General features: G+C 68.4%; 46 protein-coding genes (2 of these 46 running past the window's edge). 11 read left to right on the top strand and 35 right to left on the bottom strand.

Annotated elements, in window-relative coordinates:
* The 18 genes from BLP83_RS07680 to ndk all read right to left on the bottom strand — a co-directional run.
* A protein-coding gene (locus tag BLP83_RS07680; RefSeq protein ID WP_091240844.1) for an amidohydrolase crosses the window boundary here: on the bottom strand, nucleotides 1-355 show its 5' end (the start). 956 nt of this gene lie to the left of the window's left edge; 355 of the gene's 1,311 nt are visible here — the first part of the coding sequence; its start codon is at nucleotides 353-355; the stop codon falls past the left edge of the window.
* 58 nt (nucleotides 356-413) lie between these two features.
* Complete coding sequence (locus tag BLP83_RS07675) at nucleotides 414-956, bottom strand: hypothetical protein (protein ID WP_143006597.1); 543 nt, start codon at nucleotides 954-956, stop codon at nucleotides 414-416.
* A gap of 59 nt (nucleotides 957-1,015) precedes the next feature.
* The gene (guaA, locus tag BLP83_RS07670) at nucleotides 1,016-2,602 is read right to left on the bottom strand and encodes a glutamine-hydrolyzing GMP synthase (RefSeq protein ID WP_091240838.1); all 1,587 of its coding nucleotides are present in this window, start codon (nucleotides 2,600-2,602) and stop codon (nucleotides 1,016-1,018) included.
* Nucleotides 2,603-2,788: 186 nt separating this feature from the next.
* Complete coding sequence (gene guaB / locus BLP83_RS07665) at nucleotides 2,789-4,243, bottom strand: IMP dehydrogenase (RefSeq protein ID WP_091240837.1); 1,455 nt, start codon at nucleotides 4,241-4,243, stop codon at nucleotides 2,789-2,791.
* A 155-nt stretch (nucleotides 4,244-4,398) separates the two neighbouring features.
* Nucleotides 4,399-5,673 (bottom strand): TRAP transporter large permease, encoded by a 1,275-nt coding sequence (locus BLP83_RS07660; protein WP_091240834.1) that lies wholly within the window; start codon nucleotides 5,671-5,673, stop codon nucleotides 4,399-4,401.
* On the bottom strand, nucleotides 5,670-6,164 hold the full coding sequence (locus tag BLP83_RS07655) for a TRAP transporter small permease (protein WP_176764062.1): 495 nt from the start codon (nucleotides 6,162-6,164) through the stop codon (nucleotides 5,670-5,672). Before BLP83_RS07655 ends, BLP83_RS07660 begins: the two co-directional genes overlap by 4 nt.
* Before the next feature lie 10 nt (nucleotides 6,165-6,174).
* Nucleotides 6,175-7,155 carry a TRAP transporter substrate-binding protein gene (locus tag BLP83_RS07650; RefSeq protein WP_176764061.1) on the bottom strand — a complete coding sequence of 327 codons (981 nt, stop codon included), beginning with the start codon at nucleotides 7,153-7,155 and terminating at the stop codon, nucleotides 6,175-6,177.
* Between the two features lie 13 nt (nucleotides 7,156-7,168).
* On the bottom strand, nucleotides 7,169-8,041 hold the full coding sequence (locus tag BLP83_RS07645) for a TRAP transporter TatT component family protein (RefSeq protein WP_245679975.1): 873 nt from the start codon (nucleotides 8,039-8,041) through the stop codon (nucleotides 7,169-7,171).
* A 69-nt stretch (nucleotides 8,042-8,110) separates the two neighbouring features.
* Nucleotides 8,111-8,980, bottom strand: a complete 870-nt coding sequence (gene folD / locus BLP83_RS07640) for a bifunctional methylenetetrahydrofolate dehydrogenase/methenyltetrahydrofolate cyclohydrolase FolD (RefSeq protein WP_091240824.1) — start codon at nucleotides 8,978-8,980, stop codon at nucleotides 8,111-8,113.
* A 158-nt stretch (nucleotides 8,981-9,138) separates the two neighbouring features.
* Complete coding sequence (gene moeB / locus BLP83_RS07635; protein WP_091240821.1) at nucleotides 9,139-10,257, bottom strand: molybdopterin-synthase adenylyltransferase MoeB; 1,119 nt, start codon at nucleotides 10,255-10,257, stop codon at nucleotides 9,139-9,141.
* On the bottom strand, nucleotides 10,254-10,880 hold the full coding sequence (locus BLP83_RS07630; RefSeq protein WP_091240818.1) for a MoeA family protein: 627 nt from the start codon (nucleotides 10,878-10,880) through the stop codon (nucleotides 10,254-10,256). The genes moeB and BLP83_RS07630 overlap by 4 nt, the downstream gene beginning before the upstream one ends.
* Before the next feature lie 13 nt (nucleotides 10,881-10,893).
* Complete coding sequence (gene der, locus BLP83_RS07625) at nucleotides 10,894-12,303, bottom strand: ribosome biogenesis GTPase Der (protein WP_091240816.1); 1,410 nt, start codon at nucleotides 12,301-12,303, stop codon at nucleotides 10,894-10,896.
* 135 nt (nucleotides 12,304-12,438) lie between these two features.
* Nucleotides 12,439-13,599 (bottom strand): outer membrane protein assembly factor BamB, encoded by a 1,161-nt coding sequence (gene bamB, locus BLP83_RS07620; protein WP_091240814.1) that lies wholly within the window; start codon nucleotides 13,597-13,599, stop codon nucleotides 12,439-12,441.
* Between the two features lie 2 nt (nucleotides 13,600-13,601).
* Complete coding sequence (locus BLP83_RS07615) at nucleotides 13,602-14,249, bottom strand: YfgM family protein (protein WP_091240811.1); 648 nt, start codon at nucleotides 14,247-14,249, stop codon at nucleotides 13,602-13,604.
* A 57-nt stretch (nucleotides 14,250-14,306) separates the two neighbouring features.
* Nucleotides 14,307-15,236: a RodZ domain-containing protein gene (locus tag BLP83_RS07610; RefSeq protein WP_091240809.1), complete on the bottom strand. Its 930-nt coding sequence runs from the start codon at nucleotides 15,234-15,236 to the stop codon at nucleotides 14,307-14,309.
* Entirely contained in the window at nucleotides 15,233-15,976 is a 744-nt protein-coding gene (gene pilW / locus BLP83_RS07605) for a type IV pilus biogenesis/stability protein PilW (protein WP_218121215.1), read from the bottom strand. Before pilW ends, BLP83_RS07610 begins: the two co-directional genes overlap by 4 nt.
* 13 nt (nucleotides 15,977-15,989) lie before the next feature.
* Complete coding sequence (gene rlmN / locus BLP83_RS07600) at nucleotides 15,990-17,192, bottom strand: dual-specificity RNA methyltransferase RlmN (RefSeq protein ID WP_091240803.1); 1,203 nt, start codon at nucleotides 17,190-17,192, stop codon at nucleotides 15,990-15,992.
* A 28-nt stretch (nucleotides 17,193-17,220) separates the two neighbouring features.
* Nucleotides 17,221-17,646, bottom strand: a complete 426-nt coding sequence (ndk, locus tag BLP83_RS07595) for a nucleoside-diphosphate kinase (RefSeq protein ID WP_091240800.1) — start codon at nucleotides 17,644-17,646, stop codon at nucleotides 17,221-17,223.
* Nucleotides 17,647-17,940: 294 nt separating this feature from the next.
* Between ndk and BLP83_RS07590 the strand changes: the two genes are divergently transcribed.
* The 3 genes from BLP83_RS07590 to BLP83_RS07580 all read left to right on the top strand — a co-directional run bounded on the left by BLP83_RS07590 (nucleotide 17,941) and on the right by BLP83_RS07580 (nucleotide 22,458).
* On the top strand, nucleotides 17,941-18,570 hold the full coding sequence (locus tag BLP83_RS07590; protein WP_281187113.1) for a TetR/AcrR family transcriptional regulator: 630 nt from the start codon (nucleotides 17,941-17,943) through the stop codon (nucleotides 18,568-18,570).
* Nucleotides 18,571-18,604: 34 nt separating this feature from the next.
* Complete coding sequence (locus tag BLP83_RS07585; RefSeq protein ID WP_091240796.1) at nucleotides 18,605-20,965, top strand: 3-hydroxyacyl-CoA dehydrogenase/enoyl-CoA hydratase family protein; 2,361 nt, start codon at nucleotides 18,605-18,607, stop codon at nucleotides 20,963-20,965.
* 293 nt (nucleotides 20,966-21,258) lie between these two features.
* A complete protein-coding gene (locus BLP83_RS07580; RefSeq protein WP_091240794.1) occupies nucleotides 21,259-22,458 on the top strand; it encodes an acetyl-CoA C-acyltransferase in 1,200 nt (399 codons plus the stop codon).
* Nucleotides 22,459-22,589: 131 nt separating this feature from the next.
* Here the strand turns inward: BLP83_RS07580 and BLP83_RS07575 are convergent, their stop codons facing one another.
* Together BLP83_RS07575 and BLP83_RS18615 are read right to left on the bottom strand one after the other, a co-directional pair.
* The gene (locus BLP83_RS07575) at nucleotides 22,590-25,466 is read right to left on the bottom strand and encodes a penicillin acylase family protein (protein WP_091240792.1); all 2,877 of its coding nucleotides are present in this window, start codon (nucleotides 25,464-25,466) and stop codon (nucleotides 22,590-22,592) included.
* Nucleotides 25,467-25,664: 198 nt separating this feature from the next.
* Complete coding sequence (locus tag BLP83_RS18615; RefSeq protein WP_176764059.1) at nucleotides 25,665-26,231, bottom strand: c-type cytochrome; 567 nt, start codon at nucleotides 26,229-26,231, stop codon at nucleotides 25,665-25,667.
* A 207-nt stretch (nucleotides 26,232-26,438) separates the two neighbouring features.
* Here BLP83_RS18615 and BLP83_RS07570 point away from each other — a divergent pair, with 207 nt between their 5' ends.
* The 5 genes from BLP83_RS07570 to BLP83_RS07550 all read left to right on the top strand — a co-directional run bounded on the left by BLP83_RS07570 (nucleotide 26,439) and on the right by BLP83_RS07550 (nucleotide 36,119).
* Complete coding sequence (locus tag BLP83_RS07570) at nucleotides 26,439-29,552, top strand: ligand-binding sensor domain-containing diguanylate cyclase (protein WP_176764058.1); 3,114 nt, start codon at nucleotides 26,439-26,441, stop codon at nucleotides 29,550-29,552.
* 77 nt (nucleotides 29,553-29,629) lie between these two features.
* Nucleotides 29,630-31,999 carry a penicillin-binding protein 1C gene (pbpC, locus tag BLP83_RS07565; RefSeq protein WP_091240788.1) on the top strand — a complete coding sequence of 790 codons (2,370 nt, stop codon included), beginning with the start codon at nucleotides 29,630-29,632 and terminating at the stop codon, nucleotides 31,997-31,999.
* A gap of 96 nt (nucleotides 32,000-32,095) precedes the next feature.
* A complete protein-coding gene (locus BLP83_RS07560; RefSeq protein WP_091240786.1) occupies nucleotides 32,096-33,394 on the top strand; it encodes a BtaA family protein in 1,299 nt (432 codons plus the stop codon).
* Nucleotides 33,381-34,115 (top strand): class I SAM-dependent methyltransferase, encoded by a 735-nt coding sequence (locus BLP83_RS07555; RefSeq protein ID WP_091240784.1) that lies wholly within the window; start codon nucleotides 33,381-33,383, stop codon nucleotides 34,113-34,115. The genes BLP83_RS07560 and BLP83_RS07555 overlap by 14 nt, the downstream gene beginning before the upstream one ends.
* A 150-nt stretch (nucleotides 34,116-34,265) precedes the next feature.
* Nucleotides 34,266-36,119 carry a 5'-nucleotidase C-terminal domain-containing protein gene (locus BLP83_RS07550; RefSeq protein ID WP_091240781.1) on the top strand — a complete coding sequence of 618 codons (1,854 nt, stop codon included), beginning with the start codon at nucleotides 34,266-34,268 and terminating at the stop codon, nucleotides 36,117-36,119.
* A gap of 63 nt (nucleotides 36,120-36,182) precedes the next feature.
* Here BLP83_RS07550 and BLP83_RS07545 read toward each other — a convergent pair whose 3' ends face one another.
* The 3 genes from BLP83_RS07545 to BLP83_RS07535 form a co-directional block, all read right to left on the bottom strand.
* Complete coding sequence (locus BLP83_RS07545) at nucleotides 36,183-38,906, bottom strand: bifunctional acetate--CoA ligase family protein/GNAT family N-acetyltransferase (RefSeq protein ID WP_091240778.1); 2,724 nt, start codon at nucleotides 38,904-38,906, stop codon at nucleotides 36,183-36,185.
* A gap of 255 nt (nucleotides 38,907-39,161) precedes the next feature.
* Nucleotides 39,162-39,578, bottom strand: a complete 417-nt coding sequence (locus BLP83_RS07540; RefSeq protein ID WP_091240941.1) for a YbaN family protein — start codon at nucleotides 39,576-39,578, stop codon at nucleotides 39,162-39,164.
* Between the two features lie 60 nt (nucleotides 39,579-39,638).
* Nucleotides 39,639-40,814 (bottom strand): cation diffusion facilitator family transporter, encoded by a 1,176-nt coding sequence (locus BLP83_RS07535; RefSeq protein ID WP_091240776.1) that lies wholly within the window; start codon nucleotides 40,812-40,814, stop codon nucleotides 39,639-39,641.
* Nucleotides 40,815-40,940: 126 nt separating this feature from the next.
* Here BLP83_RS07535 and BLP83_RS07530 point away from each other — a divergent pair, with 126 nt between their 5' ends.
* Nucleotides 40,941-42,440 carry a CYTH and CHAD domain-containing protein gene (locus BLP83_RS07530; protein WP_091240774.1) on the top strand — a complete coding sequence of 500 codons (1,500 nt, stop codon included), beginning with the start codon at nucleotides 40,941-40,943 and terminating at the stop codon, nucleotides 42,438-42,440.
* Between the two features lie 234 nt (nucleotides 42,441-42,674).
* Here the strand turns inward: BLP83_RS07530 and BLP83_RS07525 are convergent, their stop codons facing one another.
* From BLP83_RS07525 to prmC, 10 genes are all read right to left on the bottom strand, one after another.
* Complete coding sequence (locus BLP83_RS07525) at nucleotides 42,675-43,061, bottom strand: hypothetical protein (RefSeq protein WP_091240771.1); 387 nt, start codon at nucleotides 43,059-43,061, stop codon at nucleotides 42,675-42,677.
* Nucleotides 43,058-46,399, bottom strand: a complete 3,342-nt coding sequence (locus tag BLP83_RS07520) for a winged helix-turn-helix domain-containing protein (protein WP_091240769.1) — start codon at nucleotides 46,397-46,399, stop codon at nucleotides 43,058-43,060. Before BLP83_RS07520 ends, BLP83_RS07525 begins: the two co-directional genes overlap by 4 nt.
* A 405-nt stretch (nucleotides 46,400-46,804) precedes the next feature.
* On the bottom strand, nucleotides 46,805-47,227 hold the full coding sequence (locus BLP83_RS07515) for a universal stress protein (RefSeq protein WP_091240766.1): 423 nt from the start codon (nucleotides 47,225-47,227) through the stop codon (nucleotides 46,805-46,807).
* Nucleotides 47,228-47,306: 79 nt separating this feature from the next.
* Nucleotides 47,307-48,347: a TerC family protein gene (locus BLP83_RS07510; RefSeq protein WP_091240764.1), complete on the bottom strand. Its 1,041-nt coding sequence runs from the start codon at nucleotides 48,345-48,347 to the stop codon at nucleotides 47,307-47,309.
* 258 nt (nucleotides 48,348-48,605) lie between these two features.
* On the bottom strand, nucleotides 48,606-49,406 hold the full coding sequence (locus BLP83_RS07505) for a hypothetical protein (protein WP_143006596.1): 801 nt from the start codon (nucleotides 49,404-49,406) through the stop codon (nucleotides 48,606-48,608).
* 92 nt (nucleotides 49,407-49,498) lie between these two features.
* Entirely contained in the window at nucleotides 49,499-50,632 is a 1,134-nt protein-coding gene (locus BLP83_RS07500) for an O-antigen ligase family protein (RefSeq protein ID WP_091240760.1), read from the bottom strand.
* Between the two features lie 106 nt (nucleotides 50,633-50,738).
* Nucleotides 50,739-51,218, bottom strand: coding sequence for a MarR family winged helix-turn-helix transcriptional regulator (locus BLP83_RS07495; RefSeq protein ID WP_091240758.1), 480 nt, complete (start codon nucleotides 51,216-51,218; stop codon nucleotides 50,739-50,741).
* Nucleotides 51,219-51,228: 10 nt separating this feature from the next.
* Nucleotides 51,229-52,320 carry an alkene reductase gene (locus BLP83_RS07490; RefSeq protein ID WP_091240755.1) on the bottom strand — a complete coding sequence of 364 codons (1,092 nt, stop codon included), beginning with the start codon at nucleotides 52,318-52,320 and terminating at the stop codon, nucleotides 51,229-51,231.
* 176 nt (nucleotides 52,321-52,496) lie between these two features.
* The gene (locus BLP83_RS07485) at nucleotides 52,497-52,913 is read right to left on the bottom strand and encodes an organic hydroperoxide resistance protein (protein WP_091240752.1); all 417 of its coding nucleotides are present in this window, start codon (nucleotides 52,911-52,913) and stop codon (nucleotides 52,497-52,499) included.
* A gap of 95 nt (nucleotides 52,914-53,008) precedes the next feature.
* Nucleotides 53,009-53,881 carry a peptide chain release factor N(5)-glutamine methyltransferase gene (prmC, locus tag BLP83_RS07480; protein ID WP_091240750.1) on the bottom strand — a complete coding sequence of 291 codons (873 nt, stop codon included), beginning with the start codon at nucleotides 53,879-53,881 and terminating at the stop codon, nucleotides 53,009-53,011.
* 36 nt (nucleotides 53,882-53,917) lie between these two features.
* Here prmC and BLP83_RS07475 point away from each other — a divergent pair, with 36 nt between their 5' ends.
* Nucleotides 53,918-54,751: a DUF7847 domain-containing protein gene (locus BLP83_RS07475; RefSeq protein ID WP_091240747.1), complete on the top strand. Its 834-nt coding sequence runs from the start codon at nucleotides 53,918-53,920 to the stop codon at nucleotides 54,749-54,751.
* 9 nt (nucleotides 54,752-54,760) lie between these two features.
* Here the strand turns inward: BLP83_RS07475 and BLP83_RS07470 are convergent, their stop codons facing one another.
* Both BLP83_RS07470 and tldD read right to left on the bottom strand, forming a co-directional pair.
* Nucleotides 54,761-55,351 carry a Pycsar system effector family protein gene (locus BLP83_RS07470; protein WP_091240745.1) on the bottom strand — a complete coding sequence of 197 codons (591 nt, stop codon included), beginning with the start codon at nucleotides 55,349-55,351 and terminating at the stop codon, nucleotides 54,761-54,763.
* An 80-nt stretch (nucleotides 55,352-55,431) separates the two neighbouring features.
* The gene (gene tldD, locus BLP83_RS07465; protein WP_091240743.1) at nucleotides 55,432-56,880 is read right to left on the bottom strand and encodes a metalloprotease TldD; all 1,449 of its coding nucleotides are present in this window, start codon (nucleotides 56,878-56,880) and stop codon (nucleotides 55,432-55,434) included.
* Between the two features lie 425 nt (nucleotides 56,881-57,305).
* Between tldD and BLP83_RS07460 the strand changes: the two genes are divergently transcribed.
* On the top strand, nucleotides 57,306-57,671 hold the 5' portion of the coding sequence (locus BLP83_RS07460; protein WP_091240742.1) for a glycosyltransferase family 4 protein. 651 nt of this gene lie beyond the right edge of the window; only the first 366 of its 1,017 coding nucleotides appear in the window; the start codon lies at nucleotides 57,306-57,308; its stop codon lies off the right edge, out of view.

Below are 57,671 nucleotides of genomic sequence, written 5' to 3'. Positions count from 1 at the left end.
TGACCTTGGAGGCGAAAGGCAGACCGCTGCGCTCGGTGACCGGCAGCGCGTCCATGTCCGCCCGCAGCGCGATCCGTGGCCCGGGCTTGCCGCCCTTCAGCAGACCGACCACGCCGGTGTGGGCGATGCCGGTGCGCGTCTCGATGCCGAGGCTGCGCAAGTGCTCCGCCACCTTGCGCGAAGTCTCGAACTCGCGGTTGCCGAGCTCGGGGAACTGATGGATATCGCGGCGCCAGGTCAGCACCTCATCGGCGACGTCATCGGCCAGCGGCTCGATGGCGGGGGCCTGTGCGAGCGCAGTCGCGCCTGTCATCAAAGCCAGCAAGGAGAAACCACAGCACGCACGCTTGAACATCACCGCCCCCGGTTGATCTTTCGGTGGACGGAGACTAGCAGCCTGCCTGCACATCGGTTCACTCTGGCCTACGATCGGTCGTCTCGGCAGTGACGGTGTTCGCGTCATCGGCAGCCGCCTTGGAAACCCTGCGTAGGGCTCCCACCAGGCTGGGCCCGCGCAGCAGCAGGATCGCGCCTGCTGCCGAAGCGACCAAAGCTGAAAGAAGGTCGGCAATCAGGGGAGCGCGGATCTCGACGGTCAGGTCCAGCAGCATCAGGCTGAACACATGGACCGTATCCACCAGGCCGCTGAGCAGCCACCAAAGACCGAGCAGGATCAAGCCCGTGTCCCGTAGAGCTTCGCGACCACCTTGAACCGGAACGTGCGAATCACTCGAGCGCGGCAGAAGGCGGGATACCACGGCGAGAGGAAAGACCCAAAGGGCCAGAGCCACCAGACCCGGCAGCAGTGCGATTCCCACCATCCACACCCGATCTTCCGCCCAATCGCTGCCTGGCCCCGCCCAACCGTAGGCGCCCAACGCACTCTGCAGCGAGGCAAGGCCAAGCCAGATTGCGAACAGGCGAAGGCCGACGGTCAGCAGATCCTCTCGACTCATTCCGGACTCCATGACCAAGCGCTCCTCAGCGGAGTGTCACGAGCGTCTTGCGCCCAACCTCACTCCCACTCAATCGTCGCCGGCGGCTTGCCGCTGATGTCGTAGACCACGCGGCTGACGCCGCGCAGCTCGTTGACGATGCGCCTCGCGACGCGGTCGAGGAAGTCGTAGGGCAGATGCGCCCAGTGGGCGGTCATGAAGTCGATGGTCTCGACCGCACGCAGCGCGATCACCCACTCATAGGCGCGGGCGTCGCCGACCACGCCGACCGACTTGACCGGCAGGAACACGGCGAAGGCCTGGCTGACGCGGTCGTAGAGGTCGGCGCGGCGCAGCTCTTCGATGAAGATGTGGTCGGCCTTGGCCAGCAGCTCGGCGTATTCCGCCTTGACCTCGCCGAGGATGCGCACGCCCAGGCCCGGTCCCGGGAAAGGGTGGCGGTAGACCATGTGGCGCGGCAGGCCAAGTGCCACGCCGAGACGACGCACTTCGTCCTTGAACAGCTCGCGCAGCGGCTCGACCAGGCCGAGCTTCATCTTCTCGGGCAGGCCGCCGACGTTGTGGTGGCTCTTGATGACGTGCGCCTTGCCGGTCTTGCTGCCGGCCGACTCGATCACGTCAGGATAGATCGTGCCCTGCGCCAGCCACTGGATGTTGCTGAGCTTGGCGGCTTCCTCATCGAAGATCTCGACGAACAGGCGGCCGATGATCTTGCGCTTGGCTTCCGGGTCTTCGACGCCAGCCAGTGCGGCGTAGTAGCGCTCAGCGGCATTGACGCGGATCACCTTGACGCCCATGCCGCCGGCCTCGGCGTTGGCGGCGAACATCTGCATGACCTGATCGCCTTCCTGCCAGCGCAGCAGGCCGGTGTCGACGAACACACAGGTCAGACGATCGCCCAGGGCACGGTGCAGCAGGGCCGCCACCACGCTGGAATCGACGCCGCCCGACAGGCCCAGCAGCACGTCGCCCTCGCCCACCTGGGCGCGCACGCGCTCGATCTGGTCCTCGATGATGTTGGCGGCCGTCCACAGGGTCTGGCAGCCACAGAGGTCGACCACGAAGCGCCGCAGCATGTCGGTGCCGGACTTGGTGTGGGTCACCTCCGGGTGGAACTGCACGCCGTACCAGCGGCGCTGCTCGTCGGCCATGGCGACGATGGCGACGCTCTCGGTGCGCGCGGTGATGCGGAACTGCGGCGGCACTGCGGTGACGCGGTCACCGTGGCTCATCCACACGTCCAGCCGTGGCGGCGAGCCGGCGTGGTCCTTCAGGCCATCCAGCAGGCCACAGGGCGCGCTGACCTCGACTTCGGCATAGCCGAACTCGCGCTCGTGCCCGGCCTCGACCTTGCCGCCCAGCTGCATGGCCATGGTCTGCATGCCGTAGCAGATGCCGAGGATCGGCACGCCGGCGGCGAACACTTCCTGCGGCGCGCGCGGCGAGCCCGCTTCAACCGTGGACTCCGGCCCGCCCGAGAGGATGATGCCCTTGGCACCCCAGGCAGCAATCTCGGCGGGATCGTGATCCCAGGCCCAGATCTCGCAGTACACCCCGATCTCGCGGATGCGACGGGCGATCAGCTGCGTGTACTGCGCGCCGAAGTCGAGGATCAGGATCTTGTCGCTGTGGATGTCTGGGAGCATGGGATTCGCGATTCGGGATTGGGGATTCGTAACAGCCAAGAGCATCGTGAGCGTTGAGCTCTCCGGTAGCGCATGGCCCATGGCGGACGATCAGTACGAAGCGGTGACGCAGCGGATGCAGCTCAGAGCGGGAGGGTTGTCGTAGCGAATCCCGAATCCCAACTCCCGAATCCCGCCGCGCGGGCCTCAGCCCGCGCGGTAGTTCGGCGGCTCCTTGGTGATCTGCACGTCATGCACGTGGCTTTCGCGCACGCCGGCGTTGGTGACGCGCACGAAGCTCGGCTTGGTGCGCATGTCTTCAACGCTGGCGCAGCCCACATAACCCATCGAGGCGCGCAGGCCGCCGGCCAGCTGGTGGACGATATTGCGCACCGAGCCGCGATAGGGCACGCGCCCCTCGATGCCCTCGGGCACCAGCTTGTCGGCGTCGGACGCGTCCTGGAAGTAGCGGTCCTTGCTGCCCTGCTCCATCGCACCCAGGCTGCCCATGCCGCGGTAGCTCTTGTAGCTGCGGCCCTGGAACAGCTCGGTCTCGCCGGGGCTCTCTTCAGTACCGGCGAACAGGCCGCCGATCATCACGGTGGAGGCACCGGCGGCGATGGCCTTGGCGATGTCGCCGGAGTAACGGATGCCGCCGTCGGCGATCAGCGGGATCTGGTCCTTGAGCGCGGTGGCGACGAGATCGATTGCGGTGATCTGCGGCACGCCGACACCGGCCACGATGCGGGTGGTGCAGATCGAACCCGGGCCCACGCCGACTTTCACCGCATCGGCGCCGTGATCGAGCAGGGCCAGCGCGGCATCACCGGTGACGATGTTGCCGCCGATGACCTGCACGTTCGGGAAGGTCTTCTTGACCCAGCGCACGCGATCGAGCACGCCCTGCGAGTGGCCGTGCGCGGTGTCGACCACGATCACGTCGACCCCGGCCTGCACCAGCGCATTGACCCGCGCCTCGGTGTCGCCGCCGACGCCGACCGCCGCACCGACCAGCAGCTGCTCGTCGCTGTCCTTGGCGGCATTGGGGTTGTCGCGGGCCTTCTGGATGTCCTTGACGGTGATCAGTCCGCGCAGGGCGAACTGGTCGTCGACCACCAGCACCTTCTCGATGCGGTGCTTGTGCATCAGGTCGAGCACTTCGTCATCCGACGCGCCCTCGCCCACCGTCACCAGACGGTCCTTCTTGGTCATGATGTGGCTGACCGGGTCGTCCAGCCGCTTCTCGAAGCGCATGTCGCGGCTGGTGACGATGCCGACCAGCTGGTTGCCGTCGACGACCGGCACGCCCGAGATGTTGCGCTTGCGGGTCAGCTTGATGACTTCGCCAATCGTGGTGTTGGGGCCCACGGTGAAGGGCTCGCGGATCACGCCGGCTTCGAAGTTCTTGACCTGCTGCACGTGCGCGACCTGCTCGGCGACGCTCATGTTCTTGTGCAGGATGCCGATGCCGCCGAGCTGGGCCATGGCGATGGCCAGGCGCGCTTCGGTGACGGTGTCCATGGCGGCGGACACGATCGGCAGGTTGAGTTTGAGTCCGCGCGTGAGCCGCGTGGCCAGGCTGACGTCCTTGGGCAGCACCACCGAGTGGGCGGGAATCAGCGAGACGTCGTCGAAGGTCAGTGCTTCAACCTGGATGCGCATGCGGCGGGCTCCGGAGGGAAGAAGCGCGACATTATAGGCCGGGGTGCCGGGCCGGCGTTAGCACAGATTTGCGTGCTCGTGGTTCGACCGAGCCTGGGCTCCCCCCTCAATCTTGACTCCGCCAGCTGCGAATCCCAAATCCCGAATCCCGGCCCTCAAAGCAGAGCCAGCGACAGCCACGGCACATAGGTGATCAGCCCCAGCGCCAGCAGCAGGATCAGGAAGAAGGGGATGCACGCACGGACCAGCTGCCCGATCGGCACCTTGAACCGATAGCTCGCGATGAACAGGTTCATCCCCACCGGCGGGGTGAAATAGCCGAGCTGCAGGTTGGCCAGCATCAGCACGCCGAGGTGCACCGGATGGATGCCGTAGCCGATCGCGATCGGCACCAGCAGGGGCACCAGGATGACGATGGCGGCGAACACATCCAGCAGCATGCCCACCGCCAGCAGGAACAGGTTGAGCGCCAGCAGGAACGTGATCGGGCTGTTGATCGCCCCCTGGATCCATTCGAACAGCCGCGTTGGCACCTCGGCGTCGACCAGCCAGTTGGACAGCGCCAGCGCCGCACCCAGGATGATCAGGATGGCGCCGACCATGCGCATCGACTCGGCCAGAAGCCCGGGCAGGCGTTTGAATGCGATCTCGCGCCGCACCAGCACGGTCACCACCAGCACGTAGAGCGCAGTGATCGCTGCGGCTTCCGAGGCCGCCAGCGCACCGGAATAGATTGCGCCCAGCACGAGGATCGGCAGTGGGATCTCCCATACGGCCTCGCGCGCGGCCTCACGCAGGCGCGGCCAGGTGAAGGGCTGTGAGCGCGCGTGCAGGGCGCGACCGTGCCAGCCGGCGTAGGCGCCAAGCAGGACGATCATCAGCAGCCCGGGCAAGATGCCCGCGAGGAACAGGTCCTCGATCGTCAACGCGGGCGTGGTGCCCAGCTGGCCGGCGACGAAGCCGTAGAGGATCAGCGGCAGCGAGGGTGCGAACAGCAGGCCCAAGCTGCCGGCGCTGGTGACCAGACCGAGATTGAAACGCTCATCGAACCCGGCCGCCTTGAGCGCGGGATACAGCAGAGCGCCCATGGCCACGATGGTCACGCCCGAGGCACCGGTGAATGCGGTGAACAGCGCACAGGCCACCAGCCCCACGATGGCGATGCCGCCCGGCAGCCAGCCCAGCAGCGCGTCGGACAGCTTGAGCAGGCGCTGCGGTGCGCGGCTTTCGGCCAGCAGGTAACCGGCCACGGTAAAGAGCGGGATCGCGGTGAGGCCGGGCATGCCGGCCAGGCGATGGAACTCGACCGCGACCACGGTGAGGTCGTAGCCGGCCTGATGGAAGCCGATGAAGGCCGCGCCGAGGATCAGCACGAACAGCGGTGCGCCCAGCAGGGCGGCGACGAGCAGTAGCAGCCAGAGCCCGCTCACGGCGAACCGCCCTCGCCCACCGGCGGATCAAGCGGCGGCCCCAGAGCGCTGGAGATGGCAAAGCGCAGCGCGAGGACCGCGAAACCGAAGGGGATGATCAGCATGCCCGCCCAGCTCGGCAGGCCGGCGAACAGCAGCGTCGGCGCTTCGCGCTCAAGCTCGACCAGGCTCCAGCCGTACCAGGCCATCAGCGCACACAGCGCCGCTGCCACCAGTTGCGCCAGCGACCACAGCACTCTCTGCCCAAGCGGCGGCAGCAGGCGCGGCAGCAGGTCGAGCGCAAGATGCCGTCGCTCGCGTGCGGCACCCAAGGCACCCAGCAGGGCGATCCAGAGCACCAGGGTGCGCTGGGCTGCCTCGCCCGAGCTCCAGCCGGTATCCGCGATCCAGCGCAGGCCGATCTGCGCCACGGCGAGCCCCAGCAGAAGCAGGAGGAGGCCCGCGAGCAGGCCATCTTCCAGACGGTGCAGGCCGCGCAGCAGTCGGCTCACGCGCCGCGCCTCACGGGGTGGCGGCGCCGACGCGGCTGACCACCGCATCGACCATGCTGGCGCTCAGTTCGCCGCGCTCGACCATGCCGGTGCGCACCGACAGGCCCACCTCGCGCCAGCGCGCCAATTCGGTGCTGTCGGGCGTGAAGAACTCGATGCCTTCGCCACGCAGGGCTGCCATGGCGCTTTCATCCGCGCGCTGGTTCTCGGCGTCGATGCGGTCCGATGCCGTGCCGAAGGCCTCAAGCACGATCGCCTGATCGGCCGTGCTGAGCCGGCCGAATGCGCGCTTGTCGAGCACCACGAAGCCCACCACGTAGGCCAGCGGCGCGTCGAACAGATGCTTGATCCGGGTATGCCACTGCAGGGCGATCGCGCCCGCCGGGGTGTTGCCAACGATGTCGATCATCCCCGTCTGCAGGCTGGTGAACACATCCGAAAGCGGCAGCGGGATCGGGCTGACACCGCCAGAGCTGAAGGTACGCTCCGAGATGCGGTCGTTGCTCGGTATCCAGACCTTTCCCGCGCGCAGGTGCTCGATGCTCTGCAGCGGCTTGCTGCTCATCATGTAGGCGAAGCCGACGCCCGAGATGCTGAGCACCTCGAAGCCCTTGTCGCGGATGCCCGCCTTCAGCAGCGGATCGACCTCACGACGCACGGCCGAGACCTGCGTGTGGTTCTCGAACAGGAAGGGCAGGCCGTAGACCACCGCATCCGGATAGACGAGGGACAACTCGCTGCCGGTCAGGGCGCCGCCCTGCAGCTGGCCCAGCCGGATCTTGCGCATCACCGTGGCGTCATCGCCCATCACGCCTCCGGGGTAGTAGCGGAACTCCACCCGGCCCTCGGTACGCTGCTTGACCTCGTCGGCCGCAGCGCGCATTTCGCGCAGCCAGGTCGATCCCTCGGGGGCAAGAGTGGCGATCTTGAAGCTCTGGGCCTCGGCCAGCGGCGCGCAGAGGGCGAACAGGACAATCCAAAGAAGGCGCATCAAGGGCTCCAGCTCAGAAGTAGTTTTTCGAGTCATCCAGAAGGATGCGTGCTTGCGCCTGCGCCAGGGTGTTCATCAGGGTCAGGCCCGGCGCCTTGGGGTCGGCTTCCAGCACCTGCTTGAGCTGCCCATCGTGCAGTTCCTGGTCGAATACCAGCCGCGCGTAGTGCCGCGCCAGCAGGGTGCGCGCCATCAGGTTGCGCCCCTGCGAAAGTTCGATGGCGCGCTCGAAGGCCGCCCTGCCCTGCTCCGGCTGGCCACCGACCGCGGCCGGGCGCAGCGAGTTCAACACGCCCAGATAGACATGGGGCATGCCCTGGTCGAGGCCAGGCTCGAGCGCCACGGCACGTTCCAGCAGCAGGCTGACGCGCGGGATCGCGGCGATGGCCGCGTAGTCATCGCTATGGGTCTGGATGTAGCCAGCCCAGGCGCTGCCCAAGGCATACAGGCGCCCGGCGTGTTCAACGGATTGCGCCGCCACTGCGGCTTCCCAGGCATCGTAGGGCGCCTTGAGCGCGCCACAGATCTCATCCTGATCGATGCAGGCGGCCCGCTGGGCGTAGTCGAAGGCACGCTTCGACAGCCGCGCCGCGCGCTCAGGTTCAGCGACGAAGTTGCCGGCATAGGCGCCATACAGTCGCGCGGCCGCGCGCAGCGTGCCGGCGTTGTCCGGATCGCCCTCAAGCAGGCCATCCAGCAGCAACAGATACGCCGGCAGGCCCTCGGCGACGGTGGCGGGGTCATCCTGGTTGAGGATGCCGCGGCCCAGGTTGTCAGCAAAGCGCTCGCTGGCGCGGTTGACGATCGAGGCGCAGCCTGTCAGCGCGAAAAGGCCGGCGCCCAATGCGGCGATACGGACCACGGGTTTCAACGGAAATCGATTCACGGCGAGGCTCCCTGCCAACGGCCAGTGTCTACGGCGCAGGCGACGCCGAGGTGACACGCCCACCCTGTCTCAGGCGCGGCCAAGTTCGCGCAAAAGACTGGCTTCCCAGGTGTTCTGCATCAGCGTGGCGACGGTCATCGGCCCGACGCCACCCGGCACCGGCGTGATCCAGCTGGCGCGCTCGACGGCCGCGTCAAAGCCGACATCACCCGTCAGCGAGCCATCCGGCAGACGGTTGATGCCGACATCGATCACCACCGCGCCCGGCTTGATCCACTCGCCTGGCACCAGGCCCGGTTTGCCCACCGCGACCACGACGAGATCTGCCGCCTCCACGTGCTGGCGCAGGGTGTCGCGCGGGGTGAAGCGGTGGCAGCAGACCGTCGTGCAGCCGGCGATCAGCAGCTCCAGCGCCATCGGCCGACCCACGTGGTTGGACACACCGACGATGACCGCCTGCTGCCCGCGCACCGGCCGATCGGTATGGCTGAGCAGATGCACGATGCCCTTCGGCGTGCACGGCCGCAGCCCAAGCTGACGCAGGGCCAGGCGGCCGACGTTCTCGGGATGGAAGCCGTCCACGTCCTTGCGCGGATCAACGCGGTTCAGCACCGCCTGCGCGTCGATGTGCGCCGGCAGCGGCAGCTGCACCAGGATGCCGTCGACCTCGGGGTCCGCATTCAGGCGATCGATCAGGGCGGCGAGATCGGCCTGCGGCGTGTCGGCGGGCAGGTCAAAAGCGAAGCTCGCATAGCCCACGCGCTCGCAGGCACGGCGCTTGTTGCGCACGTAGACGGCGGAGGCGGGATCAGCGCCGACCAGCACCACGGCCAGCCCAGGCGGCTTGCGTCCGCTGGCGACGCGGTCGCTGACTCGGCGGGCAAGATCGGCAAGCAGCTCATCGGCAATACGCTTGCCATCCAGCAGGCGTGCGGTCATGGCGTGGACCCGGCGTTAAAGCCGCGAATTATTGCATACGGCGTGAGCCGCGCCCGCTCGGCTCAATGCTCGGCCGAGAGCGCTGGCTCATCGCAAAGCCCTCCCTGGGGTAGGCCCAGGCTCAGCCTGGCCTGAACGCCGGTAGCGAATCTGACTCCCTACCCGCCGACGCTGCAAAACCGCCCGTAGTCCGCATAGCCCGGAAATGCACGCCCCGGCGCGCAGACCGCGCACTGTGGATCGGTCGGCACGCCGATCTCGCGAAAACCCATCTGCAGCGCGTCCACGCTGAGCACGCGGCCGTCCAGCACGCGGCCGATGCCGAGCAGGTACTTCAGCGCCTCATTCGCCTGCAGCAGCCCGATCAAGCCCGGCAGCACGCCAAGCACGCCGGCTTCCGCGCAATTCGGCGCTTCCAGGGGAGGCTCGGGAAAAAGGCAGCGGTAGCAGGGCGACCGCCCGCGCCGCACGCCTGCGGCAAACACGCCCACCTGCCCGGTGAAACGCTCCACCGCGCCATAGACCATGGGCAGGCCGAGCTTCACGCAGGCATCGGACACCAGGTAGCGGGTGGGGAAGTTGTCGCTGCCGTCGATCACCAGTTCGACCCCGGCGAACAGGCGCTCGATGTTTTCGGCACCGAGGCGCTGGGCGCGGGTGTCGAGGTCGAGGTGCGGGTTCAGCGCCAGCAGGCGCTCACGCGCGGAATCGACCTTGTACTCGCCGACCGCGGCGTCGGTGTGCAGCACTTGGCGCTGCAGGTTGCTGCGGTCGACGCGGTCATCGTCGATCAGGCGGATGTGGCCCACGCCCGCCGCCGCCAGGTACAGGGCCACCGGCGAACCCAAGCCGCCGGCGCCGACGATAGCCACACGCGCGCGCTGCAGCCGCCGCTGTCCATCCAGGCCGACCTGCGGCAGGCGCAGGTGGCGATCGAAGCGCTCCAGGAAGTCCGGTGACTCCTGCGCGCCGGCCCAGGGCAGACCCTGTGCACGCCAGGCGCCACAGCCGCCGCGCACCGAAGCGAGATTCGTATAGCCCAGCGCGCGCAGCTGCGAAGCCGCGCGCAGCGAGCGCATGCCGGCGGCGCAGATCAGCAGCAGCTCACTTTCGGCCGCGGCGTAGCCGGCGATGTCGGTGGCAACCCGCGCCAGCGGCAGCGCCACCGCCCCGGCGGGGAGTCCGGCGGCGCGCTCGCTGTCCTCACGAACATCGATAAGCAGTGCGCCGGCCTGCTGGCGAGCGAACGCCTCGGCCGGGTCCAGCTCGCGGATCACGCCTGACTCCGGTACTGCAGGGCAGCGATGGTCGGCGCGACCCAGCCTGAGAACTGTCGCAGCAGGGCTTCAGGCTCGGAGTCGACCCACAGCAGGCGCGCACGCGAACTGCGCCAGGCGCGCGGTGCGCCGGCCACGGCGGGCATCGGCACGCCGAGCCGCGGCAGGCGCTCGCGCAGCACCGGGGCGGCGCCCTCGGTGGCGCTGAGCAGGACAAGATCGAAGCTGTCCAGTGCATCGCCCAAGGCGGCATCGATGCGATCGGCATGCTGGGGCAGCGCCGGCCAGGCCAGCGATTCGATGCGCTGCTCGGCCAGCAGGGCCTGCAGCATCGGGCTGGCGGCATCGTGCAGGCGGCCCTCGGCCCGCGGCTCACCCGCCTGCAGCAGGGCGTCACCGAAGCTGAAGACCGCAACCGTAGGCCGCGGATAGACCTCGACCCGAGCCTCACCGCTCGCGGCGAGCAGACCGATCTGGCGCGGCGTCAGCGCATCGCCGGCGCGCAGGCCTTGGCCTGTCATGCCGGCGTAAACACGTCCCAAGGCGCGCGGCACCGGCACCGCTTCAGTGCGTAGCGCCGGCTGCGGGACGGACTCGGTCAGGGCCTGCAGCAGTGGATCCATGGGACGGCCCCGCTCAGGACTTGCGCTTGACGAACTGCATCAGGCGCTTGCGCTTGGCTTTCTGGCGGTCGCTCAGTTCCGGCTTGGGCTTGTCCTTGTACGGGTTCTCGCCTTCGCGGAACAGCAGGGCGATCGGCGTGCCGACCAGTTTGAAGCGCTTGCGGAAGAAGTTCTCCAGATAGCGCTTGTAGCTGTCCGGCAGGGTCTTGAGACGGGTGCCGTGGACGACGATCGTCGGCGGGTTGTGTCCGGCCATGTGCGCATAGCGCAGCTTGGCGACATGACCGCGCACCATCGGCGGCTGGAAGGCCTCGAAAGCGGCTTCAAGGGCACGGTTGATCTCGGAGGTGCCGATCGTGCGGGTGGCTGACTCGTTGGCGCGGTGCACCGCGCGGAACAGTTCGCGCAGGCCGGTGCCGTGCTTGGCCGAAATCGTCACGATCTGGGCGTAGTTGACGAAGGCGAGCCGGCGCTCGAGGTCGGCCTTGCACTGGTCCTTCTGGTACTGGGTCAATCCATCCCACTTGTTGACCGCGATCACCAGCGCGCGCTGGGCCTGCAGCACATGGCCCAGCACGGTGGCGTCCTGCTCGGTCACGCCTTCACTGGCGTCGAGCATGAACACCACCACCTCGCTTTGCTCGATGGCTTGCAGCGCCTTCAGCACGCTGAACTTCTCGATGGCTTCGTCGACGCGGGCCTTGCGGCGGATGCCGGCGGTGTCGATCAGACGGTACTTGCGACCCTCGCGTTCGAGATCGACCGCGATCGAGTCACGCGTGGTGCCCGCCACCTCGGAGGCCAGCACCCGCTCCTCGCCACAGATGCGATTGACCAGGGTCGACTTGCCGACGTTGGGGCGACCGACGATCGCCAGCTTCAGGCGCTGTGTGGGGTCTTCCAGCGCGGGATCGAATTCGCCTTCCGCCAGCGCCGGCAGGCGCGCGAACAGGGTCTCGATCAGCGTCAGCACTCCGCGCCCGTGGGAAGCCGCCAAGGGCAGGACCGTATCGATGCCCAGCCGGGAGAACTCGGCCATCGCGGTGTTCTCGTCGAGGCCGTCGGTCTTGTTGACGGCCAGGATCACGGGCTTCGACTGCCGGCGCAGGCGACGCAGGATCTCGCTGTCATCCGGCGTGATGCCCGCTCGCGCATCCACAATGAACAGCAGCACGTCGGCCTCGTCGACGGCCGCCCAGCTCTGCACTTCGGCGCGCTCGCCCAAGCTGCCTTCTTCAGAACCGATGCCGCCAGTGTCGACCACCATGAAGGGGCGTTCGCCCAGGCGACAAACGCCGTACTGGCGATCACGGGTCAGGCCCGGCTGGTCGGCCACCAGGGCATCACGCGAGCGGGTGAGGACGTTGAAGAGTGTCGACTTGCCCACGTTGGGGCGACCGACCAGGGCGACGAGAGGCAGCACGGGTGAATCCTTTGATGACGGTCGCGGATAAGGCATCCGCGCTTTGGAGTGCGGCCGACAGTCTGCCGCAACTCCGGAAAACGCAGAACGCGCCGTGTCGCCACGGCGCGTTCCGCTGCGACCTGGAGCCGATGATCAGCGAACGCGGAATGCCGCGATTTCGCCATCCGTGCTGGTCACGATCAGCAAGTCATCGACCACGATGGGGCTGCCGCGCAGCGGCTTCTTGCCGTGCCGAGCGCGGCCGAGGAAGCGCCCATCCTCCATGCTCATCCAGTGCACGTAGCCCTCGATGTCGCCGGCTGCGGCGTAGCCGGCATGGTAAGCGGGCGTGGTCAGCCAGCGGTGGGCCAGCGCATCCTGCTTCCAGATCGCCGAGCCGGTACGCTGATCAAGCGACCACAGGTTGCCGCGGTCGTCCGCCACCAGCACGGCTTCGCCGGCCAGCACGACGCCGCCGTAGACGGACATCTCGCGGTTCCACAGCGGACGTGCGTTCAGCGCTTCGAAGGCCACGACCTGGCCGCGGTAGCTGCCTGCGAAAAGGAGTCCATCGCGGAAGGCGATCTCGCCATCGACGTCACTCATGCGGTCGAGGTCGGTGCGGCCTTCGCCGACGGACACCGGCTGCTCCCACACCGGAGAACCGTTTTCGACACGCAGCGCCACGACGCTGCCGTCGTCGTAGCCGACGAACAGGGCCGTGTCGACGATCAGGGGTGGGCTGTTACCGCGCAGGGTAAGGCTCGGCAGGGCGCGGTCAAATACCCAGCGGCGTGTGCCGTCGGTGATGGAGAAGGCGAACAGGCGACCGTCGTTGGCACGCACCACGGCGAGACCGCGACCGATCGTCGGCTGGGCAATCACCTCGGAAGTCACATCGGCGCGCCAACGCTCGGCGCCCGTGTCCGGATTCAGTGCCAGCACGACGCCATCGAGGGTCGTCATCAGCAAAGTGCCTTCGCCAAAGCCCGGCGGGCCAGCGAAGCGCAGCCCTTCGAACTCCTGCGACCAGAGCTCACGCCCGGTCTGCACGTCGAGCGCGGTGACCTCACCCTCGACGTTGCCGAAGTACAGCTTGCCTTCACCCGCCACCGGACGTTGGCGCAGGCCCATGCTGCCTTCGCCCTCGCCCATCGACCTCGACCAGGCGCGCTCGATACGGATGTTCGACTCGAAGTCGACCAGTTCGGCGGGTGGTTCGATGTTCTCGCGCTTGCTGACGCGGGAGCCGCTGCAGGCCACAAGCCCCAGCGCGAGCAGTGAGAGGCCGAGCGCGCGCACAGCACCACGCATGCTCAGGACTCCTGCGGGGCGCCGGCGCCCAGATCAGCAAGCTTGAGCTCGACCAGACCGCGGCTCGGCTGGTTCGCATCAAGATGGGTCAGTGCATCCTGGTAAGCGCTGATCGCATCCTCGTGCTTGCCCTGAGCCTTCAGGATGTCGCCGCGCAGCTCCGAAGCGAGCCCCGGGAAGTCCGCCTTGGCGGCATCAGCCAGAGCGAGCGCCTGGTCCAGCTGGCCCTGGGCTACGCGGAGCCGCGCGAGGCGCAGAGTGGCGATTTGCGCCAGCAAGGGCTCGTTCGCGGCACTGCGCGCCTTGTCGAGTGCAGCAGAGGCCGCATCGAGATCTCCGGCCTCCAGCTTCGTCTGCGCGACCTGCAGCTCAGCCAGGGCGATGTAGGGCGAATCCTTGAACTTTTCGCCGATGCCCGCGGCGACCTCGGCGATCGTCTCGGTCTGATCTGCCGAGATGGCCTTTCGCAGAGACTCGAACTGGTTGGCGGCGTCATAGCGCGCCTGCAGCTGCGAGCCCTGGTGCCACTCCCAGCCAAGGAAGGCCAGCAGGCCAACGGCGACGCCGCCGACCAGCGCATTGCCGTTGTCCTTGAGCCAGCGTCGAACGCGTTCGCCGCGCTCGTGTTCGTCCATCAGTTCAATCGACATTCTGTATTCCGTAAGAGGTCAACGTGCAGCGGAGGAAGCTCGGCCGATGACCGGGTGTCAACCCGCCGGGTTTGCGGGCGCGAGCGTGCCGTCCGCGCCGAGTCTAAAGCGCGCAACGTTGGCGCGTTGGAAGGCCGAGACATCGATTGCCTCCCCGTTCAGACGCAGCTCGACGCCACCGGCATTGCCGAGCGAGACCCGCAGCCCGGCGTTCAGGGGAAAGGAACGCGTGGCTCCCGCTCGCAGCAGGGACGATTCCAGAACGTCGCCGTCTGCCGTGCTGACTTCCACCCAACTGTCGGCGCTGAGGCTGAGCTGGAGCATCTCGGGTTCCGACGTTCCCGCGACGCTGGGAGCCTCGGGTGCCAGCGTGACTGCGGCAGGACTCAAGGTCGCACTGGCCAAGTCAGCTCCCGCCGGTCGCGACGGGAACATGGGAGCGAGGGAGGCCATCACCGGCAGCTCCGGCGGCGCGGCGGCAGCAGGCGCCATGCCCGCGTCCACAGCCCCTGAAGCTGGAACGTCCAGCGAGGTCAGGGTGGCGCGCTGCGAGGGCAGTTGATTGGAGGTGGCCATCCAGATGAAGGGCACCACGATCGCCGCGGTGAGAAAGACGTGGCCGATTCGGCTCGTATAGCGCCCCAGCACGGTGCCGTAGCGCGGCTTGACGTGGATCACCAGGTTGGGCGCCGTGGTGCGCGCGGCGGGCAAGGCGTCGACAACGACGGCAGGCATTCCGACCGCTTTCGCGTAGGCGCTCAGGTAGCCGCGGGTGAACACCCCGGCCCCCAGTGCATCGAGACGATCCGCTTCGATCGCCTCGATGATCTGCACGCGAAGTTTGAGTCGCGAAGCCAGCTCGGTGACGTCGAGGCCCAACGCCTCGCGGCGCTTGCGAAGGCGAGTGCCGATGGACTCGGCCCCCGCCCGGGTGTCGATGACCGCGCGCTCGGGCGCCCCGGCGCCCTCATGCAAGTGTCCGCTCATTGGATCGCAGGCTCCCCCTGGAGCGTCGGTGCGGCTTCGTGGTCGGGATACTCCGTGCGCAGGCGCTCGCGATAGCGGTTGGCCGCCTCGACGTTGCCCAGCCCGGTTTCGATGGCGGCCCCCAACTCCAGGGCATCCGGCCCCAGCGTTGTCGCCGCCTCATGTCGCTGCAGAAAGGCGCGCGCGCGCAGCAGCTCGCCCTTGGCGAACTGCAGGCGGGCGAGATCGAAAAGAACGGCGGGGCTGCCCGGCTCGATCTCGAGCGCGCTGCGCAGGTAGCGGTCGGCCTCGGGCCAGCGGCCGGCCTTCATCGCGCAGACGCCAGCGTTGGTGTAGACCAGCGCCGGCGTCGGATAGAAGGGATCGTCAATGGCCTTGGCAAAACGGGCATCCGCTTCGTCGAAACGCCCCGCACGGCAGAGGAACTGACCATAGTTGTTGTTGACCGAGCCATCCTCGGGCTCCAGTTCAACCGCCCTCCTGTAGTGGATCTCGGCACGCTCGGGGCGGCGGATCTCTTCGTAGAGAACGGCGATGACCGTGTGCGCATCGGTCGAGCGCGGGTTGAGCTCAAGCGCCTTGGTCAGGCGCTCCAGCGCGATCTGGAGTTGGCCGCGCTGCATGTAGGCGCGCCCCATCTGCACATGGTTTGCCGCCGCAATCGCGTTCGGTGAATCTTCCGCCCGGCTACGGGTGTTGCCGGTGGACTCGCAGCCGGCAAGCGCCAGCGCGCAGAGCATGAGCACAACGATCTCAAGCCGCCGCATCGTCCACCCCCGAAGTCTGCAGCTTGCGGCGGAACTCCGCCTGCCGACGGGTGCGATCAGCAACCTGCCCCTTGAGCTGGCCGCAGGCGGCATCGATATCGTCACCGCGGGTTCGCCGCACCATGGTCAGAACCTGATGGTCGAGCAGGATCTTCTGGAATGCCCGGATGTCCTCTTCGGTGCTGCGCTCGAAACGCGTGCCCTGGAACGGGTTGAAGGGGATCAGGTTGACCTTGGCCGCGTCCGCATACTGAACGAGGTTCGAGAATCGGCGCATGAGGCGAGCGAGCGCGCGCGCGTGCTCAGGCCGGTCGTTGACGCCGCGCATCAGCGTGTACTCGAAGGTGATGGATTCACGCTTCTTGCGCAGCGCGTAGCGGACGCAGGCGTCCATCAACTCGGCGATCGGATACTTCTTGTTCAGCGGCACCAACTCGGTGCGCAGGTCGTCGTTGGGCGCATGCAGCGACACCGCCAACGAGACGTCGGATTCTTCGGCGAGACGATCGATCATGGGCACGAGCCCCGCGGTCGACAGGGTGACTCGCTTGTTGGCCAAGCCGAACCCGAGGTCATCGCGCATGATCGACATCGCGCGGATGACGTTGTCGAAGTTGAGCAGCGGCTCGCCCATGCCCATCATCACCACGTTGGTGAGCTTGCGATCCTGATGGGCCTTGTTGCCGAGGTGCTTCGAGGCGACCCACACCTGCCCGATGATCTCAGCGGTGGACAGGTTGCGATTGAAGCCCTGGGTGGCGGTGCTGCAGAACTGGCAGTTGAGACCGCAGCCCACTTGGCTCGACACGCAGAGGGTGCCGCGGCCCTTGTCCGGGATGAATACGGTTTCGATGGAGTTGGCGCTGTCCATGCCCAGCAGCCACTTGTGGGTGCCGTCGGCAGAGGCCTTGTCGAACACCACGTTCGGCGGGCGGATCTCGCAGTGCTGCTCAAGCTTGGCCCGCAGCGCCTTGCCGACATCGGTCATCAGCGCGATGTCGGTGACGTGCAGGTGGTACATCCACTTCATGATCTGGTGCGCGCGGAAGCGCTTCTCGCCGAGGACATCGACGAAGAAGCGCTCCATGCCGGCGCGGTCCAGATCGAACAGGTTGACGCGTTCCGCCGGCGACGCGGGCGCCGTGACGCCGGGCGTCGCGGTTTCCAGTCGGACGGGGATCTCGCTCATGGCCTGTTCTCGCTGGCTTGTGCCCGGATCAGCGCGGGCAGAGTTCGGTGGCGGCAAAGAAGTAGGCGATCTCGATCGCGGCGTTCTCGAGACTGTCCGAACCGTGCACCGCGTTGGCGTCGATGCTCTGCGCGAAATCAGCGCGGATAGTGCCCGGCGCGGCGTCCTTCGGGTTGGTGGCCCCCATCAGCTCACGGTTCTTGGCCACCGCATTGTCGCCTTCCAGCACCTGGATCATCACCGGGCCGGAAATCATGAACTCGACCAGCGCGTTGAAGAACGGACGTTCGCGGTGCACCGCGTAGAAGCCCTCGGCTTCCTTGCGCGACAGGTGCTTCATCTTCGCCGCGACGATCTTCAGGCCAGCCTTCTCGAAGCGGGCGTAGATCTCGCCAATGACGTTCTTGGCGACCGCGTCGGGCTTGATGATGGAGATGGTGCGCTCGAGCGCCATGGTGAAACTCCCTGGGGGTTGAGGTATCGGCGACGTCCGCAGACCAGAGCGGCCACGCGAGGCCCGCGCCGGACAGGTTTTTCGCCTGAAAACGCGGGCTTAGGACGAAATGGTCAAGTAGTGTAGCCGAAGGCTTCGACAATCGCACATTTCGGAAAGGGTTTCCGACCTGGGCGTCAAAAACGTGACGCTCTCCACGTTGGCTCGCAGGGTTTGTCGCGGTGCAGATTGACCGGAACCCCGTGGCACCCTAGTCTCTCAAACGTTTGTTTGAATCAAGCGATGGAGCTTCGGGTGAGCCTGGGCCAGTTCTCCACCAAGGAACGTCTGCTGAGTGCGGCCGAACAACTGTTCGCCGAGCACGGCTTCGCCGCCACTTCGCTGCGCCAGCTGACGGCCTGCGCCGACGTCAACATCGCCGCGGTCAACTACCACTTCGGCAGCAAGGAGAACCTCATTACCGAGGTTTTCCGCCGCCGCTTCGACGAGCTCAGCGCACGCCGCCTGAAGCTGCTGCGCGAAACCATCGTGCGCGACCCTCAGGACCTCGAAGCCATCCTGTCGGCGTTCATCGTGCCGGCCATGCAGATCGGCATGGAGGGCGAAGGTGCCGCCTTCGTGCGTGTTGTGGCCCGCGCCTATGCCGAGAAAAACGAGCGACTTCGCAAGTTCCTCTCCGACCATTACGGCCATGTGCTGCGCGAGTTCGCCCGCGCCATCCAACACTGCCTGCCTTCCCTGCCAAAGCAGGATCTCTACTGGCGCCTCGACTACATTGCCGGCGCGCTCACCTACGCCATGGCCGACTTCGGCCTGATCCGCCGCCAGCCCGGCGTCAGCGAGCACGAACACTGCGCGCTGGCCGCCGACAACCTTCTGCGTTTCGCCGTCGCCGGACTGCGGGCACCGCCCGCCGCCGGCTGATCCCTTCACCACCCCCGCCCCACGAGGTTCTTCCATGTCGCAACCCCTCCGCATCCGCAAGGTGGCCGTGCTCGGCGCCGGCGTCATGGGCGCGCAGATCGCCGCCCACCTCGTCAACGCCCAGGTCGAGACCCTGCTGTTCGACCTGCCCTCCAAGGAGGGTGACCCCAGCGCCATCGCCAACAAGGCCATCGCCAACCTCGGCAAGCTCTCGCCTGCGCCGCTGGCGCTGCCGCAGCTGGCCAGCGCACTGGTGCCCGCCAACTACGACCAGCACCTGCCGCTGCTGGCCGACTGCGATTTGATCATCGAGGCGATCGCCGAACGCATCGACTGGAAGAAGGACCTCTACGCCAAGGTCGCCCCGCACGTGGCGGCGCACGCCATCTTCGCCACCAACACTTCGGGCCTGTCGGTGAACGCGCTGTCGGAAGTGCTGCCCGAACAGCTGCGCCATCGGTTCTGCGGCGTGCACTTCTTCAACCCGCCGCGCTACATGCATCTGGCCGAGCTGATTCCGACCGCGCAGACCGACCAGGCCGTGCTCGACGGCCTCGAGGGCTTCCTCACCACCACGCTCGGCAAGGGCGTGGTGTTCGCCAAGGACACCCCGAACTTCATCGCCAACCGCGTCGGCACCATGGCGATGATCTCCACCTTCCATCACACCGCGCGCCTCGGCCTGGGCCTCGACGTGGTCGATGCACTGACCGGCCCCGGCATTGGTCGCCCGAAGAGCGGCACCTATCGCCTGGCCGACGTGGTCGGCCTTGATACCCTCGGCCACGTCGTTCGCACCTTGACCGAAAACCTGAAGGACGATCCGTGGCACCCGCACTACGTGGTGCCGGCACCGCTGGCCAAGCTGGTTGAAGCCGGCGCGCTGGGCCAGAAGTCGGGCGCGGGCTTCTACCGCAAGCAGGGCAAGGACATCCTGGTGCTGGACATCGCCAAGGGCGAGTACCGCCCCAGTGGCGAGAAGCCCAGCGAAGCCGTGCAGGCCATCCTCGCGATCAAGCACCCCGGCGAGAAGCTGGCCGCGCTGCGCGCCAGTGACGACCCGCAGGCGCAGTTCGTCTGGTCGATCCTGTGCGACCTCTTCCACTACAGCGCCTACCACCTGGCCGATATCGCCAACAGCGCCCGCGAAGTCGACTTCGCCATGCGTTGGGGCTACGGCTGGAAGCAGGGTCCGTTCGAGACCTGGCAGGCCGCCGGCTGGAAGCAGGTCGCCGAGTGGATCCGCGAGGACATCGCCGCCGGCAAGACCATGAGCAACGCGCCGCTGCCCGCGTGGGTTTTCGACGGTCGCGACGGCGTGCACGGCAACGCGGGCTCCTACTCGGCCGCCGCCAACAGCGTCAGCCCGCGCTCGAAGCATCCTGTGTACGCGCGCCAGGCCTTCCCGGACCCGCTGCTGGGCGAGACCGCCAAGCCGGGTGCCACGATCTTCGAGAACGGCGCGGTGCGCCTGTGGGACGGCGGCGACGACGTCGCCGTGCTCAGCTTCCTGACCAAGGGCAACACCGTCAGCGATGCCGTGCTGGCCGGCGTGCAGGAAGCCATCGCCCGCGCCGAGCGCGGGCACAAGGGTCTGGTGATCTGGCAGTACAGCGAGCCGTTCTCGTACGGCGCTGACTTGAAGGGTATGGCCGGCTTCGTTCAGGCCGGCAACATCGGCGCGCTGGAGTCGATGATCGCCAACTTCCAGGCCACCAGCCAGCGCATCAAGTATTCGCTGGTGCCGGTGGTGGCCGCCGTACGCGGAATGGCGCTCGGCGGCGGCTGCGAGTTCCAGATGCATACCGCCCGCACCGTGGCTGCGCTTGAGAGCTACATCGGCCTCGTGGAGGCTGGCGTCGGCCTGCTGCCCGCAGGCGGCGGCCTGAAGGAGTTGGCGGTACGCGCCGGCCAGGCGGGTGGCGACGTCTTCGACAACCTGAAGAAGGCCTTCGAGATCACCGCCATGGGCAAGACCTCGACCTCGGCCCTGGAAGCCAAGGCCATGGGCCTGCTGCGCCAGGACGACATCGTCGTGTTCAACGCCTTCGAGCTGCTGCACGTGGCGAAAGCCCAGATCACCGCGCTGTCCGAGAGCGGCTACCGCCCCGCCCTGCCCGCACGCGTGCCGGTGGCCGGAGACATCGGCATCGCCACCTTCAAGGCCAACCTGGTGAACATGCTGTCCGGCCGCTTCATCAGCGAGCACGATCTTGAGGTCTCCACCCGCATCGCCACCGTCCTGTGCGGCGGAGAAGTCGACCGCGGCAGCGTGGTCGACGAGAACTGGCTGCTGAAGCTGGAGCGCGAGCACTTCTTCGCACTGGCGCAGATGGAAAAGACCCAGGCCCGCATCGGCCACACGCTCACCACCGGAAAGCCGTTGAGGAATTGATGAGAAACGGGATTGGGGATTTGGGATTGGGGATTCGTAAGAGCGACCGCCGACGAGCCTGACGGTGTCGGCAAGCCAGCTCTCTACGCATCCCCTCCCCACCTAACCCCAATCCCGACGATCTCGGGATACAGCAGCGCTCGAAAAGAGCCGCCCCTGAAAGCCCCTCTCCCCTCGAGGGAGAGGGGTTGGGGAGAGGGGGAACACGTCGCCTCAGGCGCTAACCCCCGCTCCGAATCCCAAATCCCCAATCCCTGCTCTCCACCGCGACCCATTACCCAAGGATCCAGACCATGTCCCACCGCCAGATCCAGGACGCCTACATCGTCGCCGCCACCCGCACGCCGGTCGGCAAGGCCCCGAAGGGCGTGTTCCGCAACACCCGTCCCGATGACCTGCTTGCGCATGCGCTGCGCCATCTCGTCGCACAGACCCCCTCGATCGATCTGAACCAGATCGACGACGTGGTCGTTGGCTGCGCCATGCCCGAGGCCGAGCAGGGCATGAATGTCGCCCGCATCGGCACCCTGCTGGCCGGATTCCCGGTCGGCGTCTCCGCCCAGACCATCAACCGCTTCTGCTCCTCGGGCTTGCAGGCGATCGCGCTCGCCGCCGACCGCATCCGCCTCGGCGAGGCCGACCTGATGATCGGTGCCGGCACCGAGACCATGAGCATGGTGCCGATGATGGGCCACAAGGTCGCCATGAACCCGGCGATCTTCAAGGACGAGAACATCGCCATCGCCTACGGCATGGGCATCACCGCCGAGAACGTCGCCAGCCAGTGGCAGGTGACGCGCGAGGAGCAGGACGCCTTCGCCTACGCCTCGCACCAGAAGGCCATCGCCGCAATCGCTGCCGGCGAGTTCAAGGCCGAGATCAGCCCCTACGAGGTCACCTCGCGCTTGCCCGACCTCGCTGGCAACACCGTGCGTCTGAAGAAGCTGCTGGTCGAGAACGATGAAGGCCCGCGCGCCGATACCAGCCTGGAGGTGCTTGGCAAACTGCGCCCGGTGTTCCGCGCCGGCGGCTCGGTCACGGCCGGCAACAGCTCGCAGATGTCGGACGGCGCCGGCGCGGTGATGCTGGCGTCGGAAAAGGCCATCAAGCAGTACGGCCTGACCCCGCTGGCTCGCTTCGTCGGCTTCGCTGTCGCCGGCGTCAAGCCGGACGTGATGGGCATCGGCCCCAAGGAAGCGATCCCCAAGGTGCTTCGCCAGGCTGGCCTCACCGCCGACCAGCTGGACTGGATCGAACTCAACGAGGCGTTTGCCGCGCAGGCGCTGGCTGTGGTCAAGGACCTTGGACTCAACCCCGACAAGATCAACCCGCTGGGCGGCGCGATCGCACTGGGCCATCCGCTGGGTGCCACCGGCGCAATTCGTACGGCCACGCTGGTGCACGGCCTGAAGCGTCGCCAGCAGAAGTACGGCATGGTGACCATGTGCATCGGCACCGGCATGGGGGCAGCCGGTATCTTCGAAGCGGTTTGAGGCAACCGCCCCTTCCTCCGTGGCAGAAGGGGCAGAGGGCGAGCAGGCTTTGAAAGGCTTGCTCTGCCGAAAGCAAAGGGCCCGCATCTGCGGGCCCTTTGCTTTCAGGCTCACTCAGCAGTCGGCCATCCTCAGCGCGGCGCGAACTCGATTCGCGCCACCTCGCCCGCCTGCGAAGCCGCCGGGTCCAGCACCAGCGGCTTGTAGGCATTCACCAGCCAGCGCGGCAATTGGCTGACGTAGCCGGGGCCGCCGATCTTGCCGTCCTGGCCGCCGGGCATGATCTGCAGCAGGGTCGGCGGATCGGTCATTTCGCCGATGAAACGACGAACCGGGCCACTGCCGAACATGAAGCCGTTCACCGTGTTGGAGCGCACCCCGTGGCCGGAGGCGTCCACCACTTCATACCCGCCGGGGCGTGCCAGGCCGGGCAGCTGCGGGCTCAGGTTCTGGAACGGGTATGGATTGCTTCCCGGGATGTTGAAGGGACCGCCCAGCGGGTGGTCGAGCACGATGCGGTGCAGCTTGCCCCAGCGGTAGTCGAGCACATTCCTCGAACCCGCGAAGGCGGGAGCGAAGGCCTCGCTGGACAGCGTATCCAGTGCGTTCTTCAGGCTGCCCACGAGGATGCAGTCGCGGCGATGCGAGGCCGAGCTGCCGGCGAAGGCGGCCGGCACGTTGCGGAAGAAGTCCAGGCCCGAGGCACCGCGACCCTGGCGCGTGTCGAACGTGTCGAGCAGGCGCTTCACCGCGACATAGGCCTCGTTGTTGCCCGGCAGCTGGCCGCCCAGACCCACCTGGGTCAGCGTGTGGTCGATCACGTTGCGCACCAACTGGCCGCGGAACACCGACCAGATGGTGGCGGCCACCGAGGCGCGGATCTGCGCCTCGCTGGGCTCGGGCAGGCTCATCGGGTTGTCGCCGCGGTCATAGCCCTCGCGGATGCCGGTGGGTGCGCTGTAATCCCAGCTGCGCAGCAGGTCCAGCGACTGCCCGATGCGCGGGTCGGTCATGTCGAAGGTGAGGCGGCAGTCGGAGGCGCCGATGCGGTCGGCCGCGCCCAGCAGATGCGGCAGCACCAGTTCGGCGTCGAGGAACTGGGTGTTGGCCTGCAGGGCCTGCATGTCCTCGACGGTGATGCCGCCGCGGGCGATCAGCCGCTGCAGCTCGCGGTCGATGCGGCCCTGGCGGTAGCTGGAGTAGCCGGGCGAGAGATAGTAGACGCCGCCGCCGGGGCGCTGCTCGTTGACCACGCTGTTGTCCAGCGTGTTGCCGACTGGGTCGTTGTTGGCATTGGCGATGTAGCCGCGGGCCGGGTTGACCGACTGCGGCATCTCGGCCGGCGACAGCACCTCGTACGGCACCGCCTGGGCCGGATAGGTGTTGGTGCGCGGCAGCCATTCGTTGCCGCCCTGGCCGTTGCGGATCAGGTAGGGCGGCACACCGGTGACGGTGTTGCGCTGCAGGTCCTCGCGGATCGGCGCCTCGGCGGTGGCGAAGTAGGCGATGTTGCCCTGCTTGTCGGCGTAGGCGAAATTCTGCGAGCCGACGTCGAAGTACTGCAGCGCGGCGCGGAACTGCTCCAGGTTGGTGGCGCGGTTCATGCGGCTGAAGGCTTCCAGCTCCTGCGTTGCGCCCCATCCGGTGTAGGCCACCGAGATGCCGGTGTCGCCGGTGATGCTCAGCACCGGGCCATTGTTGCGACGTGGCACCAGCACGGTGATGCCGCCGTTGGTGTAGCCGATCGAATTGTTGCGGGTGACGTTGTCGCGCACGCCATCGCCGATGGTGTTGACGAAGTAGCTCTGGAACACCCACAGCACCGGCTCGGCATTGCCCTGGTAGAGCGTGTGCGTGGGCAGGCCGTAGCTGTTGACGATGAAGCGCTCGGCGTAGGCGTCGGTGACGTCCAGCGGGTTGGTGGTCAGGCCCCAGCAGAAGTGGCTGTTGCAGCCGAGGATGGGCACCGGCGTGCCGGGGGCGACTGCGCCGACGGTGTTCATCGGCGTGGGGTAGCGCGGGTCGTTGCTGATCACATGGCCTTCGTGGAACAGCATCGGCGTGTCCAGCGCGAGATGCGGGTCATTGGCCAGGATCGGCTTGCCCGATGCGGTGTGCTGGCCGCCGACGATCCACCAGTTCGAGCCGGCACGGTTCTCGCGACGCGACAGCTGCGGGGCGATCACCGGGTTGTCGCGGATGCGCTCGACGTAATTCTGCGCGGCCTGCAGCACCTGCGCGTCGACCATCGGCACCGCCTCAGCATCGAAAGCGGGCGCCACGGACTTGGCATCAGGCGCATCGCCCTCTTCGCCGCCCTGCCCGCGCAGGCTGGCGAGGAAGCCGGGTACGGTGACGCGGTCATCGGCCGGCATGCTGCGATGAGTGTCCTCGAAGAACAAAGCCGCGCCGTTGAAGCCGGCGGCGGCACCCGCCTGCTGGTAGGCGCCGAGCTTGACGGTGTAGTCGATGTCGAGGTCGAAGCTCAGCTGGAAGGCCAGCAGCTTGCCGATCACCAGCGAGTCGACCGGCGACCACGGATCGGCCGAGGTGAGCTCCAACGCCTGGTGCTCGGTGGGCACGGGATTCGACTTCAGCCATGCGTTCACGCCATCGGCGTAGGCCTTGAGCTGGCCACGCAGTTCGGGCGAGCTCTTGGCCCAGCTGGCCCAGGCGGCGCGACGCAGGCCCAGGGTGCGCAGCTCGATATCGCGCGCCAGCACGCTGGGGCCGACCAGTTCGGCCAGCGTGCCGCTCGCGGTGCGGCGCAGCAGGTCCATCTGGAAGAAGCGATCGCGGGCGTGGGCATAGCCCATCAGCCAGGCGGCGTCTTCATCCGTCGCGGCGGTGACCGTGGGCACGCCCTCGGCGTCGTAGGAAATGCTGCCGTTGGCCTTCAGGCCGGGCGCGGGGATGGCCTGGGCCGAAGCGACCGAGGCGATGCCGCTGAGTGCGAAGCCGATGGCCAGCGCCAAGGCCTGTCGGCCGGCGCGTCGTGTGGTGTGCATGGTTCCCTCCTGTGTCGTCGCCACTCGGTGTGATGGCGATCGCGCTCCGCAGTATGCGTACGCACACGGATGGGGGAAATCTGCGGGTGCAGCAAAATGTTCCGCGCTGTGGACCGGCCGCGAATCAGGCTGGCCAAACACCGCGCGAGAGGCCCGGATATCTCGGCCTCAATGCAAAAGCCGCCGCGGACGACGCCATCAGCGCAGCGCAGCCAGCGCCTGCGCGATGGCTGCCGCCTCATCGGCGTCGATGCTGTACATGCGCACCCCACCGCCCACCGGCGGGTGGTGCCGTTGGGCATCACCGAAGCCCAGGATCTGACGCTCCAGATAGGCCGCCTGCTGGCCGGCGATGCGCGGAATCGCGCCGCCACCGCGATACTCAGCGCCATGGCAGCCCGCGCAGTCCAGCGCATCGAGCCTCTCCCTGCCGGCCTGCGTGTCGATGCCCTCTGGCACCTCCGCCGCGCGCCAATCGCGTGCGCTCAGGTCCTGGGCCAGAGCCTCGATCTGCGCCTCGTGCAGGCCGGCACTGAGCGCATTCATCGGAAAGCCCTCGCGATGGCGATGCTGGAAGCGCTCAAGCTGCGCCCGCAGGTAGTCGGCGTGCTGTCCCTCGATGGCCGGCACCGCACCGCCGGCCTGCCCCGGGCGATGGCAATCGAGGCAGAGCGCCTCGATGTCATCAGCCGCCGCTGCCTGCAGCGCGCTCAGCCCACCGAACAGCAAGGCCACGGTGAAAGTCAGCAGTGGGATTCGGCGCATTGGGGGCCTCGGACGATCTGGGAACCGGCTCCATCATGGGCGAGCCCGGGGGGCTGCGCCAAGACGGCATGGCATACGGCTTGCTGGCTGGACTCAGGACCGGCGACACACGCTCCCGCGCCACAAGGCCGGCATGAAGCAACAGCCTCCCGCCGCTTCGTCCGCAATCTTGAGTCCCCTTCCTTTCCACAAAGCCAGAGTTCCGCCTTGTTGCCGACCGTCCGCTTCGTCCTCGCGTGCCTGCTCGCCGCCTGCGCCCATGGGGCGGCGTCGGCGGCCTCGCCCTTCCTCGATCTGGAGCGCTACGGCCCGGGCTCGGGTCTGTCGCAGTCCACGGTCACCGACCTCGCCGAAGACGATCTCGGTTTCCTCTGGGTGGCCACACAGGACGGCCTGAATCGTTTCGATGGCCATCGCTTCGAGGTGCTGCGCTTCCAACCCCCGCGCACCGATCTGCCCGCGGCCACCCCGGCACGACCGCTGGAACTCGCCAGCGGCAGCATCGACGCCATGGTCTTCGATCGCGAGGGTTGGCTCTGGCTCGGGCTGAACGACGCCGGCCTGCAGCGCCTCAACCAGCGCGATGGCCGCAGGGACTGGCTCTCACCCGAGCAGCTGGGCGCGAAGCAAGTGGGGCTGCTGGCCCTGCACTCGCAGGGCGGCGTCTGGGCCGGTTCGCCGGACGGTCTGCGGCATGTGGATGCCACGCTGAAGGTCGGGACGCCCTTGCCGAACACGCGCAGCGGCGTCGCCTTGAGGGCCCAGCCCAGCGGCGCGATCTGGTGGCTGGGCAGCGACTGCCGACTTCTGGAGATCGCAATCGACGGGCGCTCGCGCCTGCTCTGGCAGGCGGGAAGCGACCGCCGCTGCAGCAGCCTCGCGCAAGCGGACGGCCAGACTTGGATCGGCAGCCGCTCGGGTTGGCTCTACACGCTGGATGCGCAGGGCAAACAGCGCCAGCAACTGCAGCTGCCCGCCGGCGCCGACGGCCGGGTCGCCGAGATCAGCCGAGTGCTGGTCAGGGCCAACGGCGAGGTGCTGCTGGGACGGTCCGACGGCCAGCTGTGGCTGCACCAGCCGGGCGCCTCGCCTGCGCTGCTGCGGCTGTCGGTCGAGCCCGCGCCCAGCAGCGAGATCACCGCCCTGTTCAAGGACAGCACCGGCGTGCTTTGGATCGGCAGCTATACCAGCGGGCTGTTCCGCGCCCGCAGCCTGTCGCCGCTGCTGCGCCGCGAGCTGGCGCCCGACCCCCTGGCGTTCGGCTTCGCCAACCGCAGCGTGCGCGCGGTGCGCAGCGCGGGCGACCGCACCCTGATCGGACTCGACTCCGGGCTGCTGGTGCTGTCCGCGGACGGCAGCGGCCGCAGCCATCCGGGCTTCCGCGGGCAATCGGTGCGCGCGCTGGAGCCGGAGCCGGACGGCGGCTGGTGGGTCGGTACCGACGTAGGCCTGTGGCGGCTGCAGGACGACGACTCCATGCTGGCCATCGGCGGCACCGAGCTGCGGCGGATCACCGCCCTGCGCCGCGAGGCGGACCGACTGCTGATCGCCACCCGCTCGGGTCTGCTCGACTTGCGCCTGCCCGCGGCGGCATTCGCGCCGGTGCCGGCGGCGCTGCGCACCAGCTTCTTGACCAGCCTCGCGCGTGACCGCAACGGACAGCTCTGGTTGGGCAGCAACGAGGAGGGCGTCTACGTTTGGGACGAGAAGTCCGAACCGCGTTCGCTCACCCCGCAGGACGGCCTCTCGCATCCTTCGGTGTGGTCGCTGCTGGCGGAGGACGACAGCGTCTGGGTCGGCACCTTCGCCGGCGGCCTGCATCGCTTCGATCTGCAGGGCCGCCTGCAGCGGCTGTACGCCGAGCGCGACGGGCTGTCGAGCAATGTGATCTACCGGATCGTGCGCGATTCGCGATCGCGGCTGTGGGTCAGCACCAACGACGGTCTCAACGTCATCGATGGCGACAGCGGCGCGATCCGCGTGCTGCGCCGCCAGGATGGTCTGCGCAACATCGAGTTCAACAGCGGCGCCAGCTACATCGACGCCCGGGGTCGGCTGTGGTTCGGCGGCCCGGAGGGCCTCGATGTGCTGGAGCCCTGGGTGGAGGAACCCGAACCCGCCTTGGCGCGGGTGGCGATTTCGGGCTTGCGCCTGCCCACCGTGGTGGGCCGCGAAGCGCAGCGTGAGCGGATGGGCGGGCTTGAGGTCGGCTACGCGCAGCGGCTGCAGCTGGGCTACCGCGACAGCACGATCGGCTTCGAGCTGAGCGCCCTCGACAGTGCGGCGCCGGCCTCGGCGCGCCTGCGCTATCGCCTGGTCGGCCTGGAAAGCGAGTGGACGGCGCTGCCGCAGGGCCGCGCCGAGATCAACTACGCCTTCCTGCCGCCCGGCAGCTACCGCCTGGAACTGCAGGCGGCAGGGCGCGACGGTCGCTTCGGCCACACACGCACCCTCGATGTCGAAATGGCCCCACCGCCCTGGGCCTCGCACAGCGCCCTGTTCGCCTACGCGCTGCTGATCCTGGGCGTGGTTGCCCTGGTGCTGCTGGAGGTGCGCCGACGGGTGCGGCAGGAGCGCGCGCTGGTCGACCGCCTGAACCGCGAGGTCGAGGCGCGCACGGTCGAGCTGGAGCGCGCCAACCAGCTGCTGACCTCGAGCAATCTGCGGCTCGAAGAGGCCAACCGCACCGATCCCCTGACCCAGGTCGCCAATCGCCGCGACCTGCAGCACTGGCTCGACGAACTCGCGCCGCGCGTGCAGCGCGCTGTGGCGGGCGACCCGCGCGGTCATCACGGCCTCATGCTGTTCATGCTCGACATCGACGACTTCAAGCGCATCAACGACAGCCTCGGCCATCAGGCCGGCGACGAAGTGCTGGTGGAGTTCGCCCAGCGCCTCCGAGCGTATTGCCGAGGCGAGGACAAGCTGGTGCGCTGGGGCGGCGAGGAGTTCCTGCTGGTGGTGCGTGAGCTGCCACGCGAGGACGCCGCCGCACTGGCCGAGCGGATCCGCCTCGCCATCGCCCACGAACCGCTGCACTTGCGCTCGGGACGCAGCCTGTCCCTGAGCTGCTCGATCGGCTTCGCGCCCTGGCCACTGGCCGCCAGTTGGCCTGCCTTGGGCGAGTGGGAGCAGAGCGTGAACCTCGCCGACCAGGCGCTTTACGAAGCCAAACGCCGCGGCAAGAACGGCTGGGTCGGCTTGCAGACCTCATCGGATGTCTCACGCCCCAACCTGCTGGCCTTGCTCGCGGCGTCCGCGGTCGAAAGCTGGCCGGCGACCGGGCTCAGCGTGCTGCGCTCGCGCTCCACGGAGCCCTGAAGCGGCGGGCGCGTCGCCCGAGAGGGCGCGCAGTCGCCATACTCCGCGAGCCGCCATCGGCCGACACCCTGTCAGGCATGAGCACAGCGCCCGCCCGCGCCCAGCAACCGCCCCCGCGCCCTGCCCGCTGGCCACGCCTGCGGCGGCTGGCATGGGCGACGCTCGCGCTGCTGCTTCTGGCCCTGCTGCTCGACCGCCTGTTTCCACCGCCGCTGCCTGATCTCGGCAACGACCTCGCGACGGTTGTGACCGCGCGGGATGGCCGTCCCCTGCGCGCCTTTCCGGACCGCGAGGGCGTATGGCGGCTGCCGGTCTTGGTCGATGCGGTCTCGCCGCTCTATCTCGAAGCCCTGCTGACTTATGAGGATCGCTGGTTCTGGCGGCATCCCGGGGTCAACCCGCTGGCGGCGCTGCGGGCGCTGGCGCAGGGCCTTCGCCACGGCCGGGTGGTGTCGGGCGCTTCCACGCTGACCATGCAGGTGGCGCGGCTGATCGAACCGCAGTCGCCCGGGCTGCTCGGCAAGCTCAGGCAGAGCCTGCGCGCGCTGCAACTGGAGTGGCGTCTCGACAAGCGCGAGATCCTCGCGCTCTACCTCAACTACGCGCCCTTCGGCGGCCCCATCGAGGGCGTGCAGGCAGCCAGTTGGGCCTACCTCGGGAAACCTGCCAACCAGCTCTCCCACGCGGAGGCCGCATTGCTGGCAGTGCTGCCGCAGTCGCCCAGCCGGCTGCGGCCGGATCGTCATCCGCAGCGCGCACGCGAAGCGCGCGACAAGGTCCTGCAGCGGCTCGCCGACTTCGCGGTGTGGAGCGCAGCCACCGTCGCCGATGCCCGCGCCGAGAACGTGGTGGCGCGCAGCCTGGCGGTGCCGCAGTCCGCCGCCCTGCTGGCGGCGCGTCTGCGCGGCCAGCACCCCGGCCAGCAGCGCATCGACAGCAGCATCGACCACGACCTGCAGCTGCGGCTTGAGGCCCAGCTCGGCGCCTGGATCGAACGCCTGCCGCCGCGCACCTCGGCGGCGGTGCTGGTGCTCGACAACCGGACGGCCGAGGTGCGCGCCTATCTCGGCAGCGCGCGCTTCGCCGACGATGCGCGCTACGGCCACCTCGACATGGTGCAGGCCTGGCGTTCGCCCGGCAGTACGCTGAAGCCTTTCGTCTACGGCCTCGCGATCGATGCCGGCAGCGTCCATTCCGCCAGCCTGCTGATTGATGCCCCGCAGGACTTCGACGGCTATCGCCCCGACAATTTCGACCAGCGCTTCCGCGGGCCGGTGAGCCTCGGCGAGGCTTTGCAGCAATCGCTCAATGTGCCCGCGGTGGCCGTGCTGCAGCAGCTCGGGCCGGCGCGCTTCGCCGCGCGCCTGGAACACGCAGGCTTGCCTCTGCGCCTGCCCAGCGGTGACCGCCCCAATCTCAGTCTGGTCCTGGGCGGTACCGAAGTGCGGCTACAGGATCTGGTCGCCGCCTACGCCGCCCTGCACCGCGAGGGCCGCGCGCCGCTGCCGCGCTTCCGGCCTGCGGACCCTCTGGAGGAGCGCCGCCTGCTCTCGCCCGGCGCAGCCTGGATCATCGCCGAACTGCTGCGCAGCGCCCCCGACGGCAACGACGGCCGCTTCGCCCAGTTGAGCGGCGCGCGTCTGGCCCACAAGACCGGCACCAGCTACGGCTTCCGCGACAGCTGGGCGGTGGGCGGCAACGCCGGGGTCACGATCGGCGTCTGGGTCGGCCGCCCGGACGGCACGCCCTCGCCCGGCCAGTTCGGCGCCATCACCGCCCTGCCCGTGCTGCAAGCGGTGCAGGCCAGCCTGCCGGGTGAATACCAGCAGCCCGCACAGGCGCATCCCGACAGCGTGGGCGAGGCTGCGATCTGCTGGCCCCTGGGAGCGCATGCCGATGCAACCCAAGCCGAGCACTGCCACAGGCGCCTCGACGCCTGGCTGCTGGAGGGCGCGGCGCCGCTGACACTGGCGCCTGCGGGCGAGGCGCAGCCGCCATCGGTACAGCGCTTCTTGATGGACGGGGCCGTGCAGCGCGTCGGCGCGTGCCGTCGCGGCACCGAAGTGGAGGAAGCGCGCGCGCTGTGGCCGCGCCTCGCGGCGCCCTGGCTCAGTGGTGACGAGCGTCGGCGTGGGCTGCCGCCGGCGCTCGCGGCCGACTGCGCCGGCGCGCGCGCCGCGCTCGCCGACCTGCAGATCACCGGCGCGCGCGAGGGCAGCCGCATCCGCGCACCGCGCGGCAGCGCCGCCGCGCCCACGCTGAGCCTCAAAGCCGCGGGCGCCAGCGGCGAGGTGCGTTGGCTGGTGAACGGTCGGCTGTTCGCCACCGTGCCGGCCGAGCAGAGCTTCAAGCATGCTTTCGAGAAGCCCGGCGTGCAGGACATCGTCGCGATCGACGACAGCGCGCGCTATGGACGTCTTCAGATCGAGGTATTGGCCGCGGAGTGAATCCTCGCCCCTGAGGGATGAGTCCGGCGCAGCGTCATGCCGTGGTCATCCGCCGCGCCTAGGCTGCGGCCGCGAGACCCAGAGCGCGAGCCTACGATGGCCCTGTCCCTACCGCAGACCGAGAACCCCGGCGCCCGCGCCGCGGACGCCACGCCGACACGCTTCAAGGATCGGCTGGACCAGCGCATCTTCAACGCGATCTACGCGCGCAGCCTGGTCTACAACGCCTGCTGGGAGGATCCCGCGGTGGACCGCCTGGCGCTGCAGCTCAGGCCTGAGCACGAGCTGCTGGTGATCACCAGCGCTGGCTGCAATGCGCTGGACTACGCCCTCGCCGGCGCCGGCCGCGTCCATGCGATCGACGCCAACCCGCGCCAGAACGCCCTGCTGGAGTTGAAGCTCGCCGCCGCACGCGCGCTCGATTACCCCGACTACTTTGCCTTCTTCGGCCAGGGCTTCCACGCCCGAGCAGGCGAGCTCTACGTGGCGCGGCTGCGCCCGCAGCTCGGCGAGTTCGCGCGAGCGTGGTGGGACCGCCACTGGCGCTGGTTCGAGAGCCCGCGCGGCAGCTTCTACTTCCACGGCCTGTCTGGCCTCGCGGCGCGCGGCTTCCACACCTTTCTGAAGCTGCAGCCGCGTCTGCGCGAGCACTTCGAGGCGCTGTTCGCCTGCAGGACGGTGGCGGAGCAGCGCGCGCTCTACGACCGCGAAATCGCGCCGCGCCTGTGGAGCCGGCCCTTCAACTGGCTGCTTTCGCGGCAGTTCGTGATGAACCTGCTGGGCGTGCCCTACCCGCAGCGCAAGCTGGTCGAAGCCCAGCACCCGGACCGCATCGCCGGCTTCATCCGCGCGAGTCTTGAGTACGTGATCCGCGAACTGCCGCTGGGCGACAACTACTTCTGGAAGGTCTACTTCCACGGCCACTACACGCAGGACAGCTGCCCCGAGTACCTGAAGCCCGAAGGTCATGCCGCGCTGCGCGGCGGCCGCGCCGAGGCGATCGCGCTGCACACCTGCACGGTCACCGATTTCTTGAAGCGGCACGACCGCCCGATCGACCGCTTCGTGCTGCTCGACCACATGGACTGGATGAGCAGCTACTACCCCGAGGCCCTGGTCGAAGAGTGGAACTGCATCCTGGAGCGCGCGGCGCCCGACGCACGCCTCCTGCTGCGCAGCGCCCAGGCGCGGCCGGACTACCTCGACCGCATCGCGGTCGGGCCGAAGCGCCGGCCGCTGCGCGAAGCGCTGTGCTTCCAGGACGCGCTGGCCGAGCGGCTGCAGGCCGGCGATCGCGTCCACACCTACGCCGGCTTCGTCATCGCCGACTGGCCGGCGTCGGCGCGCAGAGCTGAGCTTTCCGCGTCTGCCGGAGCCCGCGATGCGCGGGTTTGACGCCTTGCGTTCCGACCTCACAGTGCTGCGTGGCCTCTTGCGCGGCATGCCGCGCGAGGGCGACCACGCGCAGCGGCTGGCCGGTTTCTACGGCGCGCAAGCCGCCCACTACGACGCCTTCCGCGACCGCCTGCTGCCCGGACGCGCCGAACTGATCGCCTCGCTGGATCTGCCGCCTCGTGCTCGCATCATCGAGCTCGGCGGCGGCACCGGGCGCAACCTCGAGTTCTTCCCCCGAAGCCGCCGCGCCGACCTGCAGTTCGAAATCGTCGATCTCTGCGAACCGCTGCTGGCCATCGCACGGCATCGCACCCTCGCCTGGCCGCAGGTGCGCATCACGCACGCCGATGCGACGCGCTACCAGCCGGCGCAGACGGTGGATATCGTCCTGCTCTCCTATGCGCTGACCATGATCCCCGACTGGCGCGCGGCGCTCGACAACGCAATCGCCATGCTGCGCCCGGGCGGGCAGCTGGCAGTGGTCGACTTCCACGTGTCCTCGGCCGATCCGCCTCCATGGCGCGCGCGCCACGGTGCGCTCGCCCGCGCCTTCTGGCCGCGCTGGTTCCGCCACGATGGTGTCCACCTGGACCCGGCGCATCTCGAGGCCTTGCGCGACCGCCTGCCCTGGCACCGCCTGCACGAGGGCCGCGCACGATTGCCCTGGCTGCCTGGCCTGCGGGTGCCCTACTACCGCTTCATCGGGCGCCGCGGTGATTGAATCCGCGGAACATCACCCGCGCCGCCGGCGGCCATGGCACGGCCGATCGGTCGCAAGGCCGGGCCGTCAAGTTCTCCATGGTCCGACTCGCCAGCCCGCGGCAGCAGGTTTAGGCTTGGCGGCTTCCTGTTGTCGACCGGTGCCCTCCGAATGGCCAGCCTCGCACGCACAGCCGCCCCGCTCTTCCTGCCCCTGCTGCTCGCGCTCGGCGGCTGCGCCAGCCGCCCGCAGCCGGCAGCGGCCGCGAGGCAAGGGCTGGAGCTGCGCATCCTGCACATCAACGACCACCATTCGCGGCTGGCGCCCGATCCGGGCAATGCACTGGTGATCGAGGGCGAGTCGGTGCAGCTCAGCTTCGGCGGCTTCCCGGCGGTGGCCGAGGCCATCGAAGCGCTGGCCGAGGATCACCCGAACGTGCTCAAGCTGCACGCCGGCGACGCCATCACCGGCGATCTCTACTTCACCCTGTTCCAGGGCGAGGCCGATGCCGACCTGATGAACTCCGTCTGCTTCGATGCCTTCGTGGTCGGCAACCATGAGTTCGACACCGGCGACATCGGCCTCGCCCGCTTCATCGACTACCTGCGCAAGGACAGCGCGCGCTGCGACACGCCGGTGCTCGGTGCCAACGTGCAGCCGACCGTGGGTCTGTCGCCGCTTGCGCCGAAGGCGCAACACGACTACATCCGTCCGCACGTGGTGCTGGAGCGCGGCGGCGAGCGCATCGGCATCATCGGCATCGACATTGCTGGCAAGACCAAGAGCTCCTCCAGCCCCGACGAGGGCACGCAGTTCGCCGACGAACTCGGCACCGCGCAGACGCAGATCGACCTGCTGGCCGCGCAGGGCATCCGCCATATCGTCCTGCTCACCCACATCGGCTACCGCAACGACCTCGACCTCGCCGGCAAACTGCGCGGCGTCGACGTCATTGTTGGCGCCGATTCGCACACCCTGCTGGGCGAGGGCTACCGCGCGCTCGGACTGGCGCCGGGCGGCGACTACCCCACGCGTCTCGCCAACAGCGAGGGCGATCCGGTCTGCATCATCCAAGCCTGGCAGTACACCTGGGTGGTCGGCCAGCTCGACGTCCGCTTCGATCCCGAAGGCCGCGTGCTGGACTGCGGCGGCAAGCCGCAGCTGCTGGTCGGCGAGGATCTGCGCCGCGGCGACACGCCGATCGAGGGCGCCGAGCGCGAGCGCCTGTTGGCCGCACTGAGCGCGCATCCGCTGGTGCGCATCGCCCGCCCGCAGCCCGCCTCCGCTGCCGTGCTCAAGGTCTACCAGGACCAGATCGAGCAGTTCAGCACCGAGGTCGTGGGCCAGGTGCCGCAGCGCCTGTGCCTGCGGCGCGCGCCGGGGCCCTTCGACCGCAGCCGTGACGGCGCGCCCGGCTGCGCCGAAGCGACCGACCTGCACGGCGGCCATGTGCAGCAGGTCGTCGCGCGGGCCTTCCTGTCGCAGGGCCAGCGCTTCGGTGGCGCCGACATCGCCCTGCAGAACGGCGGCGGCGTTCGCAACGGTATTGCGGAAGGCGCGCTGACCATCGGCGACGCCTACCTCGCCCTGCCCTTCAAGAACATGCTCGATCGCCTGCTGATGACCGGCAGCGAGATCCATTCGGTGCTGGAGGACGCGTACGCGCACTTCCTCGCCAACGTCGGCAGCAACAGCGGCGCCTGGCCCTACGCTGCCGGACTGCGCTGGCACGTCGACCTCACCCGCACGCGCGAGCAGGGCCGGGTCAGCCGTATCGAGGTGCAGATCGACGGCGCGTGGCGGCCGATCGAGCCCGAACGCACCTACCGCGTCATCACCAACGATTACATCGCTACAGGACGCGACGGCTTTGAAACCTTCGGCCGGATCGGCGCCGAGCGCCGCGAGCCGACCTACCTGCACTACGCGCAGGCGCTGGCCGACTATGCGAAGGGCGGCGGCGACCTTTCGCGACCCAAGTCCGAGGAGATGAGCACGCAGTCGGTGGTCTACCCGCAGCGCTGAGACGGGCGCAGGCCCAGCGCTTTGAGCACCTAGGGCGGGCCAGGGTCCACCCTCGCCGCCGCCCTACGGCGCCCTGGGCTCTGCCACCGGCAATTGCACCAGCGCGATGGAGGCATCCTCGGGGTCGGGCGCAATGCTGAAACCCAGCTGCCGGCACATGTCGAGCATGCTGGTGTTGTCGCGCAGCACCTGGCCGGTGATCTGCCTGAGCCCGATTCCCTTGGCCACCTCGATCAGGCGCTGCATCAGCGCCCAGCCGAGGCCCTGCCCTTTCAGGTCCGAGCGCAGCAGGATCGCGTACTCGCCCTCCTCCAGTTCCGGGTCGGCGTGCACCTGGGCCACGCCCAGCACCTCATCACCCGCATCGACGGCGAGCAGCACGATCACTCGGGCGTAGTCGATCTGGGTGAGACGGGCAATGAAGGCCTGGCTGATCTGCTTGACCGGCGAGAAATAGCGCTGGCGCAGGTCGTCCGCACTGACCGCGGCGAAGAAGCGGCGCAGGCGCTCCTCGTCCTCCGGGCGCACCGGCCGCACATGAAAAACCCGCCCGCCATGGGTGCGCAGGTCGCCTTCCCATTCCTTGGGATAGGGGGCGATGGCGAAGCGCGGGTTGCCGCAGGGTGCGCGCGGGCAGGAGTCCGGGTCGAAGTCATCGACCAGCACGCGCGCGTCCAGCGCGATGGCGCCGTGCTCATCGACCAGCAGCGGGTTGATGTCGAGTTCGCGCACCTCCGGCAGGTCGGCGGCGAGCTGCGAGAGCTTCACCAGCGTCAGCGCGGCGGCCTCGCGGTTGGCTGCCGGCAGATTGCGGTAGGCGTTTAGCCGCCGCGAGACGCGCGTGCGGTTGATGAGGTCATGCGCCAGGTTGAGGTGCAACGGCGGCAGGCCCAGCGCGGTGTCCTTCTCCACCTCGACCGATACGCCTCCCGCGCCGAACAGGATCACCGGGCCGAACAGCGCGTCGTCGGCGATACCGGCGATCAGCTCACGCGCATAGGCCCGCTCGACCATCGGCTGCACCAGCAGGCCATCGATACGCGCCTCGGGGCGCAGCGCGCGCACGCGATCGAGCATGGCAGCCGCCTCGCGCTGCACCGCCTCGACCGTCTCGATGTTCAAGGCGACGCCACCGACATCCGACTTGTGGGGGATGTCGGGCGAAACGATCTTCAGCACGGCGCGCTGGCCGGCCTCGATCCAAGGTCGAGCGGCCTGCGCGGCAGTGCTGGCGTCCGCGGCGATGACCATGGGCAGGCTGGCAATGCCATAGGCGGCCAGCAGGTCGTGCACGGCGGCGGCCGGCAGCCAGCGCCGCCCCGTGCCCGGTGCCTGCGCCAGCGCCTTGCGCGCACGCTGGGCATCGGGTTGGAAGTCGGCCGGCAGCGAGGGCGGCGTCGCCAGCAGCTGGCGTTGCGCCTCGGCGTATTCGGTCAGATGCACGAAGCCGCGCACCGCGCCGGTCAGGGTGCGGTAGGTGGGAATGCCGGCCGCCTGCAGGTGCGTGCGCGCCTGCTGTTCCTGCGCCAGCCAGCAGGCCAGCACCGGCTTGCCCGGAGCGTAGCTGCCTTCGCGCTCGCGGCGTGCGCGCATGTGGCGGGCCACGCCCTCCGCCACCTCGACCGGCGCCGCCAGCGCGGTCGGCACGTGCACCACAAACACCGCGTCGACCTCGGGGGCATCCATCAGGATGTCCAAGGCATCGGTGTAGCGCTGCACGCCGGCGTCGCCGACGATGTCGACCGGATTGCTGTGCGACCAGGTCGTAGGCAGCACGGCATCGAGGCGCTTCAGCGTGTCCTCCGAGAGCTCGGCCGCCACGCCGTCGAGATCGACCAGACGATCGATGGCAAGAATGCCGACGCCGCCGCCGTTGGTGAGGATGGCCAGTCGCTTGCCGCTGGTGGGCTTGAGGATCGACAGCGTGTTGGCGGCGGCGAACAGCTCCTCCATGTCAGCGACGCGCAGCACGCCGGCCCGGCGGAAGGCTGCATCGAAGACCGCATCGCTGCCAGCGAGTGCGCCGGTATGGGAGGCTGCCGCGCGCGCGCCCGCCTCGTGGCGGCCCGCCTTGACCACGATCACCGGCTTGGCGCGCGCGGCGGTGCGCGCGGCCGACATGAAGCGGCGCACATCGCGCACCGACTCCATGTAGATCAGGATGGCCCGCGTTCCGGGGTCGGTGGCGAAGTAGTCGAGCAGTTCGCCCACATCGACATCGGCCATGTCGCCGAGCGAGACAATGCCCGAGAAGCCGATGCCACGCTGGTTGGCCCACTCGACCACGGTGGTCACCACCGCACCCGACTGCGCCAGCAGCGCCAGATCGCCAGGCAGCGCGGGGGCAGCGGCAAAACTTGCATTGACGCAGGCCGGCGGGCTCAGGATGCCAAGGCAGTTCGGCCCGACCAGCCGCAGGCCGTGCCGGCGCGCGGTCTTCGCCGCCTTCTCGCGCAGCGAGCCCGGCCCCTGGCCGAGGCCGGCGGTGATCACCACAGCGGCCTTGACCCCTGCCCTTCCTGCCTCGTCGAGCACGCCGGGCACGAGCTCGGGCGGCACGGTCACCACCACCAGTTCGGGCACAGGTTCCAACTCAGCGATGCTGCGCGCGGTGCGGATGCCGTCAATGCGCGGGTACTTGGGGCTGACCACGTCCAAGGGCCCGGTAAAGCCACCCGCACGCAGGTTGCGGGCGATCACCCGCCCGAGGCTCTGCGGCTTTGTGCTGGCGCCGATCACGGCGATCGAAGCGGGCTTGAACAGGGCATCCAACGCTTCGCGACTCATGGCTTGCTTCCTTTCACAGGCTGACTCGTTTGCTCTGGACGGGAACAGACGCGCGCAGCAGGGCGCGGCCCGCGAGTGGCAGTGTGCCGCGCCCGGCATGACGCCGATTTGACGCAGCGCAACACAAGGCCGCGGCCGGGATGCGCCAGGAGAACGCTGAAGAGGTCAGCGTTGTCGCACAGAGAAGCCACGCCAGGACCGAGGACGAACTTGTGACTACTGATCTTGGCCACGATCGATCTGAGCAGTCTTGCCTCACCCAGCGGGCTCGGGTCGACGCCACAGCCAGAGCGCGACGGTCGCCATGCAGAGCGTGGCCAATAGCCAACCGATCCACGTGGCGACCAGGGCCAGCACGGCCGAGCACAGCAGCATCATGATCGAAGCCATGCGCTTGGCGCGCCGGCTGACCGCGCCCTCACGCTCCCAATCGCGGATGAAGGGGCCGAACTGCGCATGCGCCAGCAGCCAGGCCCTCAGCCGCGGTGAACCACGCGCGGCACAAAAGGCCGCGAGCAGCATGAAGGGCACGGTCGGCAGGCCCGGCAGCGCCACGCCGATGAGACCGAGCACGAAGGCACACCACGCCGCCAGCCACCAGAGCCAGCGGCTGTGGCCAGGCGCGATGGGCGCCTCCTGCGGCTCGCTCACGGGTGGGGTGACCGGGGACATGCGCAGGGCCATGCAGGGCGTGTGCCGGGCGCGGCACAGCCTGTCGCGGCCCGCGCGACCTCAGTGCCCACGGCCGTCGCAGCCAGGCTGCCGATCAGCGTGCGCCCTGCCAGCATCGTGGACCTGGCTTGAAGGGTGGCCGCCATCGTGGCCATGGCCATGGCCATCGTCGTGGTTGTGGTCGTGGTCGTGGTCGTGCGAATGCGTATGGACGGGGCCGCGCTGCATCGGTTCATGCGCATGCCTGCAGTCCGCCTGCGCGCAAACCACGCCGTCCAGCTGCACGGTGACATGGTCGATGGCGAAGTCCTGATGCAGGGCGGCACGCACAGCGCGGATCGCCGCATCCGGATCCTGCCCTGGCGCAAGCACGGCGTGCAGAGTTGCCACGCGGCTGCCGCCGGTGAGCTGCCAGACATGCACGTGGTGCACATCGCGCACCGCGGGCACCCGCGACTCGACCGCCTGCGGGATCTGCTGGAGATCGAGATCCTCCGGCACGCCCTCCAGCAGGATGTGAGCCGATCGCCGCATCAAGCTGATCGAGGCATGCAGCAGCAGCGCGCCCACCAGCAGAGAAACGACCGCATCCGCCCACAGCCAGCCGAAACTCCAGACCAGCAGCGCCGCGGTGATCGCTGCCACCGAGCCCAGCAGGTCGCCCAGCACGTGCAGGTAGGCACCCGCGGCGTTGAGGTCGTCATGGTCGTGGCCGCCCAGTACCTTCAGCACGATCAGGTTGACGATCAAGCCGACAAAGGCGATCACCAGCATGGTCAGGGACTGGATGGGCTGCGGCGCGAACAGGCGCTGCACCGCCTCGGAGGCGATCCAGGCCACCAGCGCCAGCTGCAGCAGCGCGTTGGTGTAGCCGACCAGCACTTCGAGGCGCGCATAGCCGAAGCTGCGGCGATGGTCGGCCGGACGCCGCGCGAAGCGCGCACCGAGGAAGGCGAACAGCAGGGCCATCGAATCGACCGCCATGTGGCCGGCATCGGCGATCAGGGCCAGCGATCCGGAGATCACTCCGCCGACGGCCTCGGCCACCATGGTGACCAAGGTCAGCAGGAAGGCGAAACGCAGCCGCCCCACCCGCCTGGGGTCATGCAGGAAGCGCGCACCGTGGTCGTGGTGGTGCTCGTCCTCGAAGGGGCTGAGCAGCGCCGCCTGGCCCGAAGAAGGGTGCCGGGAGTGCTTGCTGTGATCGAGATGCGCGGCAGGCGGGGATTCGGGCATGGCGGACGCCGTCGATGGACCGCCCCGGATTGTGCCTTGCCGCTGCAGCCTCCGCCTTGAGCGCTGTAACCCGGGCCCGGAAGCCCGCTGCTATGCTCCGACGTCCCTGGCCGTTCCGAGCTGCGCGTGAGTGTCGAAATCGAACTGAAGCTCGCCCTCGACCCCGCAAGTCTCAAGCGCCTGCAGCGCTCTCCCGCCCTGCAGGGCATCGCCCGCAGTCCTGCGCGCAGCGAAACCCTGGACAGCACCTACTTCGACACGCCGGCACTGGATCTGACGCGAGCCGGGCTCGCCCTGCGCCTGCGCAAGCGCGGCCGCAGCTGGGTGCAGACCCTCAAGACCCGCGGCAGCAGCCAGGCAGGCCTGCACGCCCGCGGCGAATTCGAAACCCCCGCCCCCGGCGGCCGCATCGATCTCGATGCGCTGTGCGCGCTGGAGGGCGTGGCCGAGCTGCTGGCGCCCTATCGCGATGGCGAGCTGAAACCGCTGTTTACCACTGCGTTTCGCCGCACCCGCTTCGACGTGAACCTGGAGGAAGGCGGCGGCGCGGAACTGGCCTTCGACCTCGGCGAGATCCGCGCCCAGGGCCGTGTCGATCCGATCAGCGAGGTCGAGATCGAGCTGAAATCGGGCGCGCCGGGCGAGCTGTATGCGCTGGCCCGAGAACTGCTGCGGCTGGAGCCTTTGACGCTAGACAACCGCAGCAAGGCGCAGCGCGGCTTCGCCCTGCTGGCGCCAGTTGAACCCGCCCCGGTCAAGGCAAGTGCGGTGCAGCTCGACGGCGCGTCGCCGGCCCCGCACGCCTGCGCCGCCCTGCTGGCCTCCGCGCTTGAGCAGCTCGAAGCCAACGAGGCAGGCGTCATCGCCGCGCACGACCCTGAATTCCTGCATCAGGCACGGGTTGCGCTGCGCCGCCTGCGCGCCCTGCTGCGACTGTTCAGCCCGCTGCTGACGCTGGGTGAGATCGAGGCGCTGAAGCCACGCCTTCGTGGGCTTGGCCAAGCCCTCGGGGCCTGCCGCGACTGGGACGTGCTCTGCACCCAAACCCTGCCCCGTCTGCGCGGCGCGATGACGCGGGCGGAAGCGCTGGAGCCTTTGGCCCAGGCCGTGCGCGTGCAGCGACTGGCCGCACAGGTCGCCGTGCGCGAATGTCTGGCCGCGCGTGACTACACGGACCTAAAGCTGGCCCTGGGACAGCTGATCGCTGAGCTCGCGCTGCCGGCGGGCGAGGCGGTGCCCAGCCTGCTCGACTTCGCGCATGAACGCCTGCGCAAGGCCGCACGGCGGGTGCGCCGCATCCACGCCAAGCACAACCCGGACTGCATCGAAAGCCTGCACGGCCTGCGCATCGAAGTGAAGAAACTGCGCTATGCCTGCGACGTGCTGGGCAGTGTGTTCGGCGAACGCGCCCTGCGACGCTACGTCCGCCACCTCAGCGCACTCCAGCAGCTGCTCGGCGATTTCAACGACGCCGCTGTCGCCCACCAGCGAGTCGCCAGCCTTGAAGGCATCGATGCATTCGCCCGCGGCGCGCTCGAGGGCTACGCTGCAGCCCGCACTGAAGCCGCGCGCGCCGCACTGCCTGCAGCCTGGGCCGAATTCGAGCGGGCCCGTCGCTTCTGGTGAAGCCGTCCCAGACCGGCATGTTTGCCCGATCGGCCACGAAGCCACGTTGGAAGCGCCGGCGGGGTTTGTGAAGCCAAGAACCCGCGCCGGGCGCTCTGGCCCACAGCGGCAACGCAGGTCTTGCCGACCGGCAGGTCAGCAGGCCTTCGCCGCGGTGGCGGCAGTCCCACCGCTGCAAGACGCGCCTGACCAAGAGCCAGGCGCGTTTCGCTCCACGCCAAGGACCGATGTTGCTCAGCCCTGGATCAGATCGATCTCGGGATCGTTGGCCATCTGCGGATCGCAGTTGATGTAGCGGTTGCGCTTCTCGTCCTTGACCAGCACCGAGAACAGGATCAGCGACTTCACGGTATTGGCGTTGCGCATCTGGATTCGACGTCCATCCGCCTTGACCTCGATGTCGCTGATCTGTTGCTGCGCATCGGTCGAGAGCACATCGAGGATCCTGAAATGGCCGTCCATGTGGTCGGCGAGCTTGTAAGCCACCGTGACCGGACTCTGGCCCTTGCCGAAGGTCACCAGATCCGGCCGGACACTGTAGAAATACTCGCCCTGCCCGGCATTGCCGCCGAATCCAACGTAGGCGATGGTGAATTCGACCTCGACGACCTTCTCGCTCATTGCGCAGCTCCCATATGGAGTGGTTGGGGGTGGAACCTGATGAAATCCGGCTGGCGGTAGCCGATGCCGTGCAGCCAAGCCAGCGCGGCCGTCGCCTCGTTCTCGCGACCGAGTCGCGAATGCAGGCGCACCCACACATCGAGCAGTCGCCGGTCGCGGGAGCTCGGTGCGGCATCAGCCAGGAGTGCGCGGGCGCGAAGCCAATCGCTTGCTGCAGCGGCCGCCTGCAGCGCCTGCTGAGTGTCGCCGCGCCAGAGCAGAGCCTCGGCCAGCATGACGGCGGCCTGCAGATCCTCGGGATACCGCGCGTGGAAGGCTTCAAGCTCCGCCACGGCGGGCTTGCCTGCCTGCAGCCCGGCCTCGGGGGCTTGCAGTTGGGCAAGGCGCAGCTGGATGACCGCGTCCAGCAGGCGCCACTCCGGCAAAGCGCTGTCGACCTGCATCAGCGGTGCGAGGGTTGCCCGCGCGCCGTTCAAGCGCCCTGAGGCCTCGGCGGCCTGTCCCGCCAATTGCATCACCCAGGCGGCGTGTGTCTGCGCATGGGCAAGATCGCGTCTCCATATCTGGTTCTCGGGCCGGGCTTGCGTGAGCGCCAGCAGCAGGGACTCGCTTTCGTCGACCGCCGCGCGCGCCAGGTCGGTATGTCCGGTGTCGAGCGCGAGCTGGGACTGGCGCAGCAGCGCCGTGGCCAGTCGCCGTCGCCAGGCATCGGCGCCTGGATCCTGCCCCAGCAGCGCGCGCAGGGTCGCAATCTGCTCTGCATAGCCCAGTGCTGCCGATTCAAACTGGCCCGCGGATTCCTGCGAAGTGCTCAGCCAGGACAAGCTGTCGACAAGTTCGAACTGCAGCGAAGCCTGCCTGGGCTTGCGCGCCACCAGGTCACGCTTCAAGTCGACCGCGCGCGCGAACAGAGCCAGAGCATCCTCGATGCGCCGCTGACGGTGCGCCAGGCTGCCCAGATTGTTGAGTGCATAGGACAACTCAAGCAGGGCGCCTTCGTCGCCAGGGTCGAGCGCCACGAGGCGCTCGGCGGTACTGAAATAGGCCTCCCAGTGGCGGCGCGTCTCCTCGAAGCGACGCTCCCGATAGGCGAGATAGCCCCGCCAGTAAGCCACCGTGCCGGACTCGCGGTGTGCCTCGCGCGAGCCGGAGTCCATCGCAAGCGCCCGACCGATGGCAGTTTCCGCGCGGACGAAGGCCAGACCGGCCTCTTCGAATCGCGCCTGGCCGAACAGCACCTCGCCCACCGTGCGCAGCGCCTGCGCATGGACGATCGATTCGCGCAGGCGCATCTCCGACTGCGGCAAGCCCTCCAGGTAGTTGAGCGCCACCCCGCTCACGCCCTCCAGGAGGGTGAGACTGCCGGACGCGCGCAGGCTGTCTGCAACCTCACCCAGCAGAAAGCCCACCAGCTCCTTCGCCTGCTCCCTGCGCTGCTCAGCGCGTTCCTGGGCACGCTGCGCCTGCCATGCCGACGCCACCGCGAAGCAGGCGACCACCAGCAGCGAGGCCATGCCCACCCAGCGCACCCGGCGACCGCGTCGGCTTGAAGCTTCGGACGCACGGAGAAAGGCCCACTCCAGCTTCGACAGAGCGCGCGGCAGGCGCCGCGCGACATCGCGCGCTTCTTCCAGCGGGCGCCCGGGATTCAGCAGATGGTCGTCGCGACGCTGCTCCCGGGCCCAGTGCTGCGCTGCTCGCTGAAGCCGGTTGCGACCCTGCAGCAGGCCGCGGTTCTCGGCGATCCAGGCCACGACCCTCGGCCACTGTCGCAGAAGGGCCTCGTGAGCCACGCGCAGCACGGCCTCGCCTTGATGCAGTTCAGCGACGAACAGGCGAGCCCGGACCAGCGCGTCCACCAGCTCCACGGCGTGTGGCGAAGTCAGCTCCTCGCGCGGCAGCGCGCGCGCCGTCACCGCATCGCTGTCGGCCTGCATCACCACCACGCCTCGCAGGACGGCATCGAGCTGAGCACGGGCGGCCTCCGGTAGTGCGAGGAAGACCTCCTCGGCGCGATGTGCCAAGGCGCCCTCAAGACCGCCAAAGCCGCGGTAGCACTGGAAGCCGAGCAGCCCGCCCTCGCTGCGGCCCTCGTACAGCCGATTCAGGCAGTGCTGCAGCAGCGGCAAAGCGTCCGGCTGCAGCATCGCGGCATCGCGCAGCACGTCATCCAGCCGACTGCCGCTGGCGGCCTCTTCCTCGAAACGCAGTCCCGCCATGGCCGCGGGCCAGCGGATGATCCGCGCGATCTCGCTGGCGCGCGGGGGCAGCAGGTCGACATGCCCCCCCTGGCCCTTCAGATCGACCAGCTGCGGGACGCACTCGACCAAACGCGGAAAGAAATCGCTGCGCGTGACCGCGAGCACGGCCATCCGCTCAAGACCGCACAGCTGCTGCAGCGCGCGCCCGAGGTCGGCGCGATCCTGGGCGCGCATGCCGGGCGTGGCGACGGCCGCCTCGGCGTGATCGACCACCAGCAGCAGAATCGTCCGTTCGGAGCCCTCGCCGCGGCGTTCGCCCCGGCGCGCCCACGCATCCTGCAGGCGGCGCGCGACGAATCCACCGCCACTACGCAGGTCTGCCATCACTTCAGCCTGCTCGGAGGCGAGGAACACCGGGCGACCGCACAGGCTCCACTGGCAAAGCGACTCGGCGAGCTTCTGCAGCAGGTCGCCGCCACGACAGCGGCCGAGATCGCAGCGCGCAACCGATTCGGCCCGGAGCCCCTGGAAGCCACCCGCTTGAGTCAGCAGCGGAAGCACGCCGGCCGACACCAGCGAGGACTTCCCACAGCCGCTCGAACCCGAAAGCAGAACCAGCCGGCGCTGCACATCCACCTGTCGGCGCAGCGCCTGCAGCACCTCGGCGGTGGCCGCGCTGCGCCCGAAGAACACCGGGGCATGCCTGCTCTCGAAAGCCTGCAGACCGACATAAGGCGAATCGCCCGACCAGTCCTGCAGCAGCGCCGGCCGCGGCAGGCCGCCCTCCGGCAGCGTCACCGGGGCGAGCAGTCGGTAGCCTCGCTTGCGGATGGTCTGGATGTAGCGCGGCTGACGACTGTCATCGCCCAGGCGCTGGCGCAGCTGGGCGATGCATTTGTGGACCGGATTGTCGCCGTAGAAGCTGCCGTGCCAGACGTCGATCAGCAGCTGCTCGGCGCTGACCACTTCTCCCGCCTGCTCGCAGAGCGCGACCAGCACCTCCATCTGTCGCGGCTCCAGGGTGATCGTATGCGCCTCGCGCAACACCCGCAGGCGCTGCGGTTCCACGCAGAGATCCGCAAGATGGAATCGGGTGGCAGCGGCCAGCGCGCTGGGACGATCGCTGCGACTGCTCATTGCGAGAAGCTCATCGGGCTGCGCCCGCCACGACCGTCAGAGTCCAGAACGAAGCGCAAAGGCTAGTGCAGCACCACCTGCTCCGATAGCTGGCGAATCTGACAGGTGTGCGGCCTGCAGTGCCGGCCTGGCCGCTCGCCCCGTGGAGAACACCGCCTTCCAAGTCGAGCTGGCCTTGCCCGCCAAAGCACATGCACTGCAACAGTGCGGGCACCGGCTACCCACCAACGGCACGAGCCGCCAATAGGATTCGCGCTGCTCCTCCGGATGGCCGAGCGGTTCGCCCGGCCATCCACGACAGGGCCTCCTGCCGATCTGCTACGTTGAGGGGCTTGCGCGCTCCCGGACCAGGCACCCGCTGCCGAGCGCGCATGGGCCCAAGCCTCGCGGACCGCACATCGCGGATCAGCGCACGATCAGCAGCGGCACCTTGGTCAGCGAGAGCACGGCGCTGACCGTGCTGCCCAGCAGCAGACCAGTCAAAGCACCGTGCCCGTGCGAACCCATGACCACCAGGTCGAAGGCGCCGGCGTTGGCGTGCTCGGCGATCTGCCGCCCGGGCGCGCCAACGGAGGTGATCTCGGTGACCCCAAGCTGGGCGGCCTTGAGGGTTTCGCGTGCTTTGGCCAGAGCCGCGTCGTGCTCCTGCTGGTAGTAGCTGTGCAGGATCTCGCCGCCCACGGCGCTGGCCGCACGCGGCGGCGCCGACAGCGCCACGTGGATCAGGGTGATGTCGGCGGGCTGGTTCAAGCGCGCATTCAGTTCCAGCGCATGCGCGAGTGCGGCATCGCCGTAGTGGCTGCCGTCGATGGCAACAAGAATTCGCATGGTTTCAGCTTCCTCGATGGAGTTGAGTGGCCGCGCCGCCCACTGGACGGCGCGGCCACAGGGATCGCGCGGACGTTCTTCAGGCCGGATTGGCCTGGTCACGCGACTTCCAGAGCGAATAGACAACCCCGCCCAGCAGCAGGCCGAAGGTGACGCCCAGGCTGATTTCCGCCGGCACCTTGCCTCCGAACAGCCAATCGCCGACGAAGATTTTCGAGCCGATGAAGATCAGCACGAAGGCCAGCGCGTACTTCAGGTAGTGGAAGCGGTGCACCATCGCCGCCAGCGCGAAGTACAGAGCGCGCAGGCCGAGGATGGCGAAGATGTTGGAGGTGTAGACGATGAAGGGGTCGGGCGTGATCGCAAAGATCGCCGGCACCGAGTCGATCGCGAAGACGACGTCGGCGATCTCAACCAGCACCAGACACAGGAACAGCGGCGTGGCGAACCACAGCAGCTTGCCGCCGGAACCGGCCTGCTTCACGAAGAAGCGCTCGCCATGCAGCTCCTGCGTGAGGCGCATGCGCTTCTTCAGGAAACCCAGGATGCGGTTGTTGGCGATGTCCGGCTCGTCGTCGAGCGACCGCAGCATCTTGACGCCGGTGGCGATCAGGATCACCGCGAACACGTACAGGATCCACGAGAAGTTCATCACCAGGGCGGCGCCCAGGCCGATCATGAGCGCGCGCAGCACGATGACGCCGAGGATGCCCCAGAACAGCACGCGGTGCTGGTAGATCCGCGGCACGGCGAAGTAGGTGAAGATCATCGAGATGACGAAGACGTTGTCCATCGCCAGCGCCTTTTCGACCAGATAGCCGGTCAGGTAGAGCTTCACCGCTTCCCAGGCCTTGGCCTCGTTGGTCGGCAGGCTGGCGATCTGTGGGTCGATCGCCTTCGCGCTGCCGTATTCGTAGTAGATGAACCACACGGCCACGGCCCACAGCAGGCCGAGTCCGATGTACAGCGCCGACATCCACAGGCTTTCCTTGACGTCGATCTCATGCGCTTCCTTGTGCAGGACACCGAGGTCGAACACGAGGATGGCGAGAACAGCGCCAAGAAACGCAAGCCACACCCACACGGGCATACCGAGCCAGAGGCCGGTCAACAGTTCCATGAGTCACTCCGAAGGCGATCGTAGTTTCGATGCCCGGCCTCGCGGTGAGGCGTGGAGGATCCGTACGGCGGGCCTGAGCATCGGTTCACGACTCCGACATCGCCATGCATTGCACATGACCAGAGGGGCCCGCAGTCGCTCGCGGAGTCTCATCGCGCGAAAGTGAATCACCTGTGAAAGCGGCGCGAACTGACTCGCGCCGCCAGACGAGGGCTTGTCCAGCTCAGACGAATACCCGTAGGACCCGCGCGGCCCTGCTCAGTTCTCGAACCCGTTGCGGTACAGCGAGGACGCGTACTGCAGGCTCACGAACATGGGGCGGGACCCGATCCGTACGCCCTCCATGGCGAGGGCCCCGACAGCGAAGTTGATGGGGCTGCCCTCCAGCTCGCTGCGCGGGATCTCCACCTGCAGTTCGACTCTCGAACCGGGTGCGAGGTAGACCCGTCCGATGGAGTCGGGGCAGGCCGCATTGCCATGGACGAGGCACTGCGTGCGCGCGCTGTTGGACGTCGAGAGCACCAGGTAGCCATCGATGAGACTGCTGGGGCCGCGGTTGTCGAGCTCGACGGTCCATTGCAGATGATCGTCAGGCAGCAGCACCGGCACGTCGTCGAGCAGGCGGACACCGATGTCGAATTCGCCCACGAGGCTCAGCCACGTCGCATCGATATGCAGCGCGGGGCCATCCGCGGTGGCCGGATTCTCGGAATCCACGTAACCCGAGAGCAGGCGCAGTCCGCGCGCATCCGGGTCCGACAGCAGCGGCAGCTGAAGCGTCTGCAACTCCTGGCCCGGCTGCAGCGCTCCAAGCCTGCAGCGCACGGTCTGGAACCCGGTCCGTGAACAGGCGCCGTCGGTCTGCAGGCCGATATCCGCATCTTCGCGCAGGGTCAGCACCACGTCGGAGGCGGCCGAGGGCCCGAGGCTGGCGACGGTTGATCGAGTGCTCGCCACGCGTCCCGCCACGACCACCTGTGGCTCGACTTCAAGCTGCAGGCTGAAGTCAGAGTAGTAGCCTTCGAGCTTCAGGGCTTCGGCCCACGCGGGTGCATCCATGGCGATCCAGCCCAGGCTGGCCAGAGAACCTGCAAACAACAGGCGCTGTGCCGCGCCTTTCAATAGGTGAGCAGACATCCAAACCCCAGAATTCAGTCATTCCGGCGCATTGGCGCCGTCGTATACCGCGCAGGCGGCGGCAGGAGCATCAGGACACACCAAAGCCAAAGCCAGACACGCAGTGTGCTGGCCTCGAACAGGCACACAAGCAGGAAGGAAACCCCCATGGCAGCCGGCATCCCTTCCGACGGCGCGCGGAACCTTAATATGCAGACAATCACGCTGACAAGCCCGAGCAGCAGCCCTCCGGAACACAACAGTTCCAGCGGCAGGCTGTGCGGCCACGGCGTCAGCCGCGGGTCGATCAGGCTCGCACCCTGCAGCACCTCCGGATAGGCCATGACGAAACCATGCGGGCCAACGCCCAGCCACGGATTCGCCTCAAACAGGGCCCATGCCGCCTGCCACAGCTGTAGGCGCGCCCCACCGCTGGCCAGCCCCTTGCCCGTCAGGCTTGCGAGGAGCAAGGCAAGCACGACAGCTGCGAACGCGAAGCCCGCAGCAAGGCGGTGACGGCGGCCCATGAGTTCGAGCGCGACCGCGACCGCCAGCACAAGCATGCCGAGCCGGGACTGCAGGACCAGCAAGGCCAGCACCAGCAGCACACTGAGACCGAGCACCACGAGCAGGCCCGCCGTCGGGCGCGACGCCGATCGCGACCAGCGCCACCACAGAGGCCAAAGGCAACCCAGCCATGCAAGATCGTTGGGGACCACCAGCCATGGAATGGCTGCCAGCTCGACCAGGCGTTCGGGGTGGGGCTCGGGCAAGCGCAGGACGATGGCAAGACAGGCGTGGAGTCCGAGCGCCGTCAGCACGCCGACGCTGATCTTGAATGCCACCCCGGGCCTCGACTCTTCGGCACGCGGCAGAACTATCGCGCAGACCACGGCGATGAGCGTAGGCACAGAGAGCGCGAGCGCGCGCTCCGGCACATCCGCCAGCACCGCGGCGAGCAGCCAGACGACGCCGAAACCGGCCACACCAAATTCGAGCGCGCTCGGAGCCCGCGCCAGATCGACCTGACCGAGCAGGCCGGCGAGGCACAGTCCGAGCAGCAGGGCGGGCAGCGCCAGCGTCATCGAGGCAGCATGCGCATGCAGCACAACGAACGCCCCCCAGCCGGCGGTCGCCCAAGGCATCTGCAGCACGATCGAGAACCTCATTGGGCCTGCCCCGGAACCCCACGGCCCGCGGCTGCGGGCGATCGCCGCATTGTCGCAGAGCCAGCGAGGGCCGCGCCCCAGCGGAAGAGCAGGCGCGCGGGCCGGTTCAGCCGGATTGCAACGCGTCCAGAAGCTGCCTTACCTCGTCGCGAAGCGATGCGAGGCGACCTGCATCGAGCGAAGTGGAACATGCCAGGCGCGCAGGCACCCCTTGGGCCCGCGCGCGCAGGGCCCTGCCCTCGGCGCTGAGATCGACGAACACGCGCCGCTCATCCTCGCTGCAGCGTTTTCGAACAACGAGCCCCGCCGCCTCCAGCCGCTTCAGCAGAGGCGTCAGCGTGCCGGAGTCGAGATGCAGGGCCTCACCCAGCTCGCCCACGCTGCGCCGTCCGTGCTGCCACAGCACCAGCATCACCAGATACTGCGGGTAGGTCAGACCCAGCGGCTCCAGCAACGGGCGGTACAGGCGCTGGATGCGGTTGCTGGCCGCATACAGCGCAAAACAGAGCTGCTGGTCGAGATGCAGCGGGTTCGACGCGCCCGCCGCGCAGGCCTGGGCTTGATGTTTGGACTTGGCGGCGGGCATGTCGCTCGGTTCAGTCGGGCAGGAAGGGGTAGTCGGTATAGCCTTGGGCGCCACCGCCGTACAGGGTGGCGGCGTCCAGCGCATTCAACTCGCGGCCCTCGCGCAGGCGGCGCACGAGATCCGGGTTGCTGATGAAGGGCCGACCGAAGCAGAACAGATCGGCGGCACCACTGGCGAGACGCGCTTCGGCCAGTGCCAGGTCATAGCCGTTGTTGACCATCCACGGCCCTCGGAACTTTGCGCGCAGCGCGGCGAAGTCGAAGCCCGGGTCGATCTCGCGATCGCCGCCGGTGGCGCCCTCGATCATGTGCACATAGGCCAGCGCATGTGCGCCGACGCGCTCGATCGCGCGCTCGAACAGGGCCTGCGGCTGTGTGTCGCTGACGTCATTGAAGGGCGAGACCGGCGAGAAGCGCACGCCGACGCGCTCGGCGCCGATCGCGTCGACCACCGCATCCATGACCTCGGCAAGAAAGCGCGTGCGGTTCTCGATGCTGCCGCCGTAGGCATCATCCCGATGGTTGCTGGACTCGCGCAGGAACTGGTCGATCAGGTAGCCGTTGGCGGCGTGGACTTCGACGCCGTCGAAGCCCGCTGCGATGGCATTGCGTGCGGCCTGGGCGTAGTCGGCGACGGTGGCCCGGATGTCGTCCAAGCTCATCGCTCGCGGCGCCGACACATCGACGAAGCCTTCAGTGGTGAAGGTCTTGCTCTTGGCGGTGATCGCCGAAGGCGCGACCGGTGCCGCGCCGTTCGGCAGCAGCGAGCTGTGCGAGATGCGGCCGACGTGCCAGAGCTGGATGAAGATGCGGCCACCCGCCGCGTGCACGGCCTCGGTGACGCGCTTCCAGCCGGCGATCTGCTCGGGCGAGTAGATGCCCGGAGTGTCCAGGTAGCCCTGGCCCATCGGCGAGATCTGGCTGGCCTCGGTGATGATGAGGCCGGCGCTGGCGCGCTGCCGGTAGTACTCGACGGTGAGGTCGGTGGGCGTGCGGCCGGCACCGGCGCGATTGCGGGTCAGCGGCGCCATGACGAAGCGGTTGGCGAGCTCGAGGCTGCCGAGCTTGAAGGGGGCGAACAGGGGGGAGGTGTTCGTGCTCATGGATGTCCTTGGAAAGTACGTGTCGTGCGCGGGGCGCGCAGGGTGCCGAGCTGCGGGTGAGCGTCACGTGCTCAGTGGAGGGAGTCCCGCCGGCAACCCTGCCTCAGCGGTCCCGTCGCCGGGTTCGCTGCGGCTGGGCTCATGCGCGATGCGCAGCCCCGATCGCATTGCGGGACTCAGGCCGCGCTGCCGCGCACCGTGACCGGGATGTTGCCGCGGGTCGCCTTGGAGTACGGGCAGACCTCGTGCGCACCGTCGGCCAGCGCTTGCGCGGTCGCGCCATCGACACCACCCACCTGGGCGTGCAGGCGCACCGCCAGACCGAAGCTGGTTTCGTCCTTGCCGATATCCACCTCGGCCTCGATCTTGGCGCTGCTGATGGCGATGCCGCGGGTGCGCGCGACGAGACGCAGGGCACCCTCGAAACAGGCCGCATAGCCGGCGGCGAACAGCTGCTCAGGGTTGGTGGCGCCGCCCTTGCCGCCGAGTCCGGGCGGCAGCTGCAGCTGCTGGTCGATGAAGCCATCGTCCGAGCTGACGCGGCCTTCGCGGCCGCCCACAGCGGTGGCGCGTGCGGTGTACATCGGGGTCATGCGGAGTCTCCTGCGGTGGTGGGAGCGCCATATTGAATTGCACACAATTCAATTGCAATCTCTTAATTGTCGCGCTCAAGTGAAGGCGGCGGCGCTCAGGCCTGCAGCCAGCGCCCACCGGACACGCGATCGCGCGCTTCAAGATCCTGCCAGGTCGCCACATCGCTGAATCCCGCCGCCTGCAGCAGTGCGCGAGCGCCCTCGCCCTGCGCATGGCCATGCTCGAACAGCAGCCAGCCGCCGTCCCTAAGGTGGGCGCTGGCGCCGGCGATGATGTTGCGGATGTCGTCGAAACCATCCTCCCCCGAGGCCAGTGCGCTGCGCGGCTCGAAGCGCAGGTCGCCCTGGTCGAGGTGCGGATCGGCGTCCTCGATATAGGGCGGGTTGCTGAGGACGAGGTCGAAGCGCTGACCCGCCCACGGCGCCCACCAGCTGCCCTGCGCAAAACGCACCCGCGCAAGACCGAGGGCATCGGCATTCGTCCGCGCCACCGCGAGCGCCTCGCTGCTGGCATCGCTGGCGCAGACCTCAAGCTCGGGTCGGGCCTGCGCCACGGCCAGTGCGATCGCGCCACTGCCGGTGCCAAGATCCAGCACCCGCAGGCCCGCGCGACGCGGCAGGCGCTGCAGGGCCAGCTCAACCAGCAGCTCGGTCTCCGATCGGGGAATCAGGGTGGCAGGGCTGACCCGCAGGCTCAGGCCGAAGAACTCGCGCTGACCCAGCAGGTAGGCCACCGGCTGCCCCTGCGCGCGCTGCCTCACCAGAGCGCGATATTGCAGCACCTGGGCCTCGGCGACGACATCCTCCGAATGCGCGAACAACCAGGCGCGGGACACTCCTATCGCGTGCATCAGCAGCAGCTCAGCCTCGCGCGCGGCTTCCTCGCCCGACAGTTGCTGTCTCGCCTCGCGCAGCAGGCTGCGCACGTCGACTGCGCCCGCGGGCGCCTTGGATGCATCGCTGCTCATGCGTGCAGTGTCGCAGAGCTGGGGCATCATCCGCGCATGAGCGCGCCCCGCATCGACACCCTTTCGCACCTGCTCGACCGCAGCTTCCGCCTGTGGTGGAGCGCCCTGCCGTGGACGGCACCGTTGGCGCTGCTCGCCGCCCTGCCCTCGCTGCATCGGATGATCACCCTGCCCGGCCTGGCCGAGCTGCTGGCGGATCCGGAGGTCATCAGCCTCGCTGTGGTCGAGAAGCTGCTGCAGAGGGAGACCTGGCTGTGGTGGGGCTTCAGCGCGCTCGTCACGCTGTGGTCGGCGGGCGCGCAGTGCCTGCTGCTGGATCGAAGCCTGCGCGAAGAGCCCCTCGGGTTCGCGAATGCGCTGCTGCGGTCGACGCTCAGGCTGCCCGTGCTGCTGCTCTCGACCGTGCTCTATCTGCTGCTGTGCGGCCTGCCGCTGTTGCCCCTGCTCGGCTTCAATGCCTGGCTGGGACTGCAGGGCATGGACCTGCTGCCGATGCTGGCGCTGAGCGTGGCCGGCAGCACCCTGGTGCTGCTGCCCATCGCCTGGATCGCGGTGCGGCTGGTATTCCTTCCCTATGCCGCGGCTGTCGACGGACTGGGCCCGCTGCGCGGCCTGCAGCGTAGTCGCCGGATCGCCGAAGGCCAGTGGTGGCGGCTGCTGGTGTTCCTGTCGATACCGCTCACGATCTACGGCGTCGCCGCGACGGCCGCGCTGGCCGTGCCGCTTACCCTCGCGATCGTGACCGGCAGCGCGGCGGCGTCCTTGATCGGCACCCTCGCTGGGCTTCTGACCGCAGCACTGGGCGGCCCGATGCTGCACGCCTGCCTGGTCTGCGCCTATCGCGAGGTTCTGGCGCCGCAGCAGTCCTGAGGCGCGCCCTCAATGGCGCAGCAGCTGCACGCCCTGGATCAGGCTGGAAAGCACGAATCCACTCAGGAAGAACAGGTAGGACAGGCGCAGGTAGCGGTACTTGAAGCGCGAGAGGTAGAAGCCCAGTCCGTACAAGTCGCGCGCCATGGTCCGGTAGATGTTGCCCTGCCCCTGCATGTGGCTGGCGATCTCGCGCTCGAAGCGTTCGCGCGAGAGCTCGGCGAAATGCCCGAAGAACAGCAGGTTGAAGCCCGGCGGCAGCGGCGCTTCGGGGTCCTTCAGGCGGATCGGCCGGTACTTGGGCAGCACCGCCAGCACGGCCAGGAACAGCGCGAACAGGGTGAAGCCGGCGAGCACGGCCATGGCCAGGCGCAGCTCCGGGTCGCTGAGCCGCGAGACGCTGAGCGTCAAGACGATCGAAGACACCGTCAGCAGGATGTTGGCCTTCATGTCGGCCATGGTCGAGAGCTGCACATGATGCTGCTGCGCGGTGCGCAGGATCACGTCCGCCGTGTTGCGCTCGGGCACCGACTGGAAGGCATCGAATGCATTGCGCTCGGTGCCGCTGGAGGGCTCATCGGTGCGTGTCTCGGTGCTCATGCGAGGTCGGCGCGGCGCGCGTGGCGAGTGAGGATCGCCACTTTACGCAAAGCGCCGCCGGGCCGTATCACTCCGGCGCTTCAGCCGGCGCGCGTGCCGCCGACAGTCATCGACTCGATCTTCAGCGTGGGCTGGCCGACGCCGACCGGCACGCTCTGGCCGTCCTTGCCGCAGATGCCGACGCCAGCATCGAGCTTCAGGTCGTTGCCGACCATGCTGACCCGGCTCATCGCCTCCGGACCATTGCCGATCAGGGTGGCACCCTTGACCGGCGCGGTGATGCGGCCGTCCTCGATCAGGTAGGCCTCGCTGGCCGAGAACACGAACTTGCCCGAGGTGATGTCGACCTGGCCGCCGCCGAAGTTCGGCGCATACAGGCCGCGCTTGACCGAGCGGATGATCTCTTCCGGGTCGCTCTCGCCCGCGCGCATGTAGGTGTTGGTCATGCGCGGCATCGGCAGGTGGGCGAAGCTCTCGCGGCGGCCGTTGCCGGTGGGCGCCACGCCCATCAGACGTGCATTGAGGCTGTCCTGCATGTAGCCGACCAGACGGCCGTTCTCGATCAGGGTGGTGCACTGGGTGGCGCAGCCCTCGTCGTCAACGTTGAGCGAGCCGCGACGGCCGTCGAGGGTGCCGTCATCGACGATCGTGCACAGACTCGATGCCACCTGCTCGCCCATGCGGCCGGCGTAGGTGCTGGTGCCCTTGCGGTTGAAATCGCCCTCCAGCCCATGGCCCACGGCCTCGTGCAGCAGCACGCCCGGCCAGCCGGGACCGAGCACCACCGGCATGCTGCCGGCCGGCGCATCGATCGCTTCGAGATTGACCAGCGCCTGGCGCAGGGCTTCGCGGGCAAAGTCCAGCGCGCGGCCGCTCTGCAGCAGTTCGGGGTAGCTGACACGACCGCCGCCACCGGCATAGCCCTGCTCACGGCGACCGTTGTGCTCGACGATCACCTGCACATTGCAGCGCACCAGCGGACGCACGTCGCCGGCGAGGATGCCGTCCGAGCGCGCGACCAGCACGGTGTCGACCACGCCGACCAGGCTCACGATCACCTGGCGCACCCGAGCATCGGCGCTGCGGACGAAGGCGTCGACCTCTCTCAGCAGGCGCACCTTCGACTCGCTGTCGAGGCTGTCGATCGGGTCGACCGGCGCGTACAGGCTGCGGCCGTGATGCTGGGTGAGCGGACGCGCGGTGCCCTCCTGCCCCGCGCGGGCGATGGCGCGGGCCGCACCCGCGGCCTCCAGCAGCGAAGGCAGCCTGATCTCGTCGGAGTAGGCGAAGCCGGTCTTCTCACCGCTGATGGCGCGCAGGCCCACGCCCTGTTCGATGCTGTGGGCACCTTCCTTGACGATGCCATCCTCCAGGACCCAGCTCTCGTGGCGGCTGTTCTGGAAATACAGGTCAGCGAAATCGATGCCCGGGCTCATGAGGCGGGCGAAGACGTGTTCCAGCTGCTGGGCTTCGATGCCGGCAGGGGCCAGCAGGCGGGATTCAGCGAGTGCGAGTGCGTTGGTCATCAACGCAGGATGGCGGCGCGCGCGTGAACGCGCAAGCTTCGCGGAGACATCGCCCGCCTGCGAATTCGGAGCAGGGCAAGCAGCCGCGGGCGATGGGCCTGATCCGGGCGCGTCGATGCGGTCCACGCCGATCGCTTCTCCCCGCGTGGATCAAACACGCGAGGCCGCGAGCCGTGTGAAGAGAATGTGGAGCGCTAGCATGCTCCCCGGCTCGCCATCCAGCGTCGGCGCCCACCGATGGATCCGCAGGGCAGATCCCGCGGTCGCTGCCCAGAAGTATCGAAGCGCTGTCCGGGCAAGCCGGGGAGCCCCCCGTCGGCAAGACGGATAATGCCAAGTCGACCGAAGGGTCCCACCGGCTCGACGCCGGCGAATCGACCTTCCGGCCCCGGCTCACTGCCCCACTGGATAGAAGCAGGAACCATCGAATGAAGATCGCGCTGGTATGCGCAAGTGATGGAGAAGGCGGCCTCGAGAAGCATGTACTCGAACTGGCTGCAGGCCTGGTGAGCGCCGGCCATGCGGTCACGCTTGTCGCCCCGCAAAGCCTGGTCCTCCGCAGGCCGGGATCCGTAGCCGGCATCGCCGTGAACTTCAAGCGTCCGCGCTGGTGGCCGGGCCTGCGGGGCGATCTGGCGCGCGCACTGACCGGCGACTGGGATGTCGTCCACGCCCACGCCAACAAGGCAGCGCAGTTGGTCGCAGCGCTGCGCGCACGGGTGGATTCGAGGCGCTGGGTTGCCACCCTGCACAACGAGAAAAAGGACACACGCGCGTTTCGCCGCTATGACGAA

It is taken from the genome of Aquimonas voraii (assembly GCF_900101825.1).
Lineage (GTDB): Bacteria > Pseudomonadota > Gammaproteobacteria > Xanthomonadales > Xanthomonadaceae > Aquimonas > Aquimonas voraii.
Note: the sequence above shows the minus strand (reverse complement) of the source record. Positions and strands in the feature narration are given on the sequence as shown.

Bases quoted from the DNA above. Each gene is read 5' to 3' on its own strand.
- BLP83_RS07485 (WP_091240752.1), bottom strand. From the start codon at position 52,913: ATGACCCCGATGTACACCGCACGCGCCACCGCTGTGGGCGGCCGCGAA.
- BLP83_RS07505 (WP_143006596.1), bottom strand. From the start codon at position 49,406: ATGGATGCACCCGCGTGGGCCGAAGCCCTGAAGCTCGAAGGCTACTAC.
- rlmN (WP_091240803.1), bottom strand. From the start codon at position 17,192: ATGAGCGAGATCCCCGTCCGACTGGAAACCGCGACGCCCGGCGTCACG.
- BLP83_RS07535 (WP_091240776.1), bottom strand. From the start codon at position 40,814: ATGCCCGAATCCCCGCCTGCCGCGCATCTCGATCACAGCAAGCACTCC.
- guaB (WP_091240837.1), bottom strand. From the start codon at position 4,243: ATGCGCATCCAGGTTGAAGCACTGACCTTCGACGACGTCTCGCTGATT.
- BLP83_RS07470 (WP_091240745.1), bottom strand. From the start codon at position 55,351: ATGAGCACCGAGACACGCACCGATGAGCCCTCCAGCGGCACCGAGCGC.
- BLP83_RS07515 (WP_091240766.1), bottom strand. From the start codon at position 47,227: ATGCGAATTCTTGTTGCCATCGACGGCAGCCACTACGGCGATGCCGCA.
- BLP83_RS07510 (WP_091240764.1), bottom strand. From the start codon at position 48,347: ATGGAACTGTTGACCGGCCTCTGGCTCGGTATGCCCGTGTGGGTGTGG.
- BLP83_RS07490 (WP_091240755.1), bottom strand. From the start codon at position 52,320: ATGAGCACGAACACCTCCCCCCTGTTCGCCCCCTTCAAGCTCGGCAGC.
- BLP83_RS07575 (WP_091240792.1), bottom strand. From the start codon at position 25,466: ATGCACACCACACGACGCGCCGGCCGACAGGCCTTGGCGCTGGCCATC.
- BLP83_RS07585 (WP_091240796.1), top strand. From the start codon at position 18,605: ATGTCGCAACCCCTCCGCATCCGCAAGGTGGCCGTGCTCGGCGCCGGC.
- BLP83_RS07675 (WP_143006597.1), bottom strand. From the start codon at position 956: ATGAGTCGAGAGGATCTGCTGACCGTCGGCCTTCGCCTGTTCGCAATC.
- BLP83_RS07525 (WP_091240771.1), bottom strand. From the start codon at position 43,061: ATGAGCGAGAAGGTCGTCGAGGTCGAATTCACCATCGCCTACGTTGGA.
- folD (WP_091240824.1), bottom strand. From the start codon at position 8,980: ATGACCGCACGCCTGCTGGATGGCAAGCGTATTGCCGATGAGCTGCTT.
- BLP83_RS07650 (WP_176764061.1), bottom strand. From the start codon at position 7,155: ATGCGCCTTCTTTGGATTGTCCTGTTCGCCCTCTGCGCGCCGCTGGCC.
- pilW (WP_218121215.1), bottom strand. From the start codon at position 15,976: ATGCTCTGCGCGCTGGCGCTTGCCGGCTGCGAGTCCACCGGCAACACC.
- BLP83_RS07545 (WP_091240778.1), bottom strand. From the start codon at position 38,906: ATGAGTCGCGAAGCGTTGGATGCCCTGTTCAAGCCCGCTTCGATCGCC.
- BLP83_RS07500 (WP_091240760.1), bottom strand. From the start codon at position 50,632: ATGAGGTTCTCGATCGTGCTGCAGATGCCTTGGGCGACCGCCGGCTGG.
- BLP83_RS07630 (WP_091240818.1), bottom strand. From the start codon at position 10,880: ATGGATCCACTGCTGCAGGCCCTGACCGAGTCCGTCCCGCAGCCGGCG.
- ndk (WP_091240800.1), bottom strand. From the start codon at position 17,646: ATGGCGCTCGAGCGCACCATCTCCATCATCAAGCCCGACGCGGTCGCC.
- BLP83_RS07615 (WP_091240811.1), bottom strand. From the start codon at position 14,249: ATGTCGATTGAACTGATGGACGAACACGAGCGCGGCGAACGCGTTCGA.
- BLP83_RS07550 (WP_091240781.1), top strand. From the start codon at position 34,266: ATGGCCAGCCTCGCACGCACAGCCGCCCCGCTCTTCCTGCCCCTGCTG.
- BLP83_RS18615 (WP_176764059.1), bottom strand. From the start codon at position 26,231: ATGCGCCGAATCCCACTGCTGACTTTCACCGTGGCCTTGCTGTTCGGT.
- prmC (WP_091240750.1), bottom strand. From the start codon at position 53,881: ATGAGCAGCGATGCATCCAAGGCGCCCGCGGGCGCAGTCGACGTGCGC.
- BLP83_RS07475 (WP_091240747.1), top strand. From the start codon at position 53,918: ATGAGCGCGCCCCGCATCGACACCCTTTCGCACCTGCTCGACCGCAGC.
- BLP83_RS07610 (WP_091240809.1), bottom strand. From the start codon at position 15,236: ATGAGCGGACACTTGCATGAGGGCGCCGGGGCGCCCGAGCGCGCGGTC.
- pbpC (WP_091240788.1), top strand. From the start codon at position 29,630: ATGAGCACAGCGCCCGCCCGCGCCCAGCAACCGCCCCCGCGCCCTGCC.
- BLP83_RS07560 (WP_091240786.1), top strand. From the start codon at position 32,096: ATGGCCCTGTCCCTACCGCAGACCGAGAACCCCGGCGCCCGCGCCGCG.
- BLP83_RS07495 (WP_091240758.1), bottom strand. From the start codon at position 51,218: ATGCCCGCCGCCAAGTCCAAACATCAAGCCCAGGCCTGCGCGGCGGGC.
- bamB (WP_091240814.1), bottom strand. From the start codon at position 13,599: ATGCGTGGTGCTGTGCGCGCGCTCGGCCTCTCACTGCTCGCGCTGGGG.
- BLP83_RS07520 (WP_091240769.1), bottom strand. From the start codon at position 46,399: ATGAGCAGTCGCAGCGATCGTCCCAGCGCGCTGGCCGCTGCCACCCGA.
- guaA (WP_091240838.1), bottom strand. From the start codon at position 2,602: ATGCTCCCAGACATCCACAGCGACAAGATCCTGATCCTCGACTTCGGC.
- BLP83_RS07580 (WP_091240794.1), top strand. From the start codon at position 21,259: ATGTCCCACCGCCAGATCCAGGACGCCTACATCGTCGCCGCCACCCGC.
- BLP83_RS07555 (WP_091240784.1), top strand. From the start codon at position 33,381: ATGCGCGGGTTTGACGCCTTGCGTTCCGACCTCACAGTGCTGCGTGGC.
- BLP83_RS07540 (WP_091240941.1), bottom strand. From the start codon at position 39,578: ATGTCCCCGGTCACCCCACCCGTGAGCGAGCCGCAGGAGGCGCCCATC.